Consider the following 56,671-nt stretch of genomic DNA (forward strand, 5'->3'; position numbering starts at 1 on the left):
TCTCGACGGCGTCGGCCTCCGAGATCGTGGGCCAGCTCAAGGAGGCGCTGCGCACGCCGGGGACTCGCCTCGGGTTCTGGACCCACTTCTCGACCCCGTTCTCCCAGAACGTCCTGGTCTTCCTGTGGGGCCTGCCGTTCCTCGTCGACGGCCAGGGCTACTCCGCCACGACGGCGAGTTCGCTGCTCGCCGCGTTCGTGATCGGGGCGCTCGTCAGCAACCCGTTGGTCGGCGGGTTCGTGGGGCGCAGGCCGGAATGGCGCATGCCGATCGTCGGCGCGCAGCTCGCGCTCACCGGTGTGGTGTGGGCCGTGCTGCTCGGCTGGCCGGGACAGGTGCCCGTCGCCGTGCTGATCCCCGCGTTCGTGATCCTCTCGATCGGCAACCCCTGCTCGTTGATCGGGTTCGCGCTCGCACGCGACTACAACCCGGTGTCGCGGGTCGGCACCGCCACCGGCATCGTCAACGTGGGCGGGTTCGTCGCCACCGCCGTCGCGTCCCTGGCCGTCGGGGTGCTGCTGGAGGTCACCGGCGGCAACTACCGGATCGCGCTGCTGACCATGGTGGCCGTGCTCGCGTTCGGCGCCTGGCGGATGCTCGTCTGGTGGCGGCGGGCCAGGGCGGTCGTGTTCGCTGCCGAGGACCGGGGTGAACCGGTGCCGGTGCGGCTGCGCCGACACCGCTGGGACACGGCGCGCACCTCCGTGGAGCGGGCGGCCTCGCCGGTCTGAGCCGGTCCGATGCCGGGGAGCGCGTGGCCGGGCTGCGGGCGGGTGGACGGCGACGGTTACAGTGCGTGCGTGTCCGCCCAAGCCCCACCTCCCGGCCTGTTGATCGTCGACAAACCGAGCGGGATGACGTCGCACGACGTCGTCGCCAAGGCACGCCGGTTCCTGCGCACCCGCAAGATCGGCCACGCCGGGACACTCGATCCGATGGCCACGGGCGTGCTGGTGCTGGGCGTCGAGCGGGCCACGAAGCTGCTCGGTCACCTCGCGCTCGACCGCAAGACCTACCTCGCCACGATCTCGCTCGGCGCGGCCACCACCACCGACGACGCCGAGGGCGAGGTCGTGACGCGCGCGGAGAGCGGTGCACTCGCGGCCGTGTCCGACGCCGACATCGACGCGGGGATCGCCGCGTTGACGGGCGACATCCTGCAGAAGCCCAGCGCGGTGAGCGCGGTCAAGGTGGACGGCAAGCGTGCCTACGCGCGAGTCCGCGCGGGCGAGGACGTCGACCTGCCTGCCCGCCCGGTCAGTGTGTACCGGTTCGACCTGCTCGCGCTGCGCCGGGAGACCGACCGGATCGAACTCGACGTGATGGTGGACTGCTCGTCCGGCACGTACGTGCGCGCTCTGGCACGTGACCTCGGTGCGGCGTTGGGCGTCGGAGGGCATCTCGCGGCGTTGCGGCGGACGTCGGTCGGCCCGTTCACGCTGGCCAGGGCGCGTTCGCTGGAGGACGTCGAACGTGATCCCGCGCTGTCGCTGACGTTGGGTGAGGCGGTGGCCGCCGCGTTCCCCAGAGTGGACGTGGACGCTCCCGTGGCCGCCGCGATCCGACACGGACAGCGCATTCCCGCGTCGGGTGTCACGGGCACCTACGGGGTGTTCGGTCCGGACGGCGGGGTTCTCGCGCTGGCCCAGGACAACGGCCGCACCGCCAAGGCCGTCGTCGTGCTCGACCCGGCCTGAGGCCGCGGCACCACCGGGTCGTCGGGGCCGCTTCGCAGCGCGATCCGGCCCACCCTCGCCCGGCCCACCGGCGGGGTGAGGGCGTCGAAACGGCTACTCTGCACCACGTGCAGCGTTGGCGTGGTGTGGAGAATCTTCCCGGCGACTGGGGCCGGTGCGTGGTCACGATCGGAGTGTTCGACGGTGTCCACAAAGGGCACCAGGCCCTGATCGCGCGGACGGTCGAGGCGGCGCGGCAGCGCAACCTGCCGAGCGTGGTCCTCACGTTCGACCCGCATCCGACCGAGGTGGTCCGCCCGGGGAGCCATCCCGCCCAGCTCACGACGCTGACGCGCAAGGCCGACCTGATCGAGCAGCTCGGCGTCGACGTCTTCGCCGTCCTGCCGTTCACACCCGAGCTGTCGCGCCTGAGTCCCGCCGAGTTCGTGCACCAGATCCTGGTCGACCGCCTGCACGCCGCCACCGTCATCGTGGGGGAGAACTTCCGCTTCGGTCACAAGGCCGCGGGCACGGTCGAGACGCTGAAATCCCTCGGCAGGCGGTTCGGGTTCACCGCGTACGAGGCCTCGTTGCAGGGCCGGCTCGCGCCCGAGGACGACGAGCAGAGCGAGATCACCTACTCCTCCACCTACGTACGGTCATGCATCGACGCCGGAGACGTCGTGGCGGCGGCCGAGGCGCTCGGCCGGCCGCACCGTCTGGAAGGCATCGTGGTGCGCGGCGAGGGCCGGGGGCGGGTGCTCGGCTACCCGACGGCGAACCTGTCCCTGCCGCGGTACGCCGCCGTGCCCGCCGACGGCGTGTACGCGTGCTGGTTCCTTCGCCAGGGTCACGAGGAGGAGCGCCTGCCCGCAGCCGTGTCGGTGGGGACGAACCCCACCTTCTCCGGACGGGAACGCACCGTGGAGGCCTACGTCCTGGACCTCGACGCCGACCTCTACGGACAGCAGGTGGCGCTCGACTTCGTGGAGCGGCTCCGGGGTCAGATCACGTTCGAGAGCCCGGAACAACTGGTTCGCGAGATCGACGAGGACGTGGTCCGGACGCGCCGCATCCTCGGTGGCTGAGCGGCATTGCCGGTACCTGACCGTGCTTCGACCCGGTGCGATTGCGAATGCCTGAGGGGTTTCGCCCCGTGGGAGGGGACACACCTGACAAGATGCTGACTGGCCGGCGTGTCTTCACGGGGCCGGTGTCGTGGAGGGGAGCAGAACTCAGTCGTGGATGACCACAAGATCGTCCAGCGGAACATCGCGTTGCAGCGCGAGTGGTACGGCGAACCACTCGGCGACCGCGTGCGGAGGCTTGTGGTCGCTTTCGACGTCTCCCAGGCGTACCTCGCGGAGGTGCTGGGTATCAGTGCTCCCATGCTCAGCCAGGTCATGAGCGGGCGACGAGCCAAGATCGGCAACCCCGTGGTGCTCGCGCGGCTCATCATGCTGGAGCGCAAGGTGCTGACGCCCGAGGTGGCGGCGGGCAGCAAGGAGGCGTTGCGCGCGGCATTGGAGGACGTCAAGGCGTCACGCCCGACGGTGAACCGCGACAACTTCCCGGTGGGATCGGGTTCCGACGAGGCCGCCGCGCTCGCGGCTCTGCGCGACGTCGCCGAGGACGAGAGCCTGCTGGAGGCGGCCGATCGTCTCGATGCCGACTTCCCGGCCATCGCCGACCTGCTTCGCAGGGCGGGCAAGGCCCAGTAGTCGGCGGATCGGAGGCCGCCGTGGCGGAGCGGGCCCGGTTGTTCAGCGCGTTGGTGCCTCCCGAGGACGTCCTGGTGGCCGTGCGGCGGGCGCTGCGGGACGCGGGGGTGTCGGCGCGGTCACCGGAGCTGTTGCGGTGGACCTCGGTGGAGCAGTGGCACGTCACCCTGGGCTTCTACGGTCACGACGAGCCGGAGGCGAGGGCCGAGTGGCTGCGCACCCGACTCGCCGGCCTCCCGTCACCGACCGTCCGCGTCGAAGGGTCGGGCTCGTTCCCGGGCGTGCTGTGGCTGGGACTGCGAGGGCGTGGGCTCGCCGAGGTGGCGCAGGCGGCACGCACCGACACCGAGGAGCGGCCGTACGTCGCCCATCTCACACTGGCGTTGGCCCGACGGCGGCGCGGTCCGCGTGCGCAGCAGCGCCGGGTCCAGGCGACGATCGACCACTGTCGTCGATCGTTGGCGCAGGTCACGACGCCGGAGTGGGACGTGTCCGAGATCGTTTTGATGCGCAGTGATCCGGCACCCGAACCGGGCGTCGGTCCGCACTACCGCGTGGTGCGCCGGTTTCCCCTCGACGCGCCGTGGTGACCGCGTGCGGGCGCGATCGTCGCGGGTGAGCTGATAGTCTCGACAGTTGAGTCCGGCTGCGGTCCGTGGCGGCCGGTACTCGCGAGAACGATGACACGGCACATTCCCAAGGAGTGAACGCGTGGCTCTGACCACCGAGGAGAAGAAGTCGATCCTGGCCGAGTACGGGCTCCACGAGTCCGACACCGGATCGCCCGAGGCGCAGGTTGCTCTGCTCACCAAGCGGATCATCGGCCTCACCGAGCACCTCAAGGTGCACAAGCAGGACCACCACTCGCGTCGTGGCCTGTTGCTGCTGGTCGGCCGTCGTCGCCGACTGCTCAACTACCTGACGCGGACGGACATCAACCGGTACCGCTCGCTGATCCAGCGACTCGGTCTGCGTCGATGACGGACTCCGAGGGGGCGTGACCCGGGCCGGGTCACGCCCCCTCGGTACAAGAGTGCAACACCCATGGGTGAGCGCACGGGCGCACGAGGACGCCGTAGCCGGTCCTCGGTAGTGGCCGCCGGGACACCTCCCGTCGGCTTCGATCGATGACCGGCCTCGTACCTCGCGCGTTCCCCGACGAGCGGGGAAGTGCTCGCCCGAACGTACGAGGAGTAACAACAGTCATGACCGACATGAGCGGCACTGCCGCACCCGCCGTCCACGAGACGGAAGCCGTGATCGACAACGGCCGGTTCGGCCGCCGTACGGTCCGGTTCGAGACCGGCCGACTTGCCCGGCAGGCCGCCGGTGCCGTGGTCGCCTACCTGGACGACGAGACGATGCTGCTGTCGGCGACCACCGCGTCGAAGCAGCCGAAGGAGCACTTCGACTTCTTCCCCCTCACGGTGGACGTCGAGGAGCGGATGTACGCGGCGGGTCGGATTCCCGGCGCCTTCTTCCGTCGCGAGGGTCGTCCGTCCACGGACGCCGTCCTGACCTGCCGGTTGATCGACCGGCCGCTGCGGCCGTCGTTCGCCGACGGGCTGCGCAACGAGATCCAGATCGTCGTCACCGTGCAGTCGCTGCACCCGGACGACCCGTACGACGTGCTCGCGATCAACGCTGCGTCGGCCTCCACCCAGATCGGTGGTCTGCCGTTCTCCGGCCCCATCGGCGGTGTGCGGGTCGCGCTGATCGAGGACCAGTGGGTCGCGTTCCCGACCTGGTCGCAGCTGGAGCGCGCGACGTTCAACATGGTCGTGGCGGGCCGCATCGTCGGTGACCGCCCCGAGGACGTCGCCATCATGATGGTCGAGGCCGAGGGAACCGAGAACACCCTCGACCTGATCGCGGAGGGCGCCACCGCGCCCACCGAGGAGACCGTCGCGCAGGGTCTCGACGCCGCGAAGCCCTTCATCCGCGTGCTGTGCGAGGCGCAGCAGCGCCTGGCGGACGCCGCCGCCAAGCCGGTCGGCGAGTTCCCGGTCTTTCCGGCCTACGAGACCGACGCCTACGACGCGGTGGCCGCGATCGCGACCGACGACCTGGCGAAGGCGCTGACCATCGCGGGCAAGCAGGAGCGCGAGACCGCCATCGACGAGGTCAAGGCCGCTGTCCTGGAGCGCGTCGGCATCAACGAGGGCGAGGCGTTCGAGGGCCGCGAGAAGGAGATCGGGGCCGCGTTCCGCGCGCTCACCAAGAAGCTGATCCGGCAGCGCATCCTGCGTGACAAGGTGCGCATCGACGGGCGTGGCGTCACCGACATCCGCCAGCTGTCCGCCGAGGTCTCCGTGGTGCCGAGGGCGCACGGCTCGGCGCTGTTCGAGCGTGGCGAGACGCAGATCCTGGGCGTCACCACGCTGAACATGCTCCGCATGGAGCAGCAGCTCGACACGCTGTCGCCCGCGACGACGAAGCGGTACCTGCACCACTACAACTTCCCGCCCTTCTCCACCGGTGAGACCGGTCGGGTGGGGACGCCGAAGCGGCGGGAGATCGGCCACGGCATGCTGGCCGAGCGCGCGCTCGTGCCCGTGGTGCCGAAGCGCGAGGAGTTCCCGTATGCCATCCGTCAGGTGTCCGAGGCGCTCGGCTCCAACGGCTCCACGTCGATGGGGTCGGTGTGTGCCTCCACGATGAGCCTGCTCAACGCCGGTGTGCCGCTGAAGGCGCCGGTGGCGGGTATCGCCATGGGGCTGGTGTCCGACGAGGTCGAGGGCGAGACCAAGTACGTGGCGCTCACCGACATCCTCGGCGCCGAGGACGCCTTCGGCGACATGGACTTCAAGGTCGCGGGCACCAAGGACGTCATCACCGCGCTGCAGCTCGACACCAAGCTCGACGGCATTCCGTCGGACGTGCTGGCCGCGGCGCTCAACCAGGCGCGCGACGCCCGGTTGACGATCCTGGAGGTCATGGCCGAGGCCATCGACCAGCCCGACGAGATGAGCCCTTACGCGCCGCGCGTGACGAGCGTCAAGGTGCCGGTGGACAAGATCGGTGAGGTCATCGGCCCGAAGGGCAAGATGATCAACTCGATCACCGAGGAGACCGGCGCGGACATCTCGATCGAGGACGACGGCACGATCTATGTCGGCGCCGCCGACGGTCCGTCCGCCGAGGCCGCGATCGACAAGATCAACGCCATCGCCAACCCGCAGTTGCCCAAGGTGGGCGAGCGCTTCCTGGGCACCGTCGTGAAGACGGCGGCGTTCGGTGCGTTCGTGTCGTTGCTGCCCGGCAAGGACGGCCTCGTGCACATCTCGAAGCTGGGCAACGGCAAGCGCATCGACAAGGTCGAGGACGTCGTCAACGTCGGCGACAAGCTGCGCGTGGAGATCGCCGACATCGACAGCCGCGGCAAGATCAGCCTGATCGTCGTGCGGGAGGACGCCGAGGACGAGGGCAAGTCCGACGCGGCGACCGACGACACGAAGTCGGAGGAGTCCGGCGAGGGCCAGCAGGCGAAGGCCGACAAGCCGCGTTCCGACCGGCCGCGGCAGCGCACCCGCCGGGGTGGCCGCAACCGTGGCGGCGACAAGGGCGAGCGCGCCGAGAAGTCGGAGAAGCAGGCGGGCGAGGGCGGCCCGGCCGACGTCGAGTAAGCACGCGTCGCGACGCTCAGCACGCTGAACATCACAACGAACGATCCCGAACGGCCCGTCGCCGACCGCACCGGCGGTGACGGGCCGTTCGGCTGAGGTGAGTCGACGAGGTCATGGCGCGACAGATTGCCGGACATCTCCAGAAGATCAACTCCACGCGCACTCTCGACGCGGGACCGAGCGTCGTGAAGCGCACGGTTCTGCCCGGTGGACTTCGGGTGATCACCGAGTCGGTGCCGGGCGTGCGTTCGGCCACGCTGGGCCTGTGGGTCGGCGTTGGTTCCCGTGACGAGCAACCGAAGGTCGCGGGGGCCGCGCACTACCTCGAACACCTGCTGTTCAAGGGCACGAAACGGCGGGACGCCACGCGGATCGCGGAGGAGATCGACGCGGTCGGCGGAGAGATGAACGCGTTCACCTCGAAGGAGCACACGTGCTTCTACGCCCAGGTGCTCGACGAGGACCTGGCACTTGCGGTGGATCTGATCACCGACGTCGTCTTCTCCGCGACCTGCGAGGACCGCGACGTCGACACCGAGCGCCGGGTGGTGCTCGAAGAGATCGCCATGCGCGACGACGATCCCGAGGACCTGCTCCACGAGACGTTCGTGGAGACGATCCTGCCGAAACATCCGCTCGGACGATCGGTGCTCGGCACCGAACAGTCGATCACCGAGCTGACGCCTGCCGCACTGCGGTCCTTCTACCGCACGCGGTACCGGCCACATCGGATGGTGTTGTCCGTGGCGGGCAATGTGGACCACACCGAGGTGGTGCGCCTCGTCCGTTCCGCACTGCGCGATCGACTGTCCGCATCGGACACCCCAACCCCGCCGAGGACGGGCCGGGCCCGCTTCGGTCGATCGCCGGGGTTCGCCCTGCACACCGACGACACCGAGCAGGCGCACCTCATGCTGGGGGTGCGGGCGCTCGACCGGCACGACGAGCGGCGCTCCACGCTGTCGGTGCTCAACGCCGCGCTCGGCGGTGGGATGAGTTCGCGGCTCTTCCAGGAGGTCCGGGAGCGACGCGGACTCGCCTACCAGGTGTACTCGTCGGTGGCGACCTACGCCGACGCCGGGCACCTCGACGTCTACGTCGGCTGTCAGCCGGACCGGCTGGGCGAGGTGGCCGGCGTCGTCGGCGAGGTCCTCGCCGAGGTGGCCGAGAACGGCCTCACCGACGCGGAGATCGCCCGCGCCAAGGGCCAGCTCCGCGGTGGCCTGGTGCTCGGCATGGAGGACACCGCGTCCCGGATGATGCGTCTGGGCAAGAACGAGTTGAACTACGGGCTCTACGAGAGCGTGAGCGACACGGTGGCCCGCATCGACGCCGTCACGGGCGACGACGTGGCCGACCTCGCCCGCGCCCTGCTCCGGCGGAGGCGTGGCCGCGCGGCGGTCGCCGTGGTCGGGCCGTACGCTCACACCGACGAGCTCCCCGAGGAACTGCACGAGGTGATGGCATGACCGGGGCATCCACCGCGGGTGACCGGAATCCGATCAAGGTCGGCGTACTGGGTGCGCGAGGCCGCATGGGCACCGAGGTCGTGAAGGCCGTCAACGGCGCTCCGGACATGACCGTGGTGGCCACGGTCAACTCCGACGACGCTCTCGCGGCGCTGACGTCGGCCGACGTCGTCGTCGACTTCACCCACCCCGACGCGGTGATGGACAACCTGCGGTTCGCCGTGGACCACGGACTGCACGCGGTGGTCGGCACGAGCGGGTTCACCGACGAGAAGATCGACACGCTCACCGGGTGGCTGGCCGAGAAGCCGGAGCTGGGCGTGCTGGTCGCCCCGAACTTCGCTCTCGGTGCCGTGCTCGCCATGCGGTTCGCGCAGCAGGCGGCGCGGTACTACGAGTCCGTCGAGGTGGTGGAGCTGCACCACAACCGCAAGGCCGACGCCCCCTCGGGCACGGCCGCCCACACCGCCCGGCTGATCTCCCAGGCTCGCGCGGATGCGGGACTGGGACCGGGCGAGGACGCGACCACGTCGGCCTTGGACGGCGCTCGCGGCGCCGACGTCGACGGCGTGCGCGTGCACTCCGTGCGACTGCCTGGGCTCGTGGCGCACGAGGAGATCCTTTTCGGAGCACCCGGCGAGACGCTGACGATCCGCCACGACTCGCTCGACCGCACGTCGTTCATGCCCGGTGTCCTGGTCGGCATCCGGTCGGTGGTGTCCCGTCCGGGGCTCACCGTCGGGCTCGAACACGTCCTCGACCTGTGAGTGCCGCCGTGAGAACGCGTCAGCTCGCCGTCGTCGCCACGGTCGCCGTGGCCGTCTACCTCGTCCTGCTCGCGGGCCGCGCGGTGGAGTTGCTCCGCTCCGGGGAGCCGGTTGCGGTCGCGCTCGGCGTCGGGGTCCTCGTGCTGCCGCTGCTGGGTGCCTGGATGCTGGTGGCGACCTGGCGGTCCGGGCTCGCCGTCCAACGCCTGTCCCGCCGGTTGGAGGCCGAGGGAGGACTTCCCGACACGTCCGACCTGCCCCGGCGCCCCTCCGGCCGCGTCGATCGTGAGGCTGCCGACGCGTGGTTCGAGCTGCGACGCGCGGAGGTGGAGAAGGCACCCGACGACTGGCGGGCCTGGTACCGCCTGGCCTACGCCTACGACATCGCCGGTGATCGCAAACGGGCGCGTGGTGTCATGCGCAAGGCCGTGGAGCTCGAAGCCGCAGAGTCCGAGAGCGCTCGCTGACGGTCGTCGGGCCCCGCCGGACCGCGTCAGACCGTGTCGGACCGAGTCAGACACGGAAGACCTGGGCGAACACGGCCGGGGCGGCGGCCAGCGTGCTGAAACGCACGAACCTGCCGAGGAAGCCGAGCGCGACGAACAGCGACAGTCGCATGCGGACGATGCCGGCGAGCACGGCCGTGGCCATGTACGGCGGGAGCCCGAACACCGAGCTGACGCCGTAGGTGACGGTCATCCAGTGCGGGTGCCGATGGCAGCGTTCCCGGACGGTGTCGAGCAGCATGCGCAGGCGCTTGGTGTGCCTGCGCCACCGGTCTCGTCGGGCGGACGGTGGGCTGGGGCGTCGGGGTCGGTTCAGCGTCGCCGGGAGTTCGATCGTGCCCCGGGCGGCCAGGTAGTAGAGCAACTTGCCCGCCACCTGGCCCAGCGCGGTGGCGGCACCGATACCGATCCACGGCAGCGACGAGTCGGCCGAGGCCAGGCCGATCACGAACAGCTCGACGCTCATCACTGGCAGCACGGACGCGCCGAAGGCGATTCCGAGCGAGAGACACAGCCAGGTGAGCACCGCGGAGACCTTTCGACGTGGCGCGGATCGGGGACGCCGACCGTGCCACCGTAGCGAGATCACCACGCATCGAAGCCCGTTTCGACAACATTCGCGGCCTCGACCACCGGAACGCCCGAGCGGTGGCGGACGGGAGGCACTCGCCTCACCCGGTCACCACCGCTCGGGCGAACGTCACGAGGTTGGGACGGTCTCGGTGTGCGAGGACTTGCCGCCGAACATCCGGGTCACCGGCTCCACGACCCGCGCCGCGATCGGGCCGAGGATCGCCATGATCAACACGTAGGTGGCCGCGAGGGCGGCGAGCTCGCTCTCCACGGCACCCGCCGACACGGCGAACCCGGCGATCACGATGGAGAACTCGCCGCGTGCGACGAGCGCCGCACCCGCCCGAGCCCGGCCCATCCGACCGATGCCGTTGCGGCGCGCGGCCAGCCACCCGGTCGTGACCTTCGTGGCCGTGGTGACGACGGCCAGCACGACCGCCCACAGCAACACCGGAGGGATGCTGCCCGGGTCGGTGTTGAGACCGAACACGACGAAGAACACGGCGGCGAACAGATCGCGCAGCGGTTCGAGCAGCTTCGTGGCGTTCTCGGCGGTGGACCCCGAGATCGCGATGCCCAGCAGGAACGCGCCGACCGCCGCCGAGACCTGCATGGCCGAGGCCAGCCCGGCCACGAGCAGCGCGGAGCCCAGGACCTTGAGCAGGAAGATCTCGCGGTCGGGGCTGTCGACCACGGCCGACACGTAGCGGCCGTACTTGAGGGCCACGAGCATGACCAGGCTGACGACGGCGAGCGAGATGCCGACGGCCTTGAGGCCGCCGAGGAGGCTCACCCCGGCCAGGACGGCGGTGAGGATCGGCAGGTACACCGCCATGACGAGGTCCTCGAACACGAGGATCGACAGCACAACAGGTGTCTCGCGGTTACCCAGTCGCCCGAGGTCGCCGAGTACCTTCGCGATGATGCCCGACGAGGAGATGTAGGTGATGCCGCCGAGGGCGAGAGCCCCGAGCGGGCCCCACCCCAGGATCAGGGCGACCGCGACACCCGGCGCCGCGTTGAGCACCAGGTCGATCAGCCCCGACGTCCACGAGCGACGCAGCCCGGTGAACAGTTCGTCGGCCGTGTACTCCAGACCGAGCGTGAGCAGCAGGAGCACGACACCGATCTCGCTCGCGAGCGACGTGAAGCCACTGATGTCGCCGAGGGAGAAGACACCGCCACTGCCGAATGCCAGGCCCCCGAGCAGGTACAACGGGATCGGGGACATGCCGATCTTGCCCGCGAGTCGGCCCAGCACCCCCAATCCGAAGAACACAGCGCCGAGTTCGAGCAGGGACAGTGCGGTGTGATCCACGCGAGTGTGCCTCAGCCTTGCTTGAGAATCTTGGCGGCCTCGTCGAGCCCGTCGGACGTGCCGACGACGACGAGCACGTCACCACCGGTGAACAGGAAATCGGGTGCGGGGGACGGATGAACCTGGCCCGCGCGCATGACGGCCACGACGGACACGCCCGTACGGCTGCGGAGGGCGACGTCGCCCAGCGTGTGACCGTCGTAAGGGGATCCGCTCTTGAGCGGTAGCTGCTTGGTGCTGATGCCGGGAACTTCGTCCTGCTCCTCGTTCAACTGCGCCACCAACTGGGGCGCGCCGAGCAGGTTCGCCAGGGTGCCCGCCTCCTCCACGGTGAGCGGAAGGGAGGCCAGGCACGCGTCGGGGTCCTCCGCCTTCGACACGATGAGATCGATCATGCCGTCGCGGTGTGTGACAACACCCACGCGCCGACCGTTGTCCAGCGCGAAGTCCTTACGGACGCCGATTCCCGGCAGGGGGGTTACGTCGACGTTCACGGCGAACACCGTAACGCACGCGGGTGACGGGTGTCGCGGTGGTGTCGTCGCAGGAGAGAGCCGGGTTCTCGGTCCTCGGGGGAGTGGGGCGAGCGAGGGAAGCGGCGCGATTTCGTGTCGCTGTCACGGCCGCCGCGCAATTCATCGACTTTACTATGACTTGACCTCGTTTGAAGTGAGAAGATCATCACGCGCCCTTCCGGTGATCGGACACTGCGATCGAGAAAGGTCATTCTGTACGATGGAACCACGGGGTTGGTCGATGATCGCACGCTAACGCGGTGAGGCGTCCCCTCGAGCCCGATGACGATGTTCGGACCCGAGACGGCGGTGGAATAGATGCTCGTGGCGATTCTCGCCCATTTCGCCGTCGCGGCGATGCTGCCCACGATCGCGCGCAGGTGGGGGAGGGGCGCCTTCGTCGTCGGAGGCGTGCTGTCAGCGGCGACGCTCGCGACTCTACTCCTCTTCTACGCCCAGGGCGCATTCGGCGATCCCGCGACGCCGGCCGAACAGACCGTCCAGTGGGCACCGTCCATCGGTTTGGAGATCACTCTTCGGATCGACGCCCTTTCGGTGCTCATGTCGTTGCTCGTCTCGGGAATCGGTGCGCTGGTTTTGTTCTACTACGCGTGCTATGCGAAACGGGGCGACAAGAATGTCGCGCGCAATTCTTCGTTGCTCGTGACATTCGCGGGAGCGATGCTCGGACTCGTTCTCGTCGACGACATCTTCTCCCTCTACCTGTTCTGGGAACTGACGACCGTCTGTTCGTTCCTGCTCGTCGGTGGCGACGGAACGACGAGGCGGTCCCGTCGCTCCGCCACCCAGGCGTTGCTGGTGACGGCCGCGGGTGGGCTCTCGATGCTCCTGGGATTGATCCTCCTGGCGACGGCCGCCGGGACTGTCCGCGTGTCCGAGATCGTGGCCGACCCGCCGCCGGGCGGCCTGCTGGTCAGCGTCGCGGTGGTCCTGGTCCTGACCGGTGCTTTCACGAAGTCCGCCCAGTTCCCGTTCCACTTCTGGTTGCCGGCCGCGATGGTCGCGCCCACGCCGGTGAGTGCGTACCTGCACGCCGCTGCCATGGTGAAGGCGGGCGTCTACCTCATCGCCCGTTTCGCGCCCGGCTTCCACGACCTTCCCGCATGGTGGATCCCGGTCGTGGTCCTGGGGTTGTGGACGATGATTCTGGGCGCGGTCCGGGCGCTCCGGCAGAACGACCTCAAGACGCTGCTTGCATTCGGAACCGTCAGCCAACTGGGCTTTTTGATGGTTTTGGTCGGTTCGGGCGGTTTCGTCTCCGCGCTGGCGGGTGCGACGCTCGTCCTGGCCCACGGTCTTTTCAAGTCGACCCTCTTCCTGGTCACCGGCATCATCGACAAGCAGGCAGGGACCCGCGACGTCCGGCACTTGTCCGGACTCGGCCGTCGGTGGCCGTTCCTGGCCGGGGTGGCCACGCTCGCGGCGGCCTCGATGGCCGGTGTGCCTCCGCTGCTCGGTTTCGTCGGCAAGGAAGCGGCGTTGGAGGCGTTCCTCCACGGCGGTGCGTTGGGTCCCGCGGTCGGCCGGATCGTCCTGATCGGTCTGACCCTCGGCTCGGCGTTGACCGTCGCGTACAGCCTGCGCTTCCTCGTCGGTGCCTTCGGCACACGGCCCGCCGTCGACCCGTTGCGCGTCGACGCGCCGAAAGCGCTGTTCGTGGCACCCGTCGTGGTCCCGGCCGTGGCGAGCCTCGTACTCGGTCTCGTCCCGTCGTGGGTCGAGGTCCTCGCCGGGAAGTACGCGGCCGGGTATCCGTCCGAAGAAGTCCGTTACCACCTGGCGCTGTGGCACGGGATCAGCGTTCCCCTGCTGCTGTCGGCGCTCGTCCTCGCGACCGGGTACCTCGTGTACCGCGCGACGTGGGTCGTGCGTCGCTTCGCCGGTCGCCTGCCGAGGGCGTTGCAGGCCGAACCGTCCTATCTGGCCACCGTCGGGGCGCTTGACCGCCTCGCCCGCTGGCTGACCGGTCGCCTGCAGGTCGGTTCGCTGCCGGTCTACCTCGGTGTCATCGTCGTGACGGTGTCGGTGGTCCCGACGCTGGGCCTGCTCGGTGGTCTCGACGGACCGACGGAGCTGCGGTTCGCCGACTCGTGGACGCAGCCCGTGCTCGTGCTGATGATGTTGATCGCCGCGGGTGCCGTCGTGCTGTCCCGCCGCAGGCTCACGGCCGTCCTGCTGACCGGTCTGGTCGGCTACAGCATCGGTGCGCTGTTCGTCGTCGAGGGTGGTGTCGACCTCGCGCTCGCACAGTTCCTCGTCGAGTCGTTGACGCTCGTAGTGTTCGTGTTCGTCCTGCGCCGGTTCCCCGCGGCGTTCGGCAAGGACCGGCCACGTTCGGCACAGGTGCGGTGGATCAAGGCCGGCATCGCCGCATTGGGCGGCATCGTCGTCGCGGTGCTCGCGGTGCTCGTGTCGGGATCGCGCAGCGGCCTTCCGGAGACCAGCCACGAATACATCGCGCGCGCGGAGTCCGAGGCCGGGGCCCACAACGTGGTGAACGCGATCATCGTCGACTTCCGGGCGTTCGACACGCTCGGCGAGGTCACGGTGCTGGCGGTGGCCGCGATCGGCGCCGCGAGCCTCATCCTCTCCGCGCACCGGCAGCGTCGACGTCCTGACGAGAGCCTCGGCGGCGCGGACGAACTCCAGGACGACCTTCCGGCCGAGAACGGGTCCGGACACGAGGAAGGGGCACGGTCGTGACCACCTCCCGAACCGAAGCCGCACAGCTCTGGTGGGACACCTGCGACCGCCCTCGGGAACACTGGCTGATGCGGGAGAGCGAGCAGACTCGTTGGCCGCGGTCGTTGCTGCTCGAAGTCTGTTTGCGCATCGTCTTCCCGACGGTGTTGCTGCTGGCCACCTATCTGCTGTTCGCCGGTCACAACCAGGCGGGCGGTGGTTTCAGCGCGGGACTCGTCGCCGGGCTGGCGTTCGTGCTGCGGTACGTCGCCGGGGGCTCGGTGACGGGGCTGCGCCGGTCGTGGGTGCAGCCGCCCATCGTGATCGGTGCCGGACTGGTCGTCGTGGTCGCGAGCGCGCTCGTTCCGGTGTTCTTCGACCTCCCGGTGCTGGCCAGCGCGGTGTGGTCCGTGGACGTGCCCGTGCTGGGAACGGTGAAGATCGCGACGAGTCTGGTGTTCGACACCGGCGTCTTCCTCCTCATCGTGGGCGTGGTGCTCAACCTGCTGCGCACCCTCGGTGAGGGCATCCAGATGGGCGAGTTGGAGAGCGAACTGAACGATCACCAGCCGGGGGACGCGAGCACGTGACGATCAATCTGACGATGGCGGTCGCGATCGCCGGGCTGTACACGGTGGGCTTCTACCTGCTCATGCAGCGGTCGCTGATGCGCGTGATCATCGGCATCGCGATCCTCGGACACGGTGCGAACCTCTTCCTCCAGGTGGCGGGCGGCCCTCCTGGGGAACCCAGCTTCGTCGGTGAGGCGGTCTCCTCGTTGATGGTCGATCCGTTGCCGCAGGCGCTCGCACTGACCGCGATCGTCATCACGTTCGCGCTCACCACGTTCCTACTGGCGTTGGCGTTCCGGTCGTGGGTGCTGATCGGTCACGACGAGGTCCAGGACGACGTCGAGGACCGTCGGGTCGCGCTGCGCGAGGCGCGTGCCGTCGAGGAGACCGCGTCGCCCGACGTCGCCGAGACTCCGGACGAGGCGGAGGAAGCCTCCGAGGACGCGCCCGAGGCGCCGAGGGAGGCCCGCCGATGACTGTCATGCTCGCCCTTCCCGTGCTGCTGCCGCTGCTCGGCGCGGCACTGTCGCTGATTCTCGGGCGCAGGCCCGACCTCCAGCGGGTCATCGGACTGAGCGTGCTCAGCACCGTGGTCGCGATCGCGTCGGTGCTCGTCTACCACACCGACACCGAAGGCCCGGTGGTGTTGCAGCTCGGTGGTTACGCGGCACCGTTCGGCATCACCCTGGTGGCCGACCGGCTGGCGGCGCTGCTGCTGCTCGTGTCGGCGGTGGTGACGTTGGCGGTGCTCGTGTTCTCCATCGGGCAGCGCGTCACCGACTACGGCCGGGAGATCGCGTCCACGACCTTCCAACCCGCCTACCTGGTGCTGTGCGCGGGCGTGTCGCTGGCCTACATCACCGGCGACCTGTTCAACCTCTTCGTCGCGTTCGAGATCATGCTCTCGGCGTCGTACGTGCTGATCACCCGCCGCACCAACGCCCGGCGTGTCCGGGCCGGGATGACGTACGTGATCGTCAGTCTGACGTCGTCCATGCTGTTCATCACGCTCATCGCGTTGGTGTACGCGGCGACGGGCACGATCAACCTCGCCGATCTGTCTGTGGCCTTCCGCGAGCTCGCGCCCGGCGTGCAGACGAGCATCGCGCTGCTCGCCACCGTGGTGTTCGGCATCAAGGCCGCTCTGGTGCCGCTGCACTTCTGGCTGCCCGACAGCTACCCGACCGCACCCGCGCCCATCACGGCGGTGTTCGCCGGGTTGCTCACCAAGGTCGGCGTCTACGCGCTGATTCGCACCCACACACTGGTCTTCCAGAACGACACCGTGTGGAGCGTGCTGCTCGTGGTGTCGATCCTGACGATGATCGTCGGCGTCCTCGGCGCGATCGCGCAGGAGGACATCAACCGTCTCCTGTCGTTCCTGCTGGTGAGCCACATCGGGTTCATGCTGTTCGGGCTCGGGATGGCGACGGTGGTCGGCGTGGCGGGAGCGATCCTCTACGTCGTCCACCACATCATCGTGCAGGCGGCGTTGTTCCTGGTCAGCGGTCTGGTGACGCGCCGGACGGGCACCGTGTCGCTGCGGGAGATGTCCGGTGTCGCCAAGAGTGCTCCCTTGGTCGCGGCGCTGTTCGCGGTGCCGGCGTTGAACCTCGCGGGCATCCCGCCGTTCTCCGGGTTCATCGCCAAGATCACGCTGTTCACGGCCGGTGCGGAGAGCGCGACCGTGCTCGCCTACACGGCCACCGCCGCGGCGGTGCTGACGAGCTTCCTCACGCTGTACGCGATGACCCGAGTCTGGGTGAGTGCCTTCTGGGGGGCAGAACGTGAGCCGTTCCCCGACGCCGACCCCACCGACGAGGTCACCGTGGGCACGGGCCTCACCAACAAGCCCATGGTGTTCGCCACCGGGGTGCTCGTCGTCGCGGGTGTGGCCATCGCGTTGGCGGCGGGCCCGCTGTCGGCCATGAGCGAACGGGCGGCGGAGGACCTCATGGACGGCGACCAGTACCGCACCGTCGTGCTCACGGAATGGGAGGGCTGACATGGGCGACAGGATGCGCCGGTTCTCCCCGTTGATCGCGCCGTGGCTGTTCCTGGTGTGGCTGCTGCTGTGGCGGTCGGTGGAGCCGATCGTGCTCGTCTCCGGGGTGCTCGTGACGGCGGCGGTGTTGTTGCTGTTCCCGTTCAGTCCGGTGCGCTCCCCGCTGCTCTTGCGGCCTCACCGACTGCTCGGTCTTGTGCTCTACCTGGTGTGGGATCTGGTGAGCTCCGGCGTGCGCGTCGGCTGGGACGCCGCGCGGTACGGTTCTCGGGCGAAGGCCGTGATCATCGAGGTGCCGATCCTCGTGGACCGCGACTTCCTCGTGGCCTCGTCGGCCAACCTCGTGTCGCTGGCGCCCGGCACCTTCGTCCTGCACATCGACCGGCCGCAGCGCTGCTACTACGTGTACGCGTTGGCCGGGAAGGCTCCGGACCCGGACGTCGTCCTCCGGAGCTCGATGCAGATGCAGGTGAGGGTGGTCAAGGCGTTCGGCACCGCCGAGGAGATCCGCTCCGCCGTCGAGCGGGCCGAGGGGTTCGGCGCGGAGCCGAGCCGGGCGGGGGAGGACGCATGAGCCGCATCGCCATTCGCCGACCCGTGCCGACCTGTGAGGTGTCGTCGTGACCGTCGTCTACATCGTCACCCTGGCCATCCTCGCGGTGGCGGGGCTGCTCACGCTCGTCCGGCTGGTGCGGGGACCGTGGATTCTCGACCGCACCATGGCGCTCGACGTGCTCGTGGTGATCATCGTGGCGGGCTTCGCCGTGAACATGGCGATGACCGACTCCGTGCTGACCGTGCCGATCCTGGTGTGCACGGCGTTGCTCGGCTTCGTCGGGTCGCTCAGCGTCGTGCGATTGACCGAGGGCCGGAAGGAGCACCGCTGATGCTGATCGACGTCGTGTCGAGCGTGCTGCTCATCGGCGGTGCGCTGTTCTGCGCGGTGGGCGCGTTCGGGCTGTTGCGCTTCCCCGATCTGATCAGCCGGTTGCAGGCCGCGACGAAGCCGCAGACGATCGGGCTGATCATGGTGTTGAGCGGCGCGGCGTTGCAGCTCCAGATCGTCGACGCCCTGGGACTGTTGCTCGTGGCGTTGGTCCAGGTGATCACCGCTCCCGTGCTGTCGCAGCTCGTGGGCAGGGCGGCGTATCGGATCGGGGCCATCGACCGGACGTCGCTGGTGGAGGACCACCTGGGCGACCGGCTGCGTCGGGGAGGCTTCGCCCCGCCCTCGGGACGTCCCGGGGACCGGTGAGCCGGGGCACGGGACACCACCGGGCACAATAGGACCCGCACGTGCGACCCCCGGCCGACTCCGGCCGCTTCCGTGGGTCGCCGGAGACGGATGACGCAGGCAACAGCAAGGAGTTGGCCCGGTGGTGCGAGCCCTGTGTGGCGTGGTGGCGTTGGACGGCCCGTCGGGAACCGGCAAGACGACGGCGGCCCGGAGGCTGGCCACCGAGTCGAACGCCGGGTACCTGGACACCGGCGCGATGTATCGGGTGGCCACACTCGCCGTGCTGCGTGCGGGAGTCGATCCGACCGACGCCGACGCCGTCGTGGAGGCGGTCCGGCGGGCGCGCATGGAGGTCGCCACGGACCCGGCAGCGCCGACGGCACGGCTGGACGGCGAGGACGTGAGCGCGGCCATCCGCACCGAGGAGGTCAACCGGGCGGTCTCGCCCGTGTCGGCGGTGGCGGAGGTGCGGGAGCTGCTCGTCGCCGAGCAACGCCGTGTGATCCGTGAGGTGCTCGACTCCCGGGGCGGCATCGTGGTCGACGGCCGCGACATCGGCACGGTGGTCACGCCGGATGCCCCGCTGAAGGTCTTCCTCACCGCGTCGGCCGACGTGCGCGCCCGACGGCGGACCGCGCAGGACGCCGCGGAGGGCCGAGAGGTGTCGTTCGAGGACGTCAAGGCCTCGGTCGAGCGCCGCGATCGGCTCGACTCGACGCGCGCGACCTCCCCGTTGCGCGCCGCCGACGACGCCGTGCTGCTCGACACCTCGGAGCTGACCGTCGACGAGGTCACGGCGAAGCTCTCCGAACTGGCGGACGGGCGCGGACTGCTCGGCGGCGAGGTCGCGGGGATGTGCCGGTGACACCGTCGGCGCGACGCGCCGGGCAAGGACTGCCCCCCGGTGCGGTACCGTGGCTGCACGACCTGGGCAGATTCGTCGCCCGCTGGCTCTACCGGCCCGCTTTCCGGGTGCGGGTGCGCGGTCTCGACCGGGTGCCTCGCACCGGTCCGGTCGTGCTCGTGGCCAACCACAGCTCGATGATCGAGCCGCAACTGATCTTCGGAATGTTGCCGAGGCGTTCGGTGTTCCTCGTCAAGGACGAGATGTTCACCGGTGCCGCGGGCTGGGGACTGCGTCGCATCGGCCAGGTCCCGGTCAACCGGGGAGCCCCCGACCGCACCGCGTTGACGACCGTCACCGAGGTGCTGGCCGACGGCGGTCTCGTCGGGGTGTTCCCCGAGGGCACGCGGGGTACCGGTGACGTCGATCAGGCGCAGCAAGGTGCCGCGTGGCTGGTGCGGGTGTCGGGTGCCGTGGTGCTGCCGGTCGCCGTGCGGGGGACGTTGCGACCTCCCGGGTCGCGGCGTCGCGTGCGTCCGGTGGTCGACGTGGTGGTCGGCGAGCCGTTCACCCCGACCGTGGGGAAGGGCCGGGCCGGTCTCGCGCAGGGCACCGAACAGCTCCGGAACACCCTCGCCGCACTCGTGCGTGCCGTCGACGACGAGCGGGCGCGACGCGATCGCGAGGTTTGACGGCCTGGGGGAGCGCCCCCGGCAGGACAGGCAGACAGAGGGAAGAGAAGCATGACCGAACTGGACGGAACCTGGTCCGACGAGGCGGAGTTCCTCCGGCTCGACGCTGCCGCCGCCGAGGGAACGCAGGCGGAGGACGACGAGCCGCCACAGCCCGTCGTGGCGGTCGTCGGCAGGCCGAACGTCGGCAAGTCCACGCTCGTGAACCGCATCCTGGGCCGCAGGGAGGCGGTGGTGCAGGACGTGCCCGGCGTGACGCGGGACCGCATCGCCTACGACGCCACGTGGCGGGGTCGCCGGTTCACCCTGGTCGACACCGGTGGGTGGGAACCCAACGCCTCGGGACTACAGGCCTCGGTGGCCGCGCAGGCCGAACTGGCCATGGCCACGGCGGACGTCGTGCTCCTCGTGGTGGACGCCACCGTGGGGGCGACCGCGACGGACGAGGCCGTCGCCAAGGTGCTGCGCCGGTCGAAGCGTCCCGTGGTCCTCGCCGCGAACAAGGTCGACGACGAGCGGCTGCTCGCCGAGACCGCGTCGCTGTGGTCGCTCGGTCTGGGTGAGCCGCAGCCGGTCAGCGCCCTGCACGGGCGGAGTTCCGGTGACCTGCTCGACGTGGTGGTGGACGCGCTGCCCGAGGCACCACGGGAGACCGACGTCGTGGTGGGCGGCCCTCGGCGGGTCGCCCTGGTTGGCAAGCCCAACGTCGGGAAGTCGAGTCTGCTCAACAAGCTGACCGGCGAGGAGCGGGCCGTGGTCGACTCCGTGGCGGGCACCACGGTGGACCCGGTGGACTCGCTGGTGGAGCTGGACGGACAGACGTGGCGGTTCGTCGACACGGCGGGGCTGCGCAAGCGCGTGCAGACCGCGAGCGGCGCCGAGTACTACGCCTCGCTGCGCACCAAGACCGCGATCGACTCGGCCGAGGTGGCGGTCGTGTTGCTCGACGCGAGCGAGCCGCTGTCGGAGCAGGACCTGCGCATCGTGACCACCGTCGTCGAGGCGGGGCGGGCGCTGGTGCTGGCCTTCAACAAGTGGGACCTCGTCGACGAGGACCGTCGTCACCAGCTCGAACGGGAGATCGACCGGGGCCTGGTCCGCGTGCCGTGGGCCGAGCGGGTGAACGTCTCCGCGCGGACCGGACGCGCGGTGCGCAAGCTCGCCCCGGCGCTGCGCACGGCGTTGGAGTCGTGGGACCAGCGGGTGCCGACCGGACAGTTGAACAGTTGGTTGTCCGACCTCATCGCTGCCACGCCGCCGCCCGTGCGAGGCGGCAAGCAGCCGAAGGTGCTCTTCGCCACCCAGGCGAGTGTCCGCCCGCCCACGCTGGTGCTGTTCACGACCGGTTTCCTGGAGGCGGGCTACCGCCGGTTCATCGAGCGCAAGTTCCGGGAACAGTTCGGCTTCACCGGAACACCCGTGCGCATCAACGTCCGCGTGCGCGAGAAGAAGCCCAAGAAGAAGTGATCGAGTGGTGGCCACCGGGCGCGCGGTCGCGGTGGCCACCATCGCCCGTCAGAGCACTGACGTCCGCAACGGGACGTCGACCAGCTCCGGATGACCTGCCGGGCTGCCGTCGTCCACCCAGCGCGCGAGTCGTTCGGGAGCGAACAACTCGTCGATGGCCATGAACGCCGCACCGACGAGCCCGGCGCGGTCGCTGAGAGTGGAGCGGGCGATGCGCAGTTCGCGCGTCGCCAGCGGCAGGGAGCGGCGGTAGACGGTCTCACGAACGGCGGCCAGGAGGAGATCCCCGGCGCCGGACACGCCACCCCCGATGATCACCAGCGCGGGGTTGAAGAAGCTCACGAGCGTGGCGAGCAGGGTGCCGATCAGCCGTCCCGCGCGGGTCAACAGCTCCACGGACGTGCGGTCGCCACTCTGTGCGGCGCGGGAGACGTCGGCGGCGGTCACGGTGCCCGTGCTGGCGAGGACGTCGGCGAGGAACCGGCTGCGTCCCTCCTTGGCGGCCGCGAGACCGTCCTGGGCGATCGCGGCGCCACCCGCGTATGCCTCGAGGCAGCCGGTGTTGCCGCACCGGCACACCACGTCGTCCTCTTCGGACGTGGCCGCGTGCCCGATGTCGCCCGCGCACCCCTGGCTGCCCCGGTGCAGCGTTCCGCCGGAGACGAGTCCTGCGCCGATCCCGGTCCCGATCTTCACGTAGAGGATGTCGCGCTGGCCGCGAGCCGATCCGGCCCTCAGCTCCCCGAGGGCCATGGTGTTGACCTCGTTGTCCACCCACACCGGAGTGTCGTAACGGCGTGCGAAGCGGTCGCGCACCGGATAGCCGTCCCAGCCCGGCATGATCGGCGGCGCACTCGGACGTCCGGTGGCGAACTCCACGGGCCCCGGCAGGCCGACGCCCACGCCCCACACGGACAGCTCCGGGGCGTCCAGTTCGGTGCGCACGTGGTCGAGCAGGTCGTCGAACACCTCCTCGACACGCAGCAGCACCGTCTCGGGGCCCGCGGCGATGTCGGCGGCCTCGGTGTGCTCGGCCAGCACGACTCCCGCGAGGTCGGTGACGCCCACGGTGATGCTGCTGGCCCCGAGTTCGGCGCTGAGGATCACTCCCGCACGCGCCCGGAACCGCAACTCGCGCGGCGCGCGTCCTCCGCTGGAGGGGCCGAGAGCCCCCTCTTCCAACAGCCCGCACGACGTGAGCTGTGTCACGCGCTGGGTGACGACCGTGCGGCCGAGTCCCGCGTGCCTGCCGATCTCCGGTCGGGTCTTCGCGGTGCCCGATCGTACGAGGTCGAGCACGGTGGACAGGCTGTCGGCGTGCTCGCCGACGGGGGTGGTCACGGTCGTCTGATCGGTATGGAACGCCTGCACCTTCCCTATCTTTCCACCACGCGCTGCCGCGAGTCGGCGTGCTTCCGCAGTGTGGTGGGATTGAACGGGTGCCAGTAGGCGTTGTGCCTGAAGGGCAAGAACAAGGTCAGGAGGTTGACGTGGATCGCAATCCGGAGCAGCTGTACGACCTGGATTCCGGCGTGGCGGTGCCGGAGGAGGCGGTGCTGCTCTACCACTTCGACGGCTTCGTCGACGCGGGATCGGCGGGACGCATTCTCGTCGACCACCTCCGCTCGGAGTTCGACGGACCCGTGGTGGCGCGATTCGACGTCGATCGGCTGCTCGACTACCGGTCGAGGCGTCCCACGATGACGTTCGCGGCGGACCACTGGGCCGGCTACGAGGACCCGGAGCTGGTGGTCCGGCTCCTCCACGACGCCGAGGGGACGCCGGTGCTGCTGTTCACCGGGCCCGAACCCGACACGCAGTGGGAGACGTTCATCGCGGCGGTGCGGGAGCTCGTCCAGCGGTGGCGGGTGCGCCTGTCGGTGATGGCGCACGGCATCCCGATGGGGGTTCCCCACACCAGGCCGTTGGGGCTGACGGCGCACGCGACCCGGCCGGAACTCGTCCGGAGCTACCGTGCGACGTTCAACCACGTCCAGATTCCCGGGAGCGCGGGTGCGCTGCTGCAGTACCGGCTCGGGCAGGCGGGGCACGACGCGCTCGGTTTCGCCGCACATGTTCCGCACTACCTCGCACAGTCGCGCTACCCGGCCGCGGCGCTGCGCCTGTTCGACGCGGTGACGGAGGCGACCGGGCTGCACGTCCCGCTGGCCGACCTGCGGGAGGCCGCGCACACCACGAACCTGGAGATCGACCGGCAGGTCGAGGACAGCACCGAGGTCGCGGAGGTCGTCGCGGCGCTGGAGCGGCAGTACGACGCCTTCACAGCCGCAAGCCCGGAGAGCAACCTGTTGGCCGACGCGGGCGAGATGCCCAGCGGTGATGAGCTGGCGGCGGACTTCGAACGCTTCCTTGCCGAACAGCAGCAGGGCCGGTCGGAGCCGGGGGAGAGCTGACGCCGCGCGGGCCGTCGAGGGACGGCCCACGCCATGTCGTGAAGACCACACCACGTCGGTGCTCCGGCGCTCAGCGAAGTCGGTACTCCAGGCAGGGAAGGAGTCGACCGGGGATGGAGCCGGACGGCGAGGAGCCGATGCGGACGGCCCCCATACGTCGGTAGAAGCCCTCGGCGAAGGGGTCGGCGTCGACGGTGAAGCGAGTGAATCCCAGTTCGCGTGCGGTGTCCGCGGCGTGCTGCCACAGCCGCTGGCCGACCCCAACCCCGATGTGGTCGGGGTCGACGTACAGCATGGCGAGCTCGCCGTCGGGACGTTCGCCGGTCAGGGAGTAGAAGCCCACGATCGTGCTGTCGAGTCGTGCCACGGTGACGTGGCTTGCCGCGACGTCGTCGGGCCGAAGCGTCAACTCTGCCCGGCATGCCTCCAGGAAGTCCTCGTCGTAGCCCCAGTGCGCCTTGGAGCGCAGGGCGAGATCGCTCAGGAGCGCGGCGTCCTGGGGCAGTGCGGCGCGGAGTCGCATGCCCTTCACTCTGGCGTCGAGTCGACTGACGAGCAAGGGCGGGCTGAGGGCTTCCCTGCCCAATGGACCGGAAGCGTCGTCCTGCGCGGTCGGACGCGGCAAGGCGCCCACAGAGCGGTGCCCAGGGCTTTGGGATCGCGTCGTCCCGGGTTGGTCAGGCGCTTCACCGTGGCGACGGCCCACCCGGCTCGGTCGACGATCCCGCCCGCCCTGACGTCAGCGGTCCCTTCGAGTGTGGGCGGTGACCTCGCGTACGGCGTCGGCGACGGCTACGAAATCCTTCCTCAGGACCGCACCATGATTGCTCGCGACCTTCGCGCTGATGCGAATGTTCGGGTTGCGAGCAGCCACCGTGTCGAGGCTGGTGCGTATGCGTTCTTGTTCATCACCACGGCTCCCGAAGGACGTCCCCGAAGCAATCACGTACCGAGCCGGCACGGTGATGTTGTCCAGCACGGGGCCCAGCTCGCGCTCACGGGAGATCACGCCGATCTCTATGTTGCTGTTCGCCTGCTGTTCGGCGGTCATCCGAGGGGCCAGACCCGTCGGGCGCAGTAGCGGCAGGAACCAGCTCAACCGCCGAAACAGCTTTCGGATCCGCTGCTCCATGGCTTCGTCGAGCCAGTCGTGTGGAAAGGCGCCATCGACCAAGACCGCGCCCAGGCAACGGTCGGGATTCCGGCTGGCCCAGTGCGCCGCGACGAACGCTCCGTAGGACCAGCCCACCAGTAGTGGCCGGGCCACGCCCCTAGCCGCGAGAACAGCGTCGACGTCACGGACGGCGGCCTCGAAGGAATAGTCCGCCGAACGCTTCGATCTGCCGCGAGCCCGCTCGTCGTAGGTGATGTGTCGCCACCCCGGGCCCAACTCCGCGATGACCCGTCGCCAGTATCCCTGGGTGGCGAACTGGCCGTTGAGATAGACCACGGGGACACCGGGACCGCGGTGTCGGTGACGGCCAGCTCGGTGTCGTCGACCGGCAGCATGCCGGTCCAGGCGGTTTGCTCGGTGGTCATGGTTGAGCGTGTCGGCTGCGTCATCGCTTCTTCTCCTGCGCTCGTTGTCGTTTCGCGTATCGCAAACGCTACGTTGCATTTCAGTATTAGGCAACAATAAGTTTGCGTTGAGTAGCCATATGTGCAGGTAGGAAGGCGGCAATCGTTGCAATCGGATGCTTTTCAACGCAATACCGGTGGGTCGCAAGCGTTGCAATGGTTAGAAGACGAAAGCTATGCTGAGGTGGCAAGGGAGTGTGAAGGGGGTTCGCGGTGCCGGGAGGCAGACTCACCCAGCAGGAACGTCGACAGATCGAGCTGGGGGTGGCCGAGGGACTGGCCTACGCGGAGATCGCCAGGCGTCTGGACCGTCCCACCTCGACGATCACACGCGAGGTGATGCGTAACGGAGGCCCCGTCGCCTATCGCGCCGACGTGGCTCACCGCGCCACCGAGCGCCGCGCTCGTCGGCGCAGGCGAGCCGTCCTTCGCGTGTCACCGGTGTCCGAGCAGGGACACGGACGCGACGTCGACTCCGTGCGTGAGTACGAGGAGGCGTTCACCACTCTCCTGATGCAACAGGGGCTGCCCAAGATGATGGCCCGAGTGCTGACCTGTCTGCTCACCACCGACGCGGGCAGCCTCACTGCGTCCGAACTCGTCGAGCGTCTCCAGGTGAGCCCGGCGTCCGTCTCCAAAGCGATCTCGTTCCTCGAAAGTCAGGGTCTCATTCGCCGGGAGCGAGCCGAGGGTCGCCGCGAGCGTTACCTCGTCGACGACGACGTCTGGTATCAGTCGATGATCGCCGCCGCGCGAGCTCACGCTCAGCTCGCCCGGACCGCCCGGCAGGGCGTCGACATTCTCGGCCCCGACACCCCCGCTGCCGTCCGGCTGGTCAAGATCGCCCACTTCGTCGACTTCGTCGGCGAGAACATCACCCGCGCCGCGGAGCAAGCGCGTGAGATCCTTCACGCCGAGCCTGAGGGGAACTCGAGTGGCGCGGCCACGCCGCGTTCAGGCCGCGGGGAGGCAGCCGTCTCGGCGGCGGACGCTGACGAAGGTTCTTGAAGAAAACGCATTGAATGTGACGAGCACTTCGTGCTCAGCCATGTACGACAACGAAAAAGCCCCCACTCCGAAGTTTCGGAATGGGGGCTTCGTGGTGCGCGATACTGGGATCGAACCAGTGACCTCTACCGTGTCAAGGTAGCGCTCTCCCGCTGAGCTAATCGCGCGAGGCGGAGACGGGAATCGAACCCGTGTACAGGGCTTTGCAGGCCCTTGCCTGAACCACTCGGCCACTCCGCCGTGGGTGTGGATCAAGCCGCGAGCTCGATCCAACTGCGGAATGCCCGCCGCAGTCGAGCGGACGACGGGACTCGAACCCGCGACCCTCACCTTGGCAAGGTGATGCGCTACCAACTGCGCTACGTCCGCATTTCGCGACTCCGAGCCGCTCGGCCTCCCGGTCGGTGACCCGTCGTCGTCGTGTGGAAAGAACTGTATCGGATCGCCGAAACGGGGTTTACGCGGGGGGTGGTCATGCGCCGTTGCATGCCCCGTGATCAGCCCAAATCGTGGGGAATGAGCCGTGTGAGCGCGTCGTCGACGTCGACCCACAGGTGTTCGTTGCCGGGGAGCACGACGTCGTAGGTCTGGTCGAGGAAGTCGGCGAGCTCCTGAGCGGACGCCTCGAACATCGCGTGACCCGACGGCGAGTTCAGTTCCACGAAGACGGAGTCGGGGTCCTCGATCGACGGCTTGAGTCGGACGTCGCCGTCGCCTGCCTCGCCGAGTAGCCCGTCGGCCAGCAGGTCGCGGGCGAAGGCCCACTCGACCCAGCCGGCTCGGCCGGTGCGGAATGCGGCCACGACCGCGTACGGGTCGCGGGTGTCGTACCTCAGCTCGACCTTGACCGGGACCGGCGGGGTACGCGGTGCCAGAAGGTCGAAGACCGCCGTGGACCGGAGCGTGACGTGTTCGTTTCGCATGGTCGTTACCCTTCTGCTCCTTTCCGGCCGGGTTCGGCCGTGTCCTACGGGTGAGACGCGCACGGGTGCCGATTCGCTCGCTACGAACCGGAACATCACCCGAACGTGTGGGTCTCGCGGTGGGACTCCGGTACATCCTGCGCACAACACCGAGCGGAAGGACAGGCAAGTCGCGCGAATGTTGCAGCAGCCGCGTTCGCCGGTCGGATTCGTCCTCGGAGTGTCTTCCGGACACGGATCGGTGTGTCACCTGCAGAAATCCCGTCGCTCCCCACGAAAGGGGACCCCCGTTCACGGGGCGCTATCGGCCTCCGCTACAGTAGTTCCCATCGCAAGGGGCGATTAGCTCAGCGGGAGAGCGCTTCGTTCACACCGAAGAGGTCACTGGTTCGATCCCAGTATCGCCCACCACGAATATGGAGTTGTTTTTCCTGGAAGACCCGGCTTTTCGCCGGGTCTTTTCTCATGTTCCCGTCGCCTTTGGTTCCAACCAGCCACGATGGGGCGCACACCCCGTCCCGAGTGAACGGATCGGACACGGTCCGCGGCTGACCTCGCGACGTTGGTCGGTCGGCTGCCCACGACCGGGCGGTGTACGACCGGGTCATCCACCCGCTACGGTGGGTGCCCGTTCACGCACGGCGACAAACCGAATCGTCGATCTTGGTGCGACATGGATCGGGGTGTCGCGAGTCGTCGACCGTCGCCGCGAACGCTGGTCACACGGAGTCGGGAACCTCTGTTCTTAGCTCCCTCCAAGGTAGTGACCGTCTCGGGCGTTGTAACAGCCCTGTAACCATGCCCACCTTGTGTCCGGGGTCACAGTCCCGTGGGCGAGTGCTGTGGTCTCCTGGAGAGCTGTTCCGCGACCCGGGGCCGCGGCGAGGACCGCGGGGATTAGCATCGTGCCTGCACGTCAAATCACGTCCCCAAGGGAGTTCCCCGTGTCGCAGTCGTCGTCCGCCGCAGCCTCGTCCGCCTCGCGCGTGGTGGTGCGAGCAGGCACTACGGCGGGTGCCGCGGTGCGCGAGGCGGGTCATCCGAGCAAGGGGCCGCAGGCCGTCGTGGTCGTGCGGGACTCCGAGGGAACGCTGCGTGACCTGTCGTGGGTCCCGGACGTCGACGTCGAGGTGGAGCCGGTGGCCGCCGACACCGAGGACGGCCGCAGTGTCATCAGGCACTCGGCGGCGCACGTGCTCGCCCAGGCGGTGCAGCAGCAGTTCCCGGAGGCGAAGCTCGGTATCGGCCCGCCGATCAAGGACGGCTTCTACTACGACTTCGCCGTCGACCGGCCCTTCACCCCGGAGGACCTGCAGGCGCTCGAGAAGCGCATGAAGCAGATCATCAAGGGCGCGCAGCAGTTCTCGCGTCGAGTGGTCGAGTCGGTGGAGGCGGCCAAGGCCGAGCTGGCCGACGAGCCTTTCAAGCTCGAACTGGTGGACCTGAAGTCCGGCTCCGAGGACGTCGACACCTCCGAGGTCATGGAGGTCGGCGGTGGCGAGCTGACGATCTACGACAACCTCGACGCGCGCACCAAGGAACGCGTGTGGGGCGACCTCTGCCGCGGTCCGCACGTGCCGACGACGAAGTACATCCCCGCCTTCAAACTCACCCGGGTGGCCGCCGCCTACTGGCGCGGTGACGAAAAGAACCCGCAGTTGCAGCGCATCTACGGCACGGCGTGGGAGTCGTCGGAGGCGCAGGACGCCTACCTGACCATGCTGGAGGAGGCCGAGCGGCGCGACCACCGCAGGCTCGGTGCGGAACTCGACCTGTTCTCCTTCCCCGACGAGATCGGCTCCGGTCTGCCGGTCTTCCACCCCAAGGGCGGCGTGATCCGCAAGGAGCTGGAGGACTACTCCCGGCGTCGGCACGAGGAGGCGGGGTACGAGTTCGTCAACACCCCGCACATCACCAAGGGGCAGCTCTTCGAGACGTCCGGGCACCTCGACTGGTACCGCGAGGGCATGTACCCCGGGATGCACCTCGACGCGGAGTACGACGAGGACGGCAAGGTGCGCAAGCCCGGCCAGGAGTACTTCCTGAAGCCGATGAACTGCCCCATGCACAACCTCATCTACCGCTCGCGCGGGCGCAGCTACCGGGAGCTGCCGCTCCGGCTGTTCGAGTTCGGCACGGTGTACCGCTACGAGAAGTCGGGTGTGGTGCACGGCCTCACGCGGGCCAGGGGCTTCACCCAGGACGACGCGCACATCTACTGCACCGTCGACCAGATGCAGGACGAGATCAAGTCGCTGCTGCGGTTCGTGCTCGACCTGCTGCGCGACTACGGTCTGGACGACTTCTACCTCGAACTGTCCACCCGTGACCCGAAGAAGTCCATCGGCAGCGACGAGGATTGGGAGCGGGCGACCAACGCGCTGCGCGAGGCGGCGGAGGCGAGTGGCCTGGAGCTGGTGCTCGACCCGGGCGGTGCCGCCTTCTACGCGCCGAAGATCAGCGTTCAGGTGAAGGACGCCATCGGCCGGAGCTGGCAGATGTCGACCATCCAGGTCGACCTCATGGAGCCGGAGCTCTTCGGCCTGGAGTACCAGGCGGCCGACGGGTCGCGGCAGCAGCCGGTGATGATCCACCGCGCGCTGTTCGGCTCGATGGAGCGGTTCTTCGGCGTGCTCACCGAGCACTACGCGGGCGCGTTCCCCGCGTGGTTGGCCCCGGTCCAGGTGGTCGGCATCCCGATCGCCGACGCGCACGTCGAGCACCTGCGTGGCGTCGAGAAGGCGCTGCGTGCTCGTGGCCTGCGGGTCGACATCGACACCAGCGACGACCGCATGCAGAAGAAGATCCGCACGCACACCACGCAGAAGGTGCCGTTCCTGCTGCTCGCCGGTGGCAAGGACGTGGAGGCCGGCGCGGTGTCGTTCCGGTTCCGTGACGGCAGCCAGATCAACGGCGTGCCGGTGGCGAAGGCCGTCGAGGCCGTGGCCGACTGGGTGGAGCGCAGGGAGAACGCCTCGCCCACCGCGGAGGCCCTGGGGGCGTTCCTTGGCCAGTGACGAGTCGCGCGGGGAATTCGTCGAACAGGACGGTGTGGGGGTCCCGGACCAGCTCCAACGGCTGTGGACTCCGCACCGGCTCGCCTACATCAAGGGTGAGAACAAGCCCGACGGGGACGGTGAGAGCGGGTGTCCGTTCTGCCGTCTCGTCGAGTTGGACGACGAGAGCGCGTTGATCGTCGCGCGCGGCGAGTCGGTGTTCGCCGTGCTCAATCTGTACCCGTACAACCCGGGGCATCTCATGGTGGTGCCCTACCGGCACGTGGCCGACTACACCGACCTCACGCCCGAGGAGACCGCCGAGGTCGCCGACTACACCAAGCACGCCATGCGGGTGATCCGGACGGTGTCCGGTGCGCACGGCTTCAACATCGGGCTGAACCAGGGCGTGGCCGCCGGAGCGGGAATCGCCGCCCACCTGCACCAGCACGTGGTGCCGAGGTGGGGCGGCGACTCCAACTTCATGCCGGTCGTCGGGCACACCAAGGTGCTGCCCCAACTGCTCGGAGAGACACGGACGCTGCTCGCCGACGCCTGGTGAGTCGACGACTCAGTCCTGCCGCACCGCTTCGATGTCGAGCTCGATCACGACCTTGTCGCTGACGACGGCCGACGGGATGGTGCCGCCCACTCCGAAGTCGGTGCGCTTGATCTCCGTGCGTGCGGACACGCCGAGCACCTTGCTGCCCTCGGTCATGCCGTCGCCGAATCCGCCGAGCTCGGCGGTGAGGGTGACGGGCCGGGTGACGCCGCGCAGGGTCAGCTCGCCGTCGATGAGGTAGTCCTCACCGTCCACGCGCACGCCGGTGGAGCGGAAGCTCAACGTGGGGTGGTTCTCGGCGTCGAGGAAGTCGGCGCTGCGCACGTGCTCGTCACGCTGCTGGTTGGTGGTGTCGATGCTGGCGGCCTGCATGGTCGCGGTCACCGACGAGTCGGTGATGTTCTCCGCCGTGGTGATCTCGCCGGACAGCTCGGTGAACCGGCCCCGCACCCGCGACACGCCGAGGTGGCGGACGAGGAAGCTGACGTTGGAGTGCACCGGGTCGATCGTCCAGGTGCCGGTGAGATAGCCGGGTATGGCGGTGGCGGTCATGGGTTTCCCCTCTGTAGTGGATCTTGTCGGGCTCACTCTAGACGAGTGATGATTGAGCGCTCAACTAGTGGGACGGCCCGGCTAGACTGGGGTCATGCCGGAACCTCGATGGCTCACGGACGAGCAGCAACGTGTGTGGCGGGACTTCTCGGCCGCCGTCGACATGGTCCGGGGGCACATCGAGGCGCAGCTCCAACGCGACGCGGGCATGCCCACCACCTACTACGCCGTCCTCGTCGCGCTGTCCGAAGCGCCGGGGCGGGTCCTGCGGATGAGCGACCTCGCGCAGGCGACCCGATCGTCACGCAGCAGGCTCTCGCACGCGGTCGCCCGCATGGAAGCCAGTGGGTGGATCCGAAGGGAGTCGTGTCCCACCGACAAGCGTGGCGCGTTCGCCCACCTCACCGACGCCGGGTTGGCGGCGATCCGCGAGGCCGCGCCCGGACACGTCGAGGCGGTGCGGGAGGCCCTGTTCGACGTGCTCACCCCGGCGCAGGTGCGCGAGCTGGGAGCGATCAGCGCGGCGATCCGGGACCGCCTCGCGCCCGTGTGCGAGCGGGCCGTGGAGACCGGCGCCGAGGCTGCCGACGCGACGAGACCGGTGTGAGTGACCAGGCGCAGGCCACACACGCAGGGGCACGGAACGCCGACGCCGCGACGGCTCGATAGGGTTTGCTTGCCGAGTCGACCCCTACTCGCCAGCAAACCCTAGGATCAGATGCTCAACATCTTCGCGCGCGCGTCCGTGTCTCGTGTCACCGATCCCATCGGTGCCGCTCTGGTGCGCGCCGGGCTCACCCCCAACGCGATGACGCTCATCGGCACCGCGGGCGCCATCGCCGGGGCGCTGATCTTCTTCCCGGCCGGGATGCTCCTCGCGGGCACGTTCGTGGTGTGGGGCTTCGTCATGCTGGACCTGCTCGACGGGGCGATGGCGCGGGCCAAGGGAAGCACGGCGTTCGGAGCGGTGCTCGACGCGACGTGCGACCGGCTCGTCGACGGTGCGCTGTTCGCCGCCATCGCCTGGTGGGCGTTCGCCGTGGCCGACAACCCGCGCGTGGCGGCGGCTGCCCTGACGTGTCTGGTCCTCGCGCAGGTCATTTCCTACGTCAAGGCGCGCGCCGAGGCGTCGGGTTTCGGTGACGCGGCCAACGGGGGACTCGTCGAACGTGCCGAGCGGTTGATCATCGCGCTGGTCGGGACGGGACTCCAGGGGCTCGGTTTGCCCCACACGGTCGAGGTGTCGCAATGGCTGCTCGCCGTGCTCTCGGTGATCACCCTGCTTCAGCGGATCGGCGCGGTGGCCATGGCGGCGGGAAAGGCGCGACAGTGAGCAGGCAGCGACTCGCGGACTGGGGTTACGCCGCCGGCTGGCGGATGGTGCCGAAGCTGCCGGACTCGTTCGTCACCGCGGCGTTCTCCGTCGCCGCCGACATCGCCGCCAAACGCAACAAGGGCGGGGCCGCCCGGCTGCGCCGCAACCTCGCCCGCGTCGTGCCCCAGGCGGGCTCGGTGGAGTTGGAGGACCTCACCCGTCGGGCCATGCGTTCGTACGCCCGCTACTGGCAGGAGGCGTTCTGCCTGCCGTCGATGGACGCCGACGACGTCCGCTCGCGCGTGGACCTGACCGGCGTCGAGTACCTCGACGCGGCGTTGGCCGAGGGCAACGGCGCCGTGGTGGCACTGCCGCACACGGGCAACTGGGACGTCGCGGGTGTGTGGTTGGTGGCTCACTCCGGAAGTTTCACCACCGTCGCCGAACGGCTGCGGCCCGAGTCGCTGTACGAACGCTTCGTCGCCTACCGCGAGTCGCTCGGTTTCGAGGTCATTCCCGCCGACGGCAGCGTGTCGTTCCGGACCCTGCTGCGTCGGCTGCGGGAGAACAAGGTGGTGTGCCTGGTCGGCGACCGCGACATCAACGGCTCCGGCGTGCCCGTGACGTTCTTCGGGGAGAAGGCGACCTTCCCGGTGGGGCCGGCGCGACTCGCGCTGAGCACCGGCGCGGCGTTGCTGCCCGCCGGGTGCTGGTTCACCGAACGGGGCTGGGCCGTGCGGGTACATCCCCGCATCCGGGTCAGCAGTCGCGACGAGGTGCCCGCCGCGACACAGGCGATCGCCGACGTCTTCGCGGGCGACATCGCCGCCCACCCCACGGACTGGCACATGTTGCAGCCGTTCTGGCTCGCCGACCGGGCCGCTGACGAGGACGGCGACCCGGGCGAGCCGGGGAAGAAGACCGAACGGAGCGCGACGAGCTCGGGCGGGTCCGAGATCGGGGCGGACGAACGGAGCGCGTCATGAGGATCGGGATCGTGTGCCCGTACTCCTTCGACGTGCCCGGCGGAGTGCAGGGCCACGTCGTGGACCTCGCGAAGGCGCTGCGCTCGCTCGGCCACACCGTGTCGGTTCTGGCACCCGGTGACGACGGCGCGCAGCTGCCCGACTTCGTCCAGCCCGCCGGGCGGTCGCTGGGCATCCCCTACAACGGGTCGGTGGCGCGGCTGCAGTTCGGGCCCGTGTCGTACGCGCGGGTGCGCCGGTGGCTGCGTGAGCACGACTTCGACGTCCTGCACCTGCACGAGCCGACCGCGCCGAGTCTGTCGCTGCTCGCGCTCATGGTGGCGGAGGGGCCGATCGTCGCGACCTTCCACACCTCCACGCCGCGGTCGCGCACGCTGGCGGCGTTCGAGCCGGTGCTGCGTCCGCTGTTGGAGAAGGTGACCGCGCGCATCGCCGTGTCCGCGTTGGCTCGGCGCGTGCAGGTGGAGCACCTCGGCGGGGACGCGGTGGAGATTCCGAACGGCGTCGACACCGGGTTCTTCTCGGGTGCGGCGCCGTTGGACGGCTATCCCCGCGAAGGCGGCACGATCGGGTTCGTCGGCCGCTACACCGAACCGCGCAAGGGCATGGGCGTGCTGCTCGACGCACTGCGCATACTCGCCCCGGAACTGCCGTCGCTGCGACTGCTCGTCGTCGGTCGCGGCGAGGTGGAGACGCTGCACCGTGACGCGGGACCGGAGCTCGCCTCGCGGCTCGACCTGCTCGGCCAGGTCGACGACGAGACCAAGGCACGTGCCCTGCGCAGCGTGGACGTCTACTGCGCGCCGAACACGGGTGGCGAGAGCTTCGGCATGATCCTCACCGAGGCGATGGCAGCGGGGGCGCCCGTGGTGGCCAGCGCACTCGACTCCTTCCGGCGGGTGCTCGACGACGGTCGGGCCGGGGTCCTGGTGCCGACAGGGGACGCCGAGGCGCTCGCCGAGGCCCTGCGCGGGCTCCTCGCTGACCCGGTGCGTCGGGCGGCGCTGTCCGACGCCGCGACCGAGCACGTCGCGCGTTATGACTGGGGCACCGTGGTGAGGCAGGTCGTGCGCGTCTACGAGACGGCGATCGCGGCCGATCCTCGCAAGGTCGTCGCGGAGACCGGCGCCCTGCGATGACCACGACACTGCTCGTGCTGGCGTGCGTCGCCGCGCTGGTGATGGCCGGGGCGCTGTGGCTGGTGGCGACGGCGAACCGTCTCGACCGCTTGCACGTCCGGATGGACGCGGGCTGGGCCGCACTCGACGCCGCCCTCGCACGCCGCGCCGTGGTCGCCCGCACCGTGACGGCGACCGTGGAGCAGGGGGAGGACGCCGCGGCATTGCGCGCGGCAGCCGACGCGGCCGAGTCGGCGCCCCGCTCGGAGCGCGAAGCCGCGGAGAACGAGCTGACCCGTCGGCTCGCCGCGATCGACCGCAGGGCGTTGCCGCCCGCGCTCACCGACGAGTTGAGCGACGCCGAGGAGCGCGTCGTCATCGCCCGGCGCGTCTACAACGACGCGGTGCGCGACACGCTGGCTCTGCGGCGACGGCGTCGCGTGCGCTACTTCCGGCTCGCGGGGACGGCTCCTCGCCCGGAGTACTTCGAGATCGCCGAACCCGACCCGGCACCACCGTCCGCCGCCTGACGGCGGCTCACGCCTTGGCGTGTTCGCGGGCGGTCGCCTTCTGTGGAGCCGGTTCATAGCGCGCGTGGTGGCGGGTGAAGCTCGCCCGGCCGGAGGTGAGGGAGCGCAGGTCCACGGCGTAGCGCACCAGTTCCTCCGCAGGGACCTCGGCGTGTACGAGCCCCATCCCACCTTCGAGCGACTCGGTGCCGAGCACCCGGCCTCGTCGCGACGACAAATCGCCCAGTACGGCCCCGAGGTAGTCGTCGGGGAGCCGGACCACGATCTCATCGAGCGGTTCGAGCGGCACGAGCCCGGCCTTGGCCGCTGCGTCCTTCACCGCGAGCGCGCCCGCCGTCTGGAACGCCGCGTCGGAGGAGTCGACGCTGTGTGCCTTGCCGTCCACCAGGGTCACGCGCACGTCCACCACCGGGTCGTCGCCGTCGATGCCCTTCTGCAGTTGGGCGCGCACCCCCTTCTCGACGCTGGGGATGAACTGGTGGGGGACGACGCCGCCCACGATGCGGTCGACGAACTCCACACCCGACCCCCGGGGGAGCGGTTCCACCTCGACGTCGCACACCGCGTACTGGCCGTGGCCGCCGGACTGCTTCACGTGGCGGCCGTGTCCTCGCGCCGGAGCGCGGAACGTGGCTCTCCGGCTGATCCGCACGGGTTCGGTGGTCACGTCGGCGCCTCCTGCCCGCAACATCGACAGCACGACGTCGGCGTGGGCCTCGCCCGTGCACCACAGCACGAGCTGGCGCGTCTCCGGGTTGCGTTCCAGCCGTAGCGTCGGATCGCCCGCGACCAGGCGGGACAGGTTGCGGGCCAGGGCGTCCTCGTCGCTGCGGGTGCCCGCCACGACGGCGACGGGAAGCAGCGGCTCCGGCATCTCCCACGGCGCCACGAGCAGCGGGTCGCTCGGTGCGGACACGGTGTCGCCGGTCTCCGCCGACGTGAGCTTCGTGAGCGCGCAGAGGTCACCCGCGACGCAGTGGGGGACCTCGCGGAGCGCGGCTCCCAACGGCGAGTACAGGTGCGCGACGCGCTCGTCGGTGTCGTGATCGGCGTGGCCGCGATCGGTGAGGCCGTGTCCGCTGACGTGGACGGACCGTTCCGGCCGCAACGTGCCCGAGAACACTCGCACCAGCGACACACGGCCGACGTAGGAGTCGACGGCCGTGTGCACCACCTCGGCGGCGAGCGGACCGGCGGGGTCGGCGGACAACCGGGGGCGAGGCAGACCGTCCGGAGTGGTGGCGGGCGGCGGGTCGTGCTCCAACGGCGACGGGAAGGCGCGCGCGATGCCGTCGAGGATCTCCGCCGTCCCCACCCCGGTCTCCGCGCACGCGGGGATGACGGGATGGAACGTGCCACGGGCGACCGCCTTCTCGAGGTCGGCGATGAGGGTGTCCTCCGCGATCGCCTCACCCGCGAGGTAGCGGTCCAGCAGGCCCTCGTCCTCGCTCTCGCCGATGATGCCCTCGATCAACGCGTCCCGGGCCGCCGCGAGCCGGACCGCGTCTGCTGCGCCGACCTCGCCGACGCGCGGTGGGTGGCCCTCGGAGTAGTCGGAGCGCCGTCCCGTCACCAGACCGACCAATGCGTGGGGTCCGTCGTCCGCCGGGAGGTAGAGGGGCAGGACACCGGCGCCGAACGCGTCCTGGCAAGCGGCGACGGTGGCGTCCACGTCCGCGCGGGCGTGGTCGAGCCGTGAGACCACCACGGCGCGCGGCAGGTTCACGGCGGCGCACTCCTCCCACAGCGACACGGTCGCGGAGTCGACTCCGTGTCCCGCGCTGACCACGAACAACGCGGCGTCGGCGGCACGCAGGCCCGCCCGGACCTCGCCCACGAAGTCGGCGTAGCCCGGGGTGTCGATGAAGTTGATCTTTATGTCGCCGTGGAGCACGGGCGCCACGGCGAGTCCCACGGATCGTTGCTGGCGGACCGCGGCCTCGTCGTGATCGCACACGGTGGTGCCCTCGGTGACCGAACCGGGTCGGTTGATGGCGTTCGCGGCGACGAGCAGGGCCTCGGTGAGGGTCGTCTTCCCGGAACCCGACGGTCCGACGAGGGCGACGTTGCGTACCTTGCCGGGATCGTCCACGGCGACCTCGGCCGCCGAGCCGCTGCTCTTGACGGTCTTCTCGGCCATGACGGCCTCCTGCGACGCTGGCGGGTGTGTGGTTTCGAGCACACACCCGATCGGCGTACCTGGCAAGCGGGCGGGACACCTGCTCCGTCGACGGCGTAAGTGGCCTTTCGGAATACCGCGTGAATGGACACCTGTGGAGGGCCACGTCCGACCTACGCTCAGGGCGTCCCGTTGCTCGAAACGCTGGAAGGAACTGCTGTGTCGAACGAGCGCTCCGGTGGCTCCGCCGAGGTCAGGACCGGTACCGCGCGCGTCAAGCGTGGAATGGCGGACATGCTGAAGGGCGGCGTGATCATGGACGTCGTCACGCCCGAGCAGGCTCGGATCGCCGAGGACGCGGGAGCGGTGGCCGTCATGGCGCTCGAACGCGTTCCCGCCGACATCCGCGCGCAGGGCGGAGTGGCTCGCATGAGCGACCCGGACCTCATCGACGGCATCATCTCGGCGGTGTCGATCCCGGTGATGGCGAAGGCGCGGATCGGCCACTTCGTCGAGGCGCAGGTGCTGCAGTCGCTCGGGGTGGACTACATCGACGAGTCGGAGGTGCTCACGCCTGCCGACGAGGCTCATCACATCGACAAGTGGGCGTTCACGGTGCCCTTCGTGTGTGGGGCGACCAACCTCGGCGAGGCGTTGCGGCGCATCGCCGAGGGCGCCGCGATGATCCGCTCCAAGGGAGAGGCGGGAACCGGCGACGTGTCCAACGCGACGACGCACATGCGTCGCATCCGGTCCGAGATCCGCGCGCTCGCGGCGCTTCCCGAGGACGAGCTGTACGCGGAGGCGAAGAAGCTGCAGGCGCCCTACGAGTTGGTGCAGGAGGTCGCCCGGACGGGCCGACTCCCGGTGGTGCTGTTCACGGCCGGCGGCATCGCCACCCCGGCCGACGCGGCGATGATGATGCAGCTCGGCGCGGAGGGTGTCTTCGTCGGCTCGGGCATCTTCAAGTCCGGCGACCCCGCCAAGCGCGCGGAGGCCATCGTGAAGGCCACGGCCTTCCACGACGACCCGGATGTGATCGCCAAGGTCTCGCGCGGGCTCGGCGAGGCGATGGTGGGCATCAACGTCGCCGAGCTGCCCGTGCCGCATCGGCTCGCCGAGCGCGGCTGGTGAACCGGGGCGGTGGGCGGCGCGGGCGGCCCACCGCCGCTCACGACTGTTCGGAGACGAGCACCGCCATCGTGTTCGGCTCCAACGCCCGGAAGACGTGCGGGACGTCGCCGGGGTAGGCGACGTAGTCGCCCGGGGCGAGCTCCACGGGGTCGTCGAGCGGTCCCACGAGGGCGCGTCCGCTGCTCAGAACGACGTGTTCCACGATGCCGGGCATGTGCGGCGCGGACTCCCTGGGGCGGTCGGGCTCGGCCTGGACGAGGTAGAGGTCGCGTCGGGTGCGGGGTGGGGATGCCGACAGCAGGGTGGCGACGTAGTCGGCCCGTTCGGCGGAGAACCGCGGTCCCTCGCCCGCGCGGATCACCTGCACCTGCGGCTTGGCGGGTTCGACGAGCTGGGTGAACGAGATGTCGAGCGCGGTGCTGATGGCCCACAACGTCTCGACGCTGGGGTTGCCGGTGCCGGACTCCAGTTGCGAGAGGGTCGACTTGGCCACGCCGGCTCGTCGGGCGAGTTCGGCGAGCGAGAGACCCGCCCTCGTCCGTTCCCGCTGCAGGGAGGCCGCGATGGCCGCGAGCGGTGCGCCGCCCTTCGTCTCCGTCATGTCGTTCGCTCCACAGATCGCGCGTTCGGTTTGACGAACGAACTCGTCATTGTTCAGTCTAGAAGGTGATGCGTTCGATATGGCGAACTATGGACCGAGAGCTCGCCCGCGACCTCGCGTTGGTGTGGCTCGCCGACGCCCTCGTCGGGCTGTCGTTCGGGGCTGTCACGGTCAGCTCGGGACTGCCCCTGTGGTTGCCGATGCTGTTGTCCGTCCTGGTCTTCGCGGGTGCCGCGCAGTTCATGTTCGTGGGACTCGTGGTCTCCGGCGGTAATCCCATCGCCGCCGTCGCGGCCGGGCTGCTCATCAACGCCCGCCACGTCCCGTTCGGGTTCGCCGTCGCCGACCTGTTGGGCTCGACCTGGGCCAGGCGACTGCTCGGCACCCACCTGATGATCGACGAAGCGGTCGCCTTCGCGCTTGCCCAACAGGAGCGCGAGCGGCGCAAGCTCGCCTACTGGGCGTGCGGGATCGGGTTGTTCGTGACCTGGAACCTCGGGGTCGCGATCGGCGCGCTCGTCGGCACGGTCGTGAGCGACACCGACGCCCTCGGGCTCGACGCCGCCTTCCCGGCCGTGTTGCTGGCCCTGGTGTTGTCCGCGCTGCACGACCCGGGCACCCGCCGTGCCGTCGCGGTGGGCGTCGCCGTCGCCCTGGTGTCGGCCCCGTTCCTTCCGGCCGGGCTTCCGGTCCTGCTCGGGCTCGTGGGCGTCGTGGCGTGGCGGAATCCGGACTCGGGACGGGAGTCCGTCGAGCCACCGGCCGCAAGGAGGTCGGACTCGTGCTGAGTGCCACCACACTGCTCGCCTGCGTCGCCGTGCTCGCGGTCGGCACGTACACCTTCCGGGTCGCGGGGCCGCTGCTCAAGGCCCGACTGACGGTGTCACCCCGCATCGAGAAGCTGGTCGCCGTGGCGGCGGTCGTCCTGCTGGCCTCGCTCGTGGCGACGTCGTCGCTGATGGACGGCGCGTCCTTCGCCGGGTGGGCCAGGCCCGCGGGCGTCGTCGTGGGTGGAGTGCTGGCCTGGCGGAAGGCGCCGTTCGTGCTCGTCGTCCTGGCAGCAGGCGCGACGGCGGCGGGACTGCGGCTGCTCGGTGTGCCCTGATCCACCGGCACCTCCGTTCGCCCACTAGGCTTGACCAGCAATGATCGCGGGAAAGGTGACGCACGTGCCACAGCGACCCGTCGTCGGTGTCCTCGCTCTGCAGGGTGATGTGCGCGAACACGCCCTCCTGGTGGAGCGTGCCGGTGCGTGGGTCCTGCCGGTGCGTCGAGCCTCCGAGCTCGCCGAGGTCGACGGCCTCGTGCTGCCTGGTGGTGAGTCCACCACGATGTCCCGCCTTCTCGTCTCGTTCGACCTCCTGGAACCGCTGCGACAGCGGATCCGGGACGGCCTGCCCGTGTTCGGCTCCTGCGCGGGGATGGTGCTGTTGGCCCGCCAGGTGCTCGACGGCAGGCCGGATCAACAGCAGCTCGACGCGCTCGACGTCGTCGTCCGGCGCAACGCGTTCGGGCGGCAGGTCGACTCGTTCGAGACCGAACTGGAGGTCCAGGGCGTCGAGGGGAACGTCCACGCGGTGTTCATCCGCGCGCCCTGGGTGGAGAAGGTGGGGGACGGGGTCCAGGTTCTCGCCACCGTGGTCGACGACCCGCTCTCCGAAGCGGCTACGGATAGGATCGTGGCCGTTCGGCAGGGGCGGGTGTTCGCGACCGCGTTCCATCCCGAGTTGACCGGCGACGAGCGGATTCACCGTCTGTTCGTGCGCACCGTTTCTGAGGTCGCGTAGACGCGATAGGAAGTTGGAGGAGAGATGAGCGGCCACTCCAAGTGGGCCACCACCAAGCACAAGAAGGCCGCCCTCGACGCCAAGCGTGGCAAGCTGTTCGCGAAACTCATCAAGAACATCGAGGTCGCCGCGCGAACCGGCGGGGGCGATCCCGAAGGCAACCCGACCCTCTACGACGCCATTCAGAAGGCGAGGAAGAACTCCGTCCCGCTGGACAACATCGAGCGTGCGCGCAAACGTGGCGCCGGTGAGGAAGCGGGCGGTGCCGAGTGGCAGACCATCACGTACGAGGGGTACGGGCCTGCCGGGGTCGCGGTGCTCATCGAGTGCCTGACGGACAACAAGAACAGGGCCGCGTCGGAGGTCCGGACGGCGCTGAGCCGTAACGGCGGCTCGCTCGCCGACCCGGGCTCGGTGGCGTACCTGTTCAACCGCAAGGGCGTCGTCATCATGCCCAAGAACGACACGTCGGAGGACGACGTGCTCATGGCCGTGCTCGACGCGGGCGCGGAGGAGGTCAACGACCTCGGCGAGAACTTCGAGATCATCTCCGAGGCGAGCGACCTGGTGGCCGTGCGCACCGCGCTCCAGGAAGCGGGCTACGACTACGAGTCGGCCGACATGAGCTTCCTCCCGTCGGTCAACGTCCCGCTGGACGCCGAGAACGCGCGCAAGGTGTTCCGTCTGATCGACGCTCTCGAGGACTGTGACGACGTGCAGAACGTCTACGCGAACTTCGACGTCAGCGACGAGGTGCTCGCCGAGGTCGGCTGAGCCGTGGCCGGCACACTACCGGCGCGTGCCGCCGGTAGTGTGCTCGCGGTCGGATGGGGCACAATGTCGCCCGTGACTGCGGAGACCACCCTCGACATGGACCCATCCGACGACGGCGGCGAGTTGGATTCCGACCAGGAACTGCGGGAGTGGATCGTCGCGCAGGCCGAGCAACGCGGTAACGCGGTGGTCGCCGTCGCCCCGGACGAACATGGCAGCGGCTACGCGTTCACGGTGTGCGCGTGGGCCATGCACAACATCCCGGAGGCGGTCGTGGTCGGCCTCCCCGGCGAGATGGCCACGGTGTTGTTGGACGCCTATGTGGACCGTGCCGCCACCGGCGAGCGATTCGTCTGCGGAAAGCTCTACGACGACTTCTTCGACGGTGTGCCCGTGACCTTCGAGAAGGTGGCGCAGGCGCACTATCCCGAGTACTTCGGCAGTGCCTTCCTCGTCTATCCCGAAGGCGACTTCCCCGCGGTGCAGATCATCGTTCCCTCGACCGACGGCAGCTGGCCGTGGAGCCCGGACGCGCCCGAAGGATTCGCGGACTGGCAGCCGGTGCTGACGGCCAGCGGTGCGCCCGAGAACTGGACGCCCGGCGTCGACGGCCCCTGACTCCACATCGGACACTCGCACTCGCCGCGCGGTCGAACGACGCCCGACGAGTGCGCGTCGGCGTGTTCCTCTCCGGCCCGGTCGGTGCGGGACGGTAGCCTTCGGTCGAACTGGTGTTCGCGGAAAGGACTGCCTCGTGCGCGTGCTGGGTGTGGACCCCGGGCTGACCCGGTGTGGCCTCGGGGTCGTCGACGGCGCGCTCGGGCGGAGTGTGTCGTGCGTGGCGGTGGGAGTCGTCCGCACTCCCGTCGACGACCCGCTGCCGCACCGGTTGTTGCAGGTCAGCGAGGCGGTCGAGAAGTGGCTCGACACCCATCGTCCCGACGTGGTCGCCATCGAGCGGGTCTTCAGTCAGCACAACGTGCGTACCGTGATGGGCACCGCCCAGGTCAGCGGCGTGGTGGCGGTCTGCGCGGCACGCCGTGACCTGCCGGTGGCGTTCCACACCCCGAGTGAGGTCAAGGCGGCGGTCACGGGCTCCGGCCGGGCCGACAAGGCGCAGGTGACCACGATGGTGACTCGGCTGCTGCGGCTGCGGGAGGCGCCACGGCCAGCCGACGCCGCCGACGCCCTCGCCCTCGCGATCTGTCACTTGTGGAGAGAGCCGATGCGGGCGCGGCTCGCGGAGGCCGAGGCCAGGGCCGCGGAACTCGCCCGCACCCACAAGGCGCGGCTGGCCGCCGCGGCGGCGAAGCGGCGTGACGACAGGACAGGATTGACACCATGATTTCGTCGGTACGCGGTGAGGTGCTGTCGGTGGCACTCGATCACGTGGTGATCGAGGTGGGCGGCGTCGGACTCGCCGTGCAGGCCACTCCCGGCACCCTCGCGACATTGCGCAGGGGGACGGAGGCCCGTCTCTTCACCACGCTCGTGGTCCGGGAGGACGCGCTGACTCTTTACGGGTTCGCCGACGTGGAGTCCCGAGAGCTGTTCGAGCTGTTGCAGACGGTGTCCGGCATCGGACCTCGACTGGCGTTGGCGGCCCTGGCCGTGTTGGAGCCCGAGAAGCTGCGGCACGCGTTGGCGGACGGCAACATCACCATGCTCACCCAGGTGCCCGGCATCGGGCGCAAGGGTGCCGAACGGCTGATCATCGAACTGCGGGACAAGGTGACCGCGGTCGCCGCCACCGACGGTGAGGCAGGTGAGGTCCGAGCGGCGAGCAGTACCGTGCGGGCGGACGTGGTCGACGCGCTGGTGGGGCTCGGGTTCCCGTCGAAGCAGGCCGAGAAGGCCGTCGACAAGGTGGCGGCCGACGTCCCCGACGACACGTCGCGGCTGCTGCGGGCGGCGCTGTCCGTCCTCGGCCGGAACAAGTGAGGCGGTGGGTGTGCACGACGAGGAGATCGAGCACGGGTACCCGGGGCTGGACGAGACGCCGCTCTCGGCGGTGATGCAGACGGGCGAACGCGAGGTCGACACGGCTCTGCGGCCTCGACGGCTCGCGGAGTTCGTCGGCCAGCCGAGGGTGCGTGAGCAGTTGGAACTGGTTCTGGAGAGCGCGCGTAAACGCCGGGTCGCCCCGGACCACGTCCTGCTGTCCGGTCCTCCCGGTCTCGGCAAGACGAGCCTCGCCATGATCATCGCGGCGGAGCTCAACGCCGCCATTCGCATCACCTCGGGACCTGCGTTGGAACGCGCGGGCGACCTCGCCGCGATGTTGTCGAACCTCGCCGAGGGCGATGTGCTCTTCATCGACGAGATCCACCGCATGGCCCGCCCCGCGGAGGAGATGCTGTACCTCGCAATGGAGGACTTCCGCGTCGACGTCGTGGTGGGCAAGGGGCCCGGAGCCACGAGCATCCCGCTGGAGATTCCCCCGTTCACGCTGGTGGGCGCGACGACGCGGTCGGGGGCGCTCACCGGTCCGTTGCGGGACCGGTTCGGCTTCACCGGCCAGATGGAGTTCTACAGCCCCGCGGAGCTGGAGCAGGTCCTGAAGCGGTCGGCCTCGATCCTCGGCATCGAGGTGGACGCCGAGGGGCGGGCGGAGATCGCCCGTCGCTCCCGCGGGACCCCGCGCATCGCCAACCGGCTCCTGCGCCGAGTGCGCGACTACGCTGAGGTGCGTGCCGACGGCGTGGCCACGCTTCCCGTGGTGAGGGCCGCGCTGAAGGTGTACGACGTGGACGAACTCGGCCTCGACCGGCTGGACCGGGAGGTGCTGGGCGCGCTCGTGCGGTCGTTCAACGGCGGCCCGGTCGGGGTGTCCACTCTCGCCGTGGCGGTGGGGGAGGAACCGACCACCGTCGAAGAGGTGTGTGAGCCGTATCTCGTTCGTGCGGGTATGCTCGCGCGAACGCCGCGAGGGCGGGTCGCGACCGCGCAGGCGTGGGAGCACCTCGGACTGCGTCCTCCCGAGCACGTGGGAGGGCTTGACGCCACGTCGTCGCCCCTGTTCGACTGAGGGGACGCCGAGGTGTGCGCCACCGGTGCTCGAAATCTCGTCGGCACCTGGCACACTCGAAAACAGCACATCTGGACACAACTCGGACGTCACGCTCCACCACAGGCGGCGTCTGCGAATGGAGAACCATGGACGGCCTTATCCTGCCGCTGCTGTTGATGCTCGTCGTCGCGCTCCCGCTCGTCATGAGCACGCGCAAGCAGAAGAAGCTCATGGCCGAGCAGCAGGAGATGCAGAACAGCCTGACCGCGGGTGACCGCGTGATGACCACGTCCGGTCTGTACGCGACGGTCGCCGACGCGAGCGACGACACCACCATCGACCTGGAGATCGCCGAGGGCGTCGTGACGACCTGGCTGCGTCAGGCGGTGCGGGAGCGCATCGTCGCCGACGTCGACCTCGACGAGGACACCGTGGACACCGACGCCACCGCCGCGGCGAAGGACGAGTCGAGCGAGAAGGCGAACGAGGGGCCGCAGGTCGCCGCCCCGATCGAGCAGAGTCAGAAGTAACGACGACGGTCGTCACCGACCGCCGACGTCCGGCGTCGTCGACTCGTCGAGACGTCCGACTCGGGTAGGCTGTCGCGCTCGCCCAGCGCCGAGTAAGGTCTCGGTGCTGGGCGCGTTCGCTACCTCGCGGTGAGTGACACGCCTGCTGACTCGTCAAGCCGTCGTATCAGTTCGAGGAGAGCGACCGACCGTGGCACCTCCGGCCGGGCAGATTCGCCCGGGACGCTACTTCGCGTTTTTCGTCGTGATCGTCGCCGCGCTGTACTCGCTGGTGTTCTTCACCGGCGACGGCAGCCCGACGCCCAAGCTCGGTATCGATCTGAAAGGCGGGACCCGGGTCACTCTGACGGCGCGGACGCCGGACGGTTCCGAGCCCACGCGCGAACAGCTTCAACAGGCCCGTCAGATCATCGAGAACCGTGTCAACGGCATCGGCGTCAGCGGCGCCGAGGTGCTGCTCGACGGCAACAACGTCGTCATCACGGTTCCGGGCAACGAGGGCGAGCAGGCCAAGACGCTCGGCCAGACGGCGCAGCTCGGATTCCGGCAGGTCGTCCTGGCCGTCCCGGCGGGTCAGCCCGGCGGGCAGCAGCCCGACGCCGGTGCGGACGCCGGGGACGGCGAAGGTCAGTCCGGTGAGGACCAGGGCGGCGAGAATTCCGGCCAGGGCACCGACGACGAGCAGTCCGGCGACGCGAAGAACGACGGCGACGCCACGTCGGAGGACGACGCCGACGACACCCAGGGCGGTGGCAGCAGCCCGGCCGGTGTCGCGCCCGCGCAGTCCGACGGTGACTCCTCCGACAGTGACTCTTCCGGCAGTGACTCCTCGGACGACACGCTGCAGGAGGAAGCCGCCAGGCAGATTCAGGAGGCGAAGGAGTGGCGCCAGAACCCGGCGCTGCTGCCCGCCGACCCGGCCGACCAGGCCGCCTCGCAGGAGGCTCAGCAGCTCCAGCAGGAGGCGCTCGTCCGGCTGACCTGCGACCCGGACGAACTCGATCCGTTGGCGGGCAACGACGACCCGAAGCTGCCGCTGGTCGCGTGCAACCAGGACGGCACCGAGAAGTACGTGCTCTCGCCGGTGTTCATGAAGGGCACGGCGATCTCCAACGCCTCGTCCGTCTACAACGCACAGGAGGGCGGCTGGGTCGTCAACCTGTCGTTCAACGCCGAGGGCGCGGACACCTGGGCCGACTTCACCGCGCAGAACATCGGCCAGCGCGCCGCCTTCGTGCTCGACACCGAGGTGGTGTCCGCGCCGACCATCAACCAGGCCATCGCGGGCGGTGACACGCAGATCACCGGCCAGTTCACACAGAGCGAGGCCAAGAACCTCGCCGACGTGTTGAAGTACGGGTCGCTGCCGCTGTCGTTCGAGTCCTCCGACGCGACGACCGTGTCGGCGACACTCGGCCTCGCCACGCTGAAGGCGGGCCTCATCGCGGGTGCCGTGGGCCTCGCGCTCGTGTTCGTGTACTGCCTGTTCTACTACCGCATCCTCGGTGTGCTCACGATCCTGTCGCTGGCGCTGTCGGCGCTGATCGTCTACGCCGTCCTCGTCCTGCTCGGACGGTGGATCGGGTACACGCTCGACATCGCGGGCGTGGTCGGCTTCATCGTCGGTATCGGTGTCACCGCCGACTCGTTCGTGGTCTACTTCGAACGGTTGAAGGACGAGATGCGAGAAGGCCGGACCTTCCGCTCGGCCGTGCCTCGCGGTTGGCAGAAGGCACGCCGCACGATTCTCGCCTCGGACGCCATCATGTTCCTCGCCGCCGGCGTGCTGTACGTGCTCGCGGTGGGTGAGGTGAAGGGCTTCGCCTTCACCCTGGGTATGTCGACGGTGCTCGACCTCATCGTCGTGTTCCTGGTGACGCACCCGCTGGTGGCGCTCGTGTCCCGCTCGAAGAAACTGTCGAGTCCCAAGCTCTCCGGCCTCGGTGCGGTGCAGCGCATCGGCGCCGACCGTCGAGCCGCGGTCCGCACTGCTGTGAAGGAGGCGTGACGTGGCGAAGTCCGACCTCACCACCGACGCACCCGTGAAGAAGGAATCGGTCTTCCAGCGCCTCTACACCGGTACCGGCGCGTTCGACATCGTCGGCCACCGCAAGCAGTGGTTCGTCGTGTTCGCCGCCTTGATCGTCGCCTGCTTCGTGGCGATCGGGGTCCGCGGCTTCAACCTCGGCATCGAGTTCGAGGGCGGGACGCAGATCCAGTTGCCCGCGGTGGGTGCCCAGGGACAGATCACCACCGAGGACGCGCGTGAGGCCTTCGCCGACGCCATGGGCAGCAACCCGGCTGAGGTGCAGCAGGTCGGCAACGGTGACTCCGCGACCATCCAGATCCGGTCGGAGACGCTGAACTCGGACGAGGTCCAGCAGGTCAAGCGGTCCTTGTTCGACACGCTGCAACCGCTCGACGACGGGGGCCAGCCCAGCGAGCAGGTGATCAGCGACAGCCGGGTGAGCGCCACCTGGGGCGGTGAGATCTCCAAGCAGGCGCTGATCGCCCTGGGGGTCTTCCTGGTCCTCGTCGCCGTCTTCCTGATTCTCTACTTCGAGACCTGGATGGCGGTGTCCGCGCTGGTCGCGCTGCTGCACGACATCGTGGTCACCGCTGGTGTCTACGCGCTGGTGGGCTTCGAGGTGACTCCGGCGACGGCCATCGGTCTGCTGACCATTCTGGGCTACTCGCTGTACGACACCGTGGTCGTGTTCGACAAGGTCAAGGAGAACACGCGCGGCATCCTGAACCTCACGCGGCGCACCTACGCCGAGGCGGCCAACCTGGCGCTGAACCAGGTGTTGATGCGCTCGATCAACACGTCGATCATCGCGCTGCTGCCGGTGCTCGGCCTGCTCGTCATCGGCAACATCCTCCTCGGCTCCGGCACGCTGCAGGACCTGGCGCTCGTGCTGCTCACCGGTATGCTCGCCGGCACGTTCTCCTCGGTCTGCCTGGCCACGCCGATGCTCGTCGCATTCAAGATGCGCGAGCCGCAGTACCGCAAGCAGGAGGAGAAGGTCCTGGCCCGCCGTGCGGCCCAGGCCCGCAAGGTCGGCGCCACTGGTCAGGACGACGACTTCAATCCCGGTGACGACGAGCAACTCGAAGCCGAGCTGCGCAAGGAGAAGGCGTACGCCGCCGCCGCGAGCGTTCCGGCCCGCCACCCCAAGGCCCGGTCCACCCGCCCGACGGGGAAGCGCAAGCGGTGAGCGACGAACTCGGCAAGGCACTGGACCTCATCACCGAGATCCCGGACTTCCCTGAGCCCGGGGTGCTGTTCCGCGACCTCACCCCGCTGTTCGGCGACCCCGACGCATTCCGGCACGTGATCGACGCGCTGGGGGAGGCGGTCGGCGAGAACGTCGATCGCCTCGCCGCGGTGGAGGCTCGTGGGTTCGTGCTCGCCGCCGCCCTCGGCTACGCCCGAGGGTTGGGGGTCGCCCTGGTGCGCAAGCCGGGCAAACTGCCCAACGTCGCGGGCCGCGTCGACTACGCGCTCGAGTACGGCACCGCGACGTTGGAGCTTCCCCTGGGCTCGGTGCACGCGGGCGAACGGGTCGCGATCGTGGACGACGTGCTGGCCACGGGCGGTACCGTGGCGGCGACCGCCGAGCTGGTCACGAGCGCCGGGGCCGAGGTCACCGGTGTCACCGTCGTGCTCGAACTGGCCGACCTCGGCGGACGGGCTCGACTCGGCTCGGTGCCGGTGCACGCTCTGCGTACCGTCTGAGGGCGCCGACGTTCGTCGGGTCCTGCGGAGTCGTCGGTGCCCGTGGGCATGGGAACGGCCCCTCGCGCGTTACGCTTGACGTCATCAGTCGCGTGACGAGCTGGAGGTTCGGGTGAGCCAGGAGCTTGATTCCGTGGTCGCTGCCCGTTCGGACGCCGGTGCGCCCACGCGATCCGATCAGGGCGCACCGCCGGGCGCCACCGTGCGGGCACCGTCGGCCACCCGACGGGTGCGAGCGCGGTTGGCGCGGCGGATCACGGCGCAGCGACCCGCATCCGTGAAGCAGGTTCTGGAGCCGCTGGCGGTCATCCATCGCGAGCTGCACCCGAGCGCCGACCTCGCGTTGTTGCAGCGCGCCTACGACGTGGCCGAGTACCTGCACCGCGAGCAGCGGCGCAAGTCCGGCGACCCCTACATCACGCACCCCCTTGCCGTGGCCACGATCTTGGCCGAGCTGGGGATGGACACGACCACGCTGGTCGCCGCCCTGCTGCACGACACGGTCGAGGACACCGACTACTCGGTGGAACAGCTCACCGAGGAGTTCGGCGAGAAGGTCGCTCAACTGGTCGACGGCGTCACCAAGCTCGACAAGGTGAAGCTCGGTACCGCGGCGGAGGCGGAGACCATCCGCAAGATGGTCATCGCGATGGCCCGGGACCCGCGGGTGCTGGTCATCAAACTCGCCGACCGGCTCCACAACATGCGCACCATGCGCTTCCTGCCGCCGGAGAAGCAGGCCCGCAAGGCGAAGGAGACGCTGGAGGTCCTCGCGCCGCTGGCCCACCGCCTGGGCATGGCGACCGTCAAGTGGGAACTGGAGGACCTCGCGTTCGCGATCCTGCAGCCGAAGAAGTACGACGAGATCGTGCGGCTGGTCGCCGACCGCGCCCCGTCGCGGGACACCTACCTGCGGTGGGTGATCGGGGAGCTGACGAAGCAGCTCGGGGAGTCGCGCATCACCGCCAAGGTCGAGGGGCGGCCGAAGCACTACTACTCGATCCACCAGAAGATGATCGTGCGGGGACGCGACCTCGACGACATCCACGACCTCGTGGGTGTGCGGATCCTGGTGGACGAGGTCCGCGACTGCTACGCCGCCATGGGCGTGGTGCACGCGCTGTGGCAGCCCATGCCGGGCCGATTCAAGGACTACATCGCCCAGCCGCGCTTCGGCGTCTACCAGTCGCTGCACACCACCGTGATCGGCCCCGACGGCAAGCCGTTGGAGGTGCAGATCCGCACGCACGAGATGCACCGCACGGCGGAGTACGGCATCGCGGCGCACTGGCGGTACAAGGAGACCAAGGGCACGCATCGCGGCAACGCCGTCGACATCGACGAGATGGCGTGGATGCGTCAGCTCCTCGACTGGCAGCGGGAGGCTGCGGACCCGGGGGAGTTCCTGGAGTCCCTGCGGTACGACCTGGCGACTCGCGAGATCTTCGTGTTCACGCCCAAGGGCGACGTGATCACGTTGCCGGTCGGTTCGACGCCCGTCGACTTCGCGTACTCCGTGCACACCGAGGTCGGACACCGCTGCATCGGTGCGCGGGTCAACGGCCGGCTCGTCGCTCTGGAGCGCAAGCTCGAAAACGGTGAGGTCGTCGAAATCTTCACCTCGAAGGCCGAGGGCGCGGGACCGAGCCACGACTGGTTGTCGTTCGTCGCCTCGCCGAAGGCCAAGGCGAAGATCCGCCAGTGGTTCGCCAAGGAACGGCGCGACGAGGCCGTCGAGAGCGGCAAGGAGGCCATCGCCAAGGAGGTCCGCAAGATCGGGCTTCCGTTGCAGCGGCTGGTCTCGGCCGACACGATGGGCGCGGTCGCCAAGGAGTTGCGGCACAACGACATCAGCTCGTTGTACGCGGCGGTGGGCGAGCATCAGGTCGGCGCGAAGCACGTGGTGCAGCGGCTCGTGGCGCTCATCGGCGGTGTGGAGGAGGCCGAGGAGGAGCTGGCCGAGCGGGCCACACCGTCCACGGTCACCCGCCGCCGTGGCACCGGCGACGTCGGTGTGGTGGTGAAGGGCCAGACCGACATCTGGACCAAGCTCGCGCGCTGCTGCACACCCGTCCCCGGCGACGAGATCCTGGGCTTCGTCACCCGGGGCGGCGGCGTGTCCGTGCACCGCACCGACTGCACCAACGCCGACGAACTGCGCAAACAGCCCGAGCGGCTGCTCGACGTCGAGTGGGCGCCCACCGAGTCGTCGGTGTTCCTCGTGGCGATCCAGGTGGAGGCGCTCGACCGACACCGGTTGCTGTCCGACATCACCAAGGTGCTCGCCGACGAGAAGGTCAACATCCTTTCGGCGTCCGTGACGACGTCGCGGGACCGGGTGGCGGTCAGCCGGTTCACGTTCGAGATGGGCGACCCGAAGCACCTCGGCCACGTGCTCAAGGTGGTGCGCAACGTCGAAGGCGTGTACGACGTCTACCGCGTGACGTCGGCCTCGTGACGGTCCGGTCGTCGCGGTCGACGCCGTACTGTGCGTGATCATGAGCGACGGGTTCGACTACCGCAGCCACGGCGAGATCGCCAGGCTCACCTTCACGCGGCCGGAGAAGATGAACGCCATCCGCCACGAGATGTGGTCGGCGATCCCGGATGTGGTCGCCGAGGTCGAGGCCGACCCGGCGGTGAAGGTGCTCGTCGTCACGGGCGCGGGTGACCACTTCTCGGCGGGCGCGGACATCGGGGAGTTCCGCGCGCTGCGGTCGACGGCCGAGGGCGCGGTGAGCTACGACCGCGCGGTGACGGCCGCCGTGGAGGCCCTCAGCGGCCTTCGCAAGCCGAGCATCGCGATGATCCGGGGCAACTGCATCGGTGGTGGGAGTCAGATCGCGGTGGCATGCGACTTCCGGTTCGCCGCGAAGAACGCCCGGTTCGGGATCACGCCCGCCAAGCTCGGGATCGTCTACGACTTCACCTCGACGCGGCAGCTCGTCGACCTCGTCGGGCCGGCACATGCCCGGTATCTGTTGTTGTCGGCGACGTTGGTGAACGCGCAGCGGGCCGCGGAGATGGGCCTGGTCAACGAGCTCGTCGACGCCGACGCCTTGGAGGAGACCACGACGGCGTTCGCGCGGACATTGTGCTCTCGGTCGCAGACGGCGGTGCGGAGCATGAACGAGATCATCGGGCGCATCCTCGCGGGCCAGACGGAGTGCGACGAGGAGATCGAGCGGCTGCGTACCGAGGCCGTCCACAGCGCCGACTACGCCGAAGGCGTGGCCGCGTTCCTGGAGCGCCGCGCCCCACGCTTCGCCTGACATCGTGTCCGCGCCCTGCGCACGCGTGTCCGCGCCGCAGGACGCCGGCATGCGTGCAAGAGACGCCGACATGCGTGCAGGAGGCGCGGACACGCCGAATGGGCCGCATCCGCGCGCGGATACGGCCCATTCTCGGGAATCGTCAGGACTCGACGGTGACGTCGGTGAAGGTGACGTCGGTGAGCGGCTTGCCGCCACCCGGGCTCGGGTCGAAGCTGCCGTCGTGGCCGCCACGGGCCACCTCGTCGATCACCTTCAGGCCCTCGTCGTCGATGGAGCCGAACACGGTGTAGTCCGGCGGCAGCGGAGCCTCGCCGAACACCATGAAGAACTGGCTGCCGTTGGTGTCGGGGCCGCTGTTGGCCATCGCGAGGACACCCCGACCGTATTCGAGCTCCTCGAACGTCTCGTCGGCGAACGTGTAGCCGGGGCCGCCTGTGCCCTGCCCCGTCGGGTCACCGCACTGCAGCATCTGCAGGCCCTCGGTGCCGATCCGGTGGCAGCTCGTGTCGGTGTAGTAGCCCTCCTCGGCGAGGTGCACGAAGCTGTTCACGGTGCACGGGGCGAGCGCCCGGTCGAGTTCGAGGCCGATGTCGCCGACGTTGCTGTGCAACGTGACCTTCACGGTTCCCTCGGACGACACGTTCTCGCCGTCCGGCACGGACACCTTCTTGGCCGCCTCCCCGGACTCCGTGTACTCGCACGACGTCGGGTTCGGCAACGGCTCGGGACGCTGCGCCAACTCGACCCGCTCCGTGGGGATCTCGATGTCCGTCGGCGCGGCCGGGGTGGTGGCCGACGACGAGCCGTCGGCGTTGTTCTCGGCCTCGCTGTCGCCGCCCCGCGTTGCCAGGACCACGATGAGCCCGGCGACCACGACCACGGCGCCGACCGTGACACCGACTCCCACGATCCTGCGTCGCTTCGCCCGCTCGGCTCGACGGGCGAGCTGTCGTTCGAGCTTGCGTTTCGCGGCCTCGCGGCGCTGCTGGTTGGTCGCCACCTGCCCTCCTTGAAGTCTTCGACACACCCGCTGCGGGTGGCGGCAGTCTATGGGCACTGTCTGTGAGGAAGCTGTGTAGGGGCGGCTAGGGTGAGACCGATCCCAGATCCCGGAGGTGTTCGTCGTGCTGGTCGTCGGGTTTCCGGCAGGCGCGTTCCGGGCCAACTGCTATCTCGTCGCGGCCGGGCCGGGCCGGGAGTGCGTCGTCGTCGACCCCGGTGAGAGCGCGTCGGACGGTGTCGAGAAGGCCCTGCGGGAGCACGAGCTGACCCCGGTGGCGGTGCTGGCGACCCACGGTCACTACGACCACGTGGCGTCGGCCGCGGAGCTGTCGGAGACACACGGGGTGGCCGTGCACGTCCGCCCCGAGGACCGCCCGCTGCTGACGGACCCGGCGGCGGGCTTGGGGCCCCAGCTCGCGGCCGTCGTCGGTCCGGTGTCGTTGCCGGAACCCGCCGCCGTCGAGCCGCTGGACGAAGGGCCCCTCGACCTGGCGGGTCTGCGGTTCGACGTGCTGCACACGCCGGGGCACACACCGGGCTCGGTCGTGTTCACGGTGCGCGCCGAGGAAGGCGGACGGGTTGCGTTGACCGGCGACACGCTGTTCGCGGGTTCGGTGGGCCGCACGGACCTGCCCGGGGGTGATGCGGACGCGCTTGCGTCCTCGCTGCGACGTCTCATGTCGTCGCTCGACGACGGGACGGTCGTCCTCCCGGGGCACGGGGACAGCACCACCATCGGTCGGGAGCGGGTGGGCAACCCGTTCCTGACCTGACACGGACGAGACTTGTACGACCACGTTCGACAGCACGGCAAGGGGTACGAGGGCGCACCATGACTGAACACGAGCCGACGTCGGCCGACCGGGCACGCGAACCGGAGCGCATCCTGCTCTCGGGGGAGGACGGCAAGGTCCGTCGGACCCGCGTGATCTCGGGGCTCGTCGCGGTGGCGATGCTGGCGGCGGCGTTCGGCGGGGTCACGGGCCTCATCGCCGGTCAGGTGCCCGCGCTCGTCGTCGCGGCGGTCATCGCGGTGCCGTTGCTGTTGCTCGTGGTCTCGGGGGCCCGTCGGCGGATGTGGCTGGAGGGCACCACGGTCACGGTGCGGACCTGGGGGACGCGCCGGGTCGATCTCACGACGGCCTCGCGGCTGGACCTGCTGATCACCGACGTGCGGGGCACGCGGACGGTGAGCCTGCTGGTGACCGGCGGGCAGCGTGCGGCCGTCAAGATCGACCTCGCCGCGTACGCGGGGACCGGAGGTCGGGAACTCGGCATCCTGCCGCTGCGCCAGATCGCCGACGCCGTGGTGAACAACCTGGACGCGGGTGGTCTCGTGTTCTCGCAGCTCCTCGTGGCCCAGCTCCGCTCGGAGGCCCGGGGCGACGCCGCCGCGGACCGTCCGCTCTACCGCCTGGCGTCGGCGGCTCCGTCGGGCAAGCTCGCGCAGCGGTTCAGCATGCAGGCCGTCAGCCGGTTCGTGGCGACGTTGGAGGACTGAGTTCGTCGTCGGGGTCCTCGGCCTCGTGCGGCTCGGCGTTCTCGTCGCGTACGGCCACGAGGGCGGCGAGCAGCGTGGTGAGGGGAACGGCGGCGATGATGCCGATGCTGCCCGCCAACGTGCGGACGAGTTCCTGAGCGACGTCCTGCGACTGCAGGATCGGGGAGAGACCGACGTCGGCCAACGACGACAACAGCAACAGCGGCAGCGCCGCCCCGGCGTAGGCGAGCACGAGCGTGTTCACCGCCGAGCCGACGTGCGCGCGGCCGATGCGCAACCCGGCCGCGTAGAGGCTGCGCCAGCTCAGCGCGGGGTTGGCGCGACGCAGTTCCCACACCGCGCTGGCCTGTGCGACGGTCACGTCATCGAGCACCCCGAGAGCGCCGATGACGATGCCCGCCAGCAGCAGACCACGGGGGTCGAGGTCTCCGCCGAGAGAGCCGATGAGCGAGCTCGTGTCGGCGTCCAGCCCGGTGAGGTCGGCGGCGGCCGAGAACACGGCCGACAGCACGCCGATGAGCGCGAGACTCGCGATCGTGCCGAGCACCGCCACCGACGTGCGTGCGGAGACGCCGTGGGTGACGTACAAGGCGAGGAACATGATGAGCCCGGCGGCGGCGATGGCCACCAGCAGGGGATCGCGGCCCGCGAGGATGGCGGGCAGGACGAACAGGACGATCACGCCGAAGGTGATGCCGAGGGCCACGAGCGAGGCGAGTCCCTGCCAGCGGCCCAACAACAGCACGGCCGCGGCGAAGAGCACACCCAGCAGCAGGAGCGGGACTCCGCGCTGGAAGTCGCGGATCTGGTACGAGCCGGGGTCCGTGGGCTCGCCTCCGCCGTAGGCCAACACCACCTCGTCGCCCACGGCGAAGCGAGGACTGCTGGGCTCGATCGGCAGGATCTTGCTGATCGTCGCCCCCTGCCCGGGGCCGTCGTCCAGACGGACGTCCACCGACAGGCAACGCTGGTCGTCCGGGTCGGGCTCGCCGACCTGGACCTGCCCCGGTTGGAGACACGGCCCGGCCGCGGCAGCCGTGACCACGCCGTCCACGGGCGTTCCGGCCGACCCGGCCAGCTCGGGCGCACCCTCCCAGGGGAAGAGCACCCCCACGGCCACGACGGTCGCCAGCGCCAGCGGGGCGAGCAGGGCGAGCAGGAGGCGTCGGACCTGCCTGGAGGCAGGCGTCGTGTCGCCGTGTCCGTGTCCGTGGCCGTGGCCGACAGACACGGGCGGCGTGCGGGGCCGGTCCTTGTCGGTGCGCTCGGTCTTCTCCTCCGGCGGTGTCGAGCCACGTCCGGAGTCGGTCGACGGCGGTGGCGGCGTGGCGTCCGACGGCTTTCGCGTCGTCGCGCCCGCGTCGCGTTCCTCGGACGGCGTGGCCGGTGCGGGGTCGAGTACCCCTGCCACCGAGGACTTCGCGGCCGTCGACCGACGGCCTCCGGCAGGCCGGTCAGGCCGCTCGCGACCTTCGGCGAGCGGGGTGTCCGGGCGGCGGCGTCGGGGCGTGGCCGGGTCACCGGTC

General features: G+C 69.7%; 58 protein-coding genes and 4 tRNA genes (2 of these 62 running past the window's edge). 47 read left to right on the top strand and 15 right to left on the bottom strand.

What is annotated here, in order from left to right; all coding sequences use genetic code 11:
• The 10 genes from JAV51_RS14160 to JAV51_RS14205 form a co-directional block, all read left to right on the top strand.
• Window positions 1-731: the 3' portion of a nitrate/nitrite transporter gene (locus tag JAV51_RS14160; protein ID WP_197321182.1), read on the top strand. The gene continues 610 nt to the left of window position 1, outside the view; 731 of the gene's 1,341 nt are visible here — the last part of the coding sequence; its start codon lies off the left edge, out of view; the stop codon is at window positions 729-731.
• 9 nt (window positions 732-740) lie between these two features.
• A complete protein-coding gene (truB, locus tag JAV51_RS14165; protein ID WP_197321183.1) occupies window positions 741-1,697 on the top strand; it encodes a tRNA pseudouridine(55) synthase TruB in 957 nt (318 codons plus the stop codon).
• 107 nt (window positions 1,698-1,804) lie between these two features.
• A complete protein-coding gene (locus JAV51_RS14170; protein WP_197321184.1) occupies window positions 1,805-2,764 on the top strand; it encodes a bifunctional riboflavin kinase/FAD synthetase in 960 nt (319 codons plus the stop codon).
• A 153-nt stretch (window positions 2,765-2,917) separates the two neighbouring features.
• Window positions 2,918-3,397 carry a helix-turn-helix transcriptional regulator gene (locus JAV51_RS14175; protein ID WP_197321185.1) on the top strand — a complete coding sequence of 160 codons (480 nt, stop codon included), beginning with the start codon at window positions 2,918-2,920 and terminating at the stop codon, window positions 3,395-3,397.
• Window positions 3,398-3,417: 20 nt separating this feature from the next.
• Complete coding sequence (locus JAV51_RS14180) at window positions 3,418-3,987, top strand: 2'-5' RNA ligase family protein (protein ID WP_197321186.1); 570 nt, start codon at window positions 3,418-3,420, stop codon at window positions 3,985-3,987.
• 121 nt (window positions 3,988-4,108) lie between these two features.
• A complete protein-coding gene (gene rpsO, locus JAV51_RS14185; RefSeq protein WP_197321187.1) occupies window positions 4,109-4,378 on the top strand; it encodes a 30S ribosomal protein S15 in 270 nt (89 codons plus the stop codon).
• A 224-nt stretch (window positions 4,379-4,602) separates the two neighbouring features.
• Entirely contained in the window at window positions 4,603-7,023 is a 2,421-nt protein-coding gene (locus tag JAV51_RS14190; protein WP_197321188.1) for a polyribonucleotide nucleotidyltransferase, read from the top strand.
• Between the two features lie 113 nt (window positions 7,024-7,136).
• Window positions 7,137-8,492 (top strand): pitrilysin family protein, encoded by a 1,356-nt coding sequence (locus tag JAV51_RS14195; RefSeq protein ID WP_197321189.1) that lies wholly within the window; start codon window positions 7,137-7,139, stop codon window positions 8,490-8,492.
• The gene (gene dapB, locus JAV51_RS14200; protein WP_197321190.1) at window positions 8,489-9,259 is read left to right on the top strand and encodes a 4-hydroxy-tetrahydrodipicolinate reductase; all 771 of its coding nucleotides are present in this window, start codon (window positions 8,489-8,491) and stop codon (window positions 9,257-9,259) included. The genes JAV51_RS14195 and dapB overlap by 4 nt, the downstream gene beginning before the upstream one ends.
• Window positions 9,260-9,267: 8 nt before the next feature.
• Entirely contained in the window at window positions 9,268-9,726 is a 459-nt protein-coding gene (locus JAV51_RS14205; protein ID WP_197321191.1) for a hypothetical protein, read from the top strand.
• A gap of 46 nt (window positions 9,727-9,772) precedes the next feature.
• Here the strand turns inward: JAV51_RS14205 and JAV51_RS14210 are convergent, their stop codons facing one another.
• The 3 genes from JAV51_RS14210 to JAV51_RS14220 form a co-directional block, all read right to left on the bottom strand.
• Window positions 9,773-10,291 (bottom strand): hypothetical protein, encoded by a 519-nt coding sequence (locus JAV51_RS14210; protein ID WP_197321192.1) that lies wholly within the window; start codon window positions 10,289-10,291, stop codon window positions 9,773-9,775.
• A 174-nt stretch (window positions 10,292-10,465) separates the two neighbouring features.
• Window positions 10,466-11,656, bottom strand: a complete 1,191-nt coding sequence (locus JAV51_RS14215; protein ID WP_197321193.1) for a cation:proton antiporter — start codon at window positions 11,654-11,656, stop codon at window positions 10,466-10,468.
• An 11-nt stretch (window positions 11,657-11,667) separates the two neighbouring features.
• Entirely contained in the window at window positions 11,668-12,150 is a 483-nt protein-coding gene (locus tag JAV51_RS14220) for a cation:proton antiporter regulatory subunit (RefSeq protein ID WP_197321194.1), read from the bottom strand.
• Between the two features lie 339 nt (window positions 12,151-12,489).
• Here JAV51_RS14220 and mbhE point away from each other — a divergent pair, with 339 nt between their 5' ends.
• The 10 genes from mbhE (at window position 12,490) to der (ending at window position 21,691) form a co-directional block, all read left to right on the top strand.
• Window positions 12,490-14,895 (top strand): hydrogen gas-evolving membrane-bound hydrogenase subunit E, encoded by a 2,406-nt coding sequence (gene mbhE / locus JAV51_RS14225; protein WP_197321195.1) that lies wholly within the window; start codon window positions 12,490-12,492, stop codon window positions 14,893-14,895.
• A complete protein-coding gene (locus tag JAV51_RS14230; protein WP_197321196.1) occupies window positions 14,892-15,464 on the top strand; it encodes an MnhB domain-containing protein in 573 nt (190 codons plus the stop codon). The genes mbhE and JAV51_RS14230 overlap by 4 nt, the downstream gene beginning before the upstream one ends.
• Window positions 15,461-15,922 (top strand): Na(+)/H(+) antiporter subunit C, encoded by a 462-nt coding sequence (locus JAV51_RS14235; protein ID WP_197321197.1) that lies wholly within the window; start codon window positions 15,461-15,463, stop codon window positions 15,920-15,922. Before JAV51_RS14230 ends, JAV51_RS14235 begins: the two co-directional genes overlap by 4 nt.
• A complete protein-coding gene (locus JAV51_RS14240) occupies window positions 15,919-17,451 on the top strand; it encodes a Na+/H+ antiporter subunit D (RefSeq protein ID WP_197321198.1) in 1,533 nt (510 codons plus the stop codon). The genes JAV51_RS14235 and JAV51_RS14240 overlap by 4 nt, the downstream gene beginning before the upstream one ends.
• Before the next feature lies 1 nt (window position 17,452).
• Window positions 17,453-18,025, top strand: coding sequence for a Na+/H+ antiporter subunit E (locus tag JAV51_RS14245; RefSeq protein WP_197321199.1), 573 nt, complete (start codon window positions 17,453-17,455; stop codon window positions 18,023-18,025).
• Window positions 18,026-18,071: 46 nt separating this feature from the next.
• Window positions 18,072-18,338 (top strand): monovalent cation/H+ antiporter complex subunit F, encoded by a 267-nt coding sequence (locus tag JAV51_RS14250; RefSeq protein WP_197321200.1) that lies wholly within the window; start codon window positions 18,072-18,074, stop codon window positions 18,336-18,338.
• Complete coding sequence (mnhG, locus tag JAV51_RS14255) at window positions 18,338-18,706, top strand: monovalent cation/H(+) antiporter subunit G (protein ID WP_197321201.1); 369 nt, start codon at window positions 18,338-18,340, stop codon at window positions 18,704-18,706. The genes JAV51_RS14250 and mnhG overlap by 1 nt, the downstream gene beginning before the upstream one ends.
• Before the next feature lie 121 nt (window positions 18,707-18,827).
• The gene (gene cmk / locus JAV51_RS14260; RefSeq protein ID WP_197321202.1) at window positions 18,828-19,553 is read left to right on the top strand and encodes a (d)CMP kinase; all 726 of its coding nucleotides are present in this window, start codon (window positions 18,828-18,830) and stop codon (window positions 19,551-19,553) included.
• Entirely contained in the window at window positions 19,550-20,224 is a 675-nt protein-coding gene (locus JAV51_RS14265) for a 1-acyl-sn-glycerol-3-phosphate acyltransferase (RefSeq protein WP_197321203.1), read from the top strand. Before cmk ends, JAV51_RS14265 begins: the two co-directional genes overlap by 4 nt.
• Before the next feature lie 51 nt (window positions 20,225-20,275).
• Window positions 20,276-21,691, top strand: coding sequence for a ribosome biogenesis GTPase Der (gene der / locus JAV51_RS14270; RefSeq protein WP_197321204.1), 1,416 nt, complete (start codon window positions 20,276-20,278; stop codon window positions 21,689-21,691).
• Window positions 21,692-21,739: 48 nt separating this feature from the next.
• Here the strand turns inward: der and JAV51_RS14275 are convergent, their stop codons facing one another.
• Window positions 21,740-23,071 (bottom strand): ROK family protein, encoded by a 1,332-nt coding sequence (locus tag JAV51_RS14275; protein WP_197321287.1) that lies wholly within the window; start codon window positions 23,069-23,071, stop codon window positions 21,740-21,742.
• A 110-nt stretch (window positions 23,072-23,181) separates the two neighbouring features.
• On the opposite strand from JAV51_RS14275, the gene JAV51_RS14280 reads away from it, so the two are divergent.
• The gene (locus tag JAV51_RS14280; RefSeq protein ID WP_197321205.1) at window positions 23,182-24,105 is read left to right on the top strand and encodes a proteasome assembly chaperone family protein; all 924 of its coding nucleotides are present in this window, start codon (window positions 23,182-23,184) and stop codon (window positions 24,103-24,105) included.
• 70 nt (window positions 24,106-24,175) lie between these two features.
• On the opposite strand, the gene JAV51_RS14285 is transcribed toward JAV51_RS14280, so the two are convergent.
• Window positions 24,176-24,628 carry a GNAT family N-acetyltransferase gene (locus JAV51_RS14285; RefSeq protein ID WP_197321206.1) on the bottom strand — a complete coding sequence of 151 codons (453 nt, stop codon included), beginning with the start codon at window positions 24,626-24,628 and terminating at the stop codon, window positions 24,176-24,178.
• A 216-nt stretch (window positions 24,629-24,844) separates the two neighbouring features.
• Window positions 24,845-25,555, bottom strand: a complete 711-nt coding sequence (locus JAV51_RS14290; RefSeq protein WP_307845889.1) for an alpha/beta fold hydrolase — start codon at window positions 25,553-25,555, stop codon at window positions 24,845-24,847.
• A 341-nt stretch (window positions 25,556-25,896) separates the two neighbouring features.
• On the opposite strand from JAV51_RS14290, the gene JAV51_RS20480 reads away from it, so the two are divergent.
• On the top strand, window positions 25,897-26,691 hold the full coding sequence (locus tag JAV51_RS20480) for a helix-turn-helix domain-containing protein (protein ID WP_197321207.1): 795 nt from the start codon (window positions 25,897-25,899) through the stop codon (window positions 26,689-26,691).
• Window positions 26,692-26,783: 92 nt separating this feature from the next.
• On the opposite strand, the gene JAV51_RS14300 is transcribed toward JAV51_RS20480, so the two are convergent.
• From JAV51_RS14300 to JAV51_RS14315, 4 genes are all read right to left on the bottom strand, one after another.
• A tRNA-Val gene (locus JAV51_RS14300) sits at window positions 26,784-26,858 on the bottom strand.
• Window position 26,859: 1 nt separating this feature from the next.
• A tRNA-Cys gene (locus tag JAV51_RS14305) sits at window positions 26,860-26,931 on the bottom strand.
• A gap of 56 nt (window positions 26,932-26,987) precedes the next feature.
• Window positions 26,988-27,060: transfer RNA gene (locus JAV51_RS14310), tRNA-Gly, on the bottom strand.
• 128 nt (window positions 27,061-27,188) lie between these two features.
• Entirely contained in the window at window positions 27,189-27,614 is a 426-nt protein-coding gene (locus JAV51_RS14315) for an SsgA family sporulation/cell division regulator (RefSeq protein ID WP_197321208.1), read from the bottom strand.
• Between the two features lie 336 nt (window positions 27,615-27,950).
• On the opposite strand from JAV51_RS14315, the gene JAV51_RS14320 reads away from it, so the two are divergent.
• The 3 genes from JAV51_RS14320 to JAV51_RS14330 all read left to right on the top strand — a co-directional run bounded on the left by JAV51_RS14320 (window position 27,951) and on the right by JAV51_RS14330 (window position 31,172).
• Window positions 27,951-28,025 (top strand) — tRNA-Val (locus tag JAV51_RS14320).
• 533 nt (window positions 28,026-28,558) lie between these two features.
• Entirely contained in the window at window positions 28,559-30,631 is a 2,073-nt protein-coding gene (gene thrS, locus JAV51_RS14325) for a threonine--tRNA ligase (RefSeq protein WP_197321209.1), read from the top strand.
• A complete protein-coding gene (locus JAV51_RS14330) occupies window positions 30,621-31,172 on the top strand; it encodes an HIT domain-containing protein (protein ID WP_197321210.1) in 552 nt (183 codons plus the stop codon). The genes thrS and JAV51_RS14330 overlap by 11 nt, the downstream gene beginning before the upstream one ends.
• Before the next feature lie 9 nt (window positions 31,173-31,181).
• Here the strand turns inward: JAV51_RS14330 and JAV51_RS14335 are convergent, their stop codons facing one another.
• The gene (locus tag JAV51_RS14335) at window positions 31,182-31,724 is read right to left on the bottom strand and encodes a YceI family protein (RefSeq protein ID WP_197321211.1); all 543 of its coding nucleotides are present in this window, start codon (window positions 31,722-31,724) and stop codon (window positions 31,182-31,184) included.
• 94 nt (window positions 31,725-31,818) lie between these two features.
• Here JAV51_RS14335 and JAV51_RS14340 point away from each other — a divergent pair, with 94 nt between their 5' ends.
• The 5 genes from JAV51_RS14340 to JAV51_RS14360 all read left to right on the top strand — a co-directional run bounded on the left by JAV51_RS14340 (window position 31,819) and on the right by JAV51_RS14360 (window position 35,673).
• Window positions 31,819-32,331 (top strand): MarR family winged helix-turn-helix transcriptional regulator, encoded by a 513-nt coding sequence (locus tag JAV51_RS14340; RefSeq protein WP_197321212.1) that lies wholly within the window; start codon window positions 31,819-31,821, stop codon window positions 32,329-32,331.
• Between the two features lie 111 nt (window positions 32,332-32,442).
• Window positions 32,443-33,057 carry a phosphatidylinositol phosphate synthase gene (pgsA, locus tag JAV51_RS14345; protein WP_197321213.1) on the top strand — a complete coding sequence of 205 codons (615 nt, stop codon included), beginning with the start codon at window positions 32,443-32,445 and terminating at the stop codon, window positions 33,055-33,057.
• On the top strand, window positions 33,054-34,025 hold the full coding sequence (locus JAV51_RS14350; protein ID WP_197321214.1) for a phosphatidylinositol mannoside acyltransferase: 972 nt from the start codon (window positions 33,054-33,056) through the stop codon (window positions 34,023-34,025). The genes pgsA and JAV51_RS14350 overlap by 4 nt, the downstream gene beginning before the upstream one ends.
• A complete protein-coding gene (locus JAV51_RS14355; protein ID WP_197321215.1) occupies window positions 34,022-35,164 on the top strand; it encodes a glycosyltransferase family 4 protein in 1,143 nt (380 codons plus the stop codon). Before JAV51_RS14350 ends, JAV51_RS14355 begins: the two co-directional genes overlap by 4 nt.
• On the top strand, window positions 35,161-35,673 hold the full coding sequence (locus JAV51_RS14360) for an NUDIX hydrolase (RefSeq protein WP_197321216.1): 513 nt from the start codon (window positions 35,161-35,163) through the stop codon (window positions 35,671-35,673). Before JAV51_RS14355 ends, JAV51_RS14360 begins: the two co-directional genes overlap by 4 nt.
• 7 nt (window positions 35,674-35,680) lie before the next feature.
• Here JAV51_RS14360 and JAV51_RS14365 read toward each other — a convergent pair whose 3' ends face one another.
• A complete protein-coding gene (locus JAV51_RS14365) occupies window positions 35,681-37,813 on the bottom strand; it encodes an elongation factor G-like protein EF-G2 (RefSeq protein ID WP_197321217.1) in 2,133 nt (710 codons plus the stop codon).
• Between the two features lie 198 nt (window positions 37,814-38,011).
• Here JAV51_RS14365 and pdxS point away from each other — a divergent pair, with 198 nt between their 5' ends.
• Window positions 38,012-38,926, top strand: coding sequence for a pyridoxal 5'-phosphate synthase lyase subunit PdxS (gene pdxS / locus JAV51_RS14370; RefSeq protein WP_197321218.1), 915 nt, complete (start codon window positions 38,012-38,014; stop codon window positions 38,924-38,926).
• Between the two features lie 37 nt (window positions 38,927-38,963).
• On the opposite strand, the gene JAV51_RS14375 is transcribed toward pdxS, so the two are convergent.
• Window positions 38,964-39,527 carry a helix-turn-helix domain-containing protein gene (locus tag JAV51_RS14375; protein WP_197321219.1) on the bottom strand — a complete coding sequence of 188 codons (564 nt, stop codon included), beginning with the start codon at window positions 39,525-39,527 and terminating at the stop codon, window positions 38,964-38,966.
• A 68-nt stretch (window positions 39,528-39,595) separates the two neighbouring features.
• Between JAV51_RS14375 and JAV51_RS14380 the strand changes: the two genes are divergently transcribed.
• The 14 genes from JAV51_RS14380 (at window position 39,596) to JAV51_RS14445 (ending at window position 52,639) form a co-directional block, all read left to right on the top strand.
• Window positions 39,596-40,315 carry an AzlC family ABC transporter permease gene (locus JAV51_RS14380; protein WP_197321288.1) on the top strand — a complete coding sequence of 240 codons (720 nt, stop codon included), beginning with the start codon at window positions 39,596-39,598 and terminating at the stop codon, window positions 40,313-40,315.
• The gene (locus JAV51_RS14385) at window positions 40,309-40,632 is read left to right on the top strand and encodes an AzlD domain-containing protein (RefSeq protein WP_197321220.1); all 324 of its coding nucleotides are present in this window, start codon (window positions 40,309-40,311) and stop codon (window positions 40,630-40,632) included. Before JAV51_RS14380 ends, JAV51_RS14385 begins: the two co-directional genes overlap by 7 nt.
• Window positions 40,633-40,672: 40 nt before the next feature.
• On the top strand, window positions 40,673-41,314 hold the full coding sequence (gene pdxT, locus JAV51_RS14390; protein ID WP_197321221.1) for a pyridoxal 5'-phosphate synthase glutaminase subunit PdxT: 642 nt from the start codon (window positions 40,673-40,675) through the stop codon (window positions 41,312-41,314).
• Window positions 41,315-41,338: 24 nt separating this feature from the next.
• Complete coding sequence (locus JAV51_RS14395; RefSeq protein WP_197321222.1) at window positions 41,339-42,088, top strand: YebC/PmpR family DNA-binding transcriptional regulator; 750 nt, start codon at window positions 41,339-41,341, stop codon at window positions 42,086-42,088.
• Window positions 42,089-42,151: 63 nt separating this feature from the next.
• The gene (locus JAV51_RS14400) at window positions 42,152-42,706 is read left to right on the top strand and encodes a DUF4262 domain-containing protein (protein ID WP_197321223.1); all 555 of its coding nucleotides are present in this window, start codon (window positions 42,152-42,154) and stop codon (window positions 42,704-42,706) included.
• Between the two features lie 136 nt (window positions 42,707-42,842).
• Window positions 42,843-43,433: a crossover junction endodeoxyribonuclease RuvC gene (gene ruvC, locus JAV51_RS14405; RefSeq protein ID WP_197321224.1), complete on the top strand. Its 591-nt coding sequence runs from the start codon at window positions 42,843-42,845 to the stop codon at window positions 43,431-43,433.
• Complete coding sequence (ruvA, locus tag JAV51_RS14410; protein WP_197321225.1) at window positions 43,430-44,029, top strand: Holliday junction branch migration protein RuvA; 600 nt, start codon at window positions 43,430-43,432, stop codon at window positions 44,027-44,029. Before ruvC ends, ruvA begins: the two co-directional genes overlap by 4 nt.
• Before the next feature lie 73 nt (window positions 44,030-44,102).
• Window positions 44,103-45,116, top strand: coding sequence for a Holliday junction branch migration DNA helicase RuvB (gene ruvB / locus JAV51_RS14415; protein ID WP_231642280.1), 1,014 nt, complete (start codon window positions 44,103-44,105; stop codon window positions 45,114-45,116).
• Between the two features lie 128 nt (window positions 45,117-45,244).
• Window positions 45,245-45,628: a preprotein translocase subunit YajC gene (yajC, locus tag JAV51_RS14420; RefSeq protein WP_197321227.1), complete on the top strand. Its 384-nt coding sequence runs from the start codon at window positions 45,245-45,247 to the stop codon at window positions 45,626-45,628.
• A gap of 190 nt (window positions 45,629-45,818) precedes the next feature.
• Window positions 45,819-47,636 (top strand): protein translocase subunit SecD, encoded by a 1,818-nt coding sequence (gene secD, locus JAV51_RS14425; protein ID WP_197321228.1) that lies wholly within the window; start codon window positions 45,819-45,821, stop codon window positions 47,634-47,636.
• 1 nt (window position 47,637) lies between these two features.
• On the top strand, window positions 47,638-48,846 hold the full coding sequence (gene secF, locus JAV51_RS14430) for a protein translocase subunit SecF (protein ID WP_197321229.1): 1,209 nt from the start codon (window positions 47,638-47,640) through the stop codon (window positions 48,844-48,846).
• A complete protein-coding gene (locus JAV51_RS14435) occupies window positions 48,843-49,367 on the top strand; it encodes an adenine phosphoribosyltransferase (RefSeq protein WP_197321230.1) in 525 nt (174 codons plus the stop codon). Before secF ends, JAV51_RS14435 begins: the two co-directional genes overlap by 4 nt.
• A gap of 112 nt (window positions 49,368-49,479) precedes the next feature.
• Window positions 49,480-51,825, top strand: a complete 2,346-nt coding sequence (locus JAV51_RS14440) for a bifunctional (p)ppGpp synthetase/guanosine-3',5'-bis(diphosphate) 3'-pyrophosphohydrolase (protein ID WP_197321231.1) — start codon at window positions 49,480-49,482, stop codon at window positions 51,823-51,825.
• Window positions 51,826-51,865: 40 nt separating this feature from the next.
• A complete protein-coding gene (locus JAV51_RS14445; RefSeq protein ID WP_197321232.1) occupies window positions 51,866-52,639 on the top strand; it encodes an enoyl-CoA hydratase/isomerase family protein in 774 nt (257 codons plus the stop codon).
• A 142-nt stretch (window positions 52,640-52,781) separates the two neighbouring features.
• On the opposite strand, the gene JAV51_RS14450 is transcribed toward JAV51_RS14445, so the two are convergent.
• Window positions 52,782-53,642, bottom strand: a complete 861-nt coding sequence (locus tag JAV51_RS14450; RefSeq protein WP_197321233.1) for a peptidylprolyl isomerase — start codon at window positions 53,640-53,642, stop codon at window positions 52,782-52,784.
• A gap of 124 nt (window positions 53,643-53,766) precedes the next feature.
• Between JAV51_RS14450 and JAV51_RS14455 the strand changes: the two genes are divergently transcribed.
• Both JAV51_RS14455 and JAV51_RS14460 read left to right on the top strand, forming a co-directional pair.
• Window positions 53,767-54,417 carry an MBL fold metallo-hydrolase gene (locus JAV51_RS14455; protein ID WP_197321234.1) on the top strand — a complete coding sequence of 217 codons (651 nt, stop codon included), beginning with the start codon at window positions 53,767-53,769 and terminating at the stop codon, window positions 54,415-54,417.
• A 59-nt stretch (window positions 54,418-54,476) separates the two neighbouring features.
• Window positions 54,477-55,145 carry a hypothetical protein gene (locus JAV51_RS14460; RefSeq protein WP_197321235.1) on the top strand — a complete coding sequence of 223 codons (669 nt, stop codon included), beginning with the start codon at window positions 54,477-54,479 and terminating at the stop codon, window positions 55,143-55,145.
• On the opposite strand, the gene JAV51_RS14465 is transcribed toward JAV51_RS14460, so the two are convergent.
• Window positions 55,114-56,671, bottom strand: partial view of a YibE/F family protein gene (locus tag JAV51_RS14465; RefSeq protein ID WP_307845890.1) — the 3' portion only. Its footprint extends 122 nt past the window's final position; the window shows 1,558 of its 1,680 coding nt (coding positions 123-1,680); its start codon lies off the right edge, out of view; the stop codon is at window positions 55,114-55,116. The genes JAV51_RS14460 and JAV51_RS14465 overlap by 32 nt on opposite strands.

The sequence above is a fragment of the Saccharomonospora sp. NB11 genome (assembly GCF_015910535.1).
GTDB lineage: Bacteria > Actinomycetota > Actinomycetes > Mycobacteriales > Pseudonocardiaceae > Saccharomonospora.

Coding starts and splice junctions, on each gene's coding strand:
- truB (WP_197321183.1), top strand. CDS start 741: ATGCCGGGGAGCGCGTGGCCGGGCTGCGGGCGGGTGGACGGCGACGGT.
- JAV51_RS14190 (WP_197321188.1), top strand. CDS start 4,603: ATGACCGACATGAGCGGCACTGCCGCACCCGCCGTCCACGAGACGGAA.
- JAV51_RS14195 (WP_197321189.1), top strand. CDS start 7,137: ATGGCGCGACAGATTGCCGGACATCTCCAGAAGATCAACTCCACGCGC.
- dapB (WP_197321190.1), top strand. CDS start 8,489: ATGACCGGGGCATCCACCGCGGGTGACCGGAATCCGATCAAGGTCGGC.
- mbhE (WP_197321195.1), top strand. CDS start 12,490: ATGCTCGTGGCGATTCTCGCCCATTTCGCCGTCGCGGCGATGCTGCCC.
- JAV51_RS14240 (WP_197321198.1), top strand. CDS start 15,919: ATGACTGTCATGCTCGCCCTTCCCGTGCTGCTGCCGCTGCTCGGCGCG.
- JAV51_RS14245 (WP_197321199.1), top strand. CDS start 17,453: ATGGGCGACAGGATGCGCCGGTTCTCCCCGTTGATCGCGCCGTGGCTG.
- mnhG (WP_197321201.1), top strand. CDS start 18,338: ATGCTGATCGACGTCGTGTCGAGCGTGCTGCTCATCGGCGGTGCGCTG.
- der (WP_197321204.1), top strand. CDS start 20,276: ATGACCGAACTGGACGGAACCTGGTCCGACGAGGCGGAGTTCCTCCGG.
- JAV51_RS14285 (WP_197321206.1), bottom strand. CDS start 24,628: ATGCGACTCCGCGCCGCACTGCCCCAGGACGCCGCGCTCCTGAGCGAT.
- JAV51_RS14315 (WP_197321208.1), bottom strand. CDS start 27,614: ATGCGAAACGAACACGTCACGCTCCGGTCCACGGCGGTCTTCGACCTT.
- JAV51_RS14335 (WP_197321211.1), bottom strand. CDS start 31,724: ATGACCGCCACCGCCATACCCGGCTATCTCACCGGCACCTGGACGATC.
- JAV51_RS14340 (WP_197321212.1), top strand. CDS start 31,819: ATGCCGGAACCTCGATGGCTCACGGACGAGCAGCAACGTGTGTGGCGG.
- pgsA (WP_197321213.1), top strand. CDS start 32,443: ATGCTCAACATCTTCGCGCGCGCGTCCGTGTCTCGTGTCACCGATCCC.
- JAV51_RS14355 (WP_197321215.1), top strand. CDS start 34,022: ATGAGGATCGGGATCGTGTGCCCGTACTCCTTCGACGTGCCCGGCGGA.
- JAV51_RS14360 (WP_197321216.1), top strand. CDS start 35,161: ATGACCACGACACTGCTCGTGCTGGCGTGCGTCGCCGCGCTGGTGATG.
- JAV51_RS14365 (WP_197321217.1), bottom strand. CDS start 37,813: ATGGCCGAGAAGACCGTCAAGAGCAGCGGCTCGGCGGCCGAGGTCGCC.
- JAV51_RS14375 (WP_197321219.1), bottom strand. CDS start 39,527: ATGACGGAGACGAAGGGCGGCGCACCGCTCGCGGCCATCGCGGCCTCC.
- JAV51_RS14380 (WP_197321288.1), top strand. CDS start 39,596: ATGCGTTCGATATGGCGAACTATGGACCGAGAGCTCGCCCGCGACCTC.
- pdxT (WP_197321221.1), top strand. CDS start 40,673: ATGATCGCGGGAAAGGTGACGCACGTGCCACAGCGACCCGTCGTCGGT.
- JAV51_RS14395 (WP_197321222.1), top strand. CDS start 41,339: ATGAGCGGCCACTCCAAGTGGGCCACCACCAAGCACAAGAAGGCCGCC.
- JAV51_RS14400 (WP_197321223.1), top strand. CDS start 42,152: ATGTCGCCCGTGACTGCGGAGACCACCCTCGACATGGACCCATCCGAC.
- ruvA (WP_197321225.1), top strand. CDS start 43,430: ATGATTTCGTCGGTACGCGGTGAGGTGCTGTCGGTGGCACTCGATCAC.
- ruvB (WP_231642280.1), top strand. CDS start 44,103: ATGCAGACGGGCGAACGCGAGGTCGACACGGCTCTGCGGCCTCGACGG.
- yajC (WP_197321227.1), top strand. CDS start 45,245: ATGGACGGCCTTATCCTGCCGCTGCTGTTGATGCTCGTCGTCGCGCTC.
- JAV51_RS14445 (WP_197321232.1), top strand. CDS start 51,866: ATGAGCGACGGGTTCGACTACCGCAGCCACGGCGAGATCGCCAGGCTC.
- JAV51_RS14460 (WP_197321235.1), top strand. CDS start 54,477: ATGACTGAACACGAGCCGACGTCGGCCGACCGGGCACGCGAACCGGAG.